The 57,671-nt window shown below is 48.5% G+C and carries 34 protein-coding genes (2 of these 34 cut by a window edge); 11 read left to right on the forward strand and 23 right to left on the reverse strand.

Translation table 11 applies throughout. The annotated features are described in order from the left end of the window. Positions 1 to 2,216 carry the 3' portion of a bifunctional aconitate hydratase 2/2-methylisocitrate dehydratase gene (gene acnB / locus ACJJIZ_RS16750; RefSeq protein ID WP_444914187.1) on the forward strand. The gene continues 400 nt to the left of window position 1, outside the view, so 2,216 of the gene's 2,616 nt are visible here — the last part of the coding sequence; the start codon falls outside the window, past its left edge; it ends in the stop codon at positions 2,214 to 2,216. A gap of 265 nt (positions 2,217 to 2,481) precedes the next feature. Beyond that, positions 2,482 to 4,629: an alginate lyase family protein gene (locus tag ACJJIZ_RS16755; protein WP_444914188.1), complete on the forward strand. Its 2,148-nt coding sequence runs from the start codon at positions 2,482 to 2,484 to the stop codon at positions 4,627 to 4,629. A 21-nt stretch (positions 4,630 to 4,650) separates the two neighbouring features. Here the strand turns inward: ACJJIZ_RS16755 and ACJJIZ_RS16760 are convergent, their stop codons facing one another. The 3 genes from ACJJIZ_RS16760 to ACJJIZ_RS16770 are packed head-to-tail and all read right to left on the reverse strand — an operon-like array spanning position 4,651 to position 8,888. Further along, positions 4,651 to 6,030, reverse strand: a complete 1,380-nt coding sequence (locus ACJJIZ_RS16760) for an MFS transporter (protein WP_444914189.1) — start codon at positions 6,028 to 6,030, stop codon at positions 4,651 to 4,653. Between the two features lie 52 nt (positions 6,031 to 6,082). After that, positions 6,083 to 7,462 (reverse strand): MFS transporter, encoded by a 1,380-nt coding sequence (locus ACJJIZ_RS16765; RefSeq protein WP_444914190.1) that lies wholly within the window; start codon positions 7,460 to 7,462, stop codon positions 6,083 to 6,085. A 40-nt stretch (positions 7,463 to 7,502) separates the two neighbouring features. Then, positions 7,503 to 8,888, reverse strand: a complete 1,386-nt coding sequence (locus ACJJIZ_RS16770; protein ID WP_444914191.1) for an MFS transporter — start codon at positions 8,886 to 8,888, stop codon at positions 7,503 to 7,505. A gap of 201 nt (positions 8,889 to 9,089) precedes the next feature. Here ACJJIZ_RS16770 and ACJJIZ_RS16775 point away from each other — a divergent pair, with 201 nt between their 5' ends. The 5 genes from ACJJIZ_RS16775 (at position 9,090) to ACJJIZ_RS16795 (ending at position 14,131) form a co-directional block, all read left to right on the forward strand. Beyond that, positions 9,090 to 9,560, forward strand: a complete 471-nt coding sequence (locus ACJJIZ_RS16775) for a hypothetical protein (RefSeq protein WP_444914192.1) — start codon at positions 9,090 to 9,092, stop codon at positions 9,558 to 9,560. A 197-nt stretch (positions 9,561 to 9,757) separates the two neighbouring features. Further along, positions 9,758 to 10,981 carry a hypothetical protein gene (locus ACJJIZ_RS16780; RefSeq protein WP_444914193.1) on the forward strand — a complete coding sequence of 408 codons (1,224 nt, stop codon included), beginning with the start codon at positions 9,758 to 9,760 and terminating at the stop codon, positions 10,979 to 10,981. Positions 10,982 to 11,331: 350 nt separating this feature from the next. Next, positions 11,332 to 12,555, forward strand: a complete 1,224-nt coding sequence (locus ACJJIZ_RS16785; RefSeq protein WP_444914194.1) for a hypothetical protein — start codon at positions 11,332 to 11,334, stop codon at positions 12,553 to 12,555. 349 nt (positions 12,556 to 12,904) lie between these two features. Beyond that, positions 12,905 to 13,297: a hypothetical protein gene (locus ACJJIZ_RS16790; RefSeq protein WP_444914195.1), complete on the forward strand. Its 393-nt coding sequence runs from the start codon at positions 12,905 to 12,907 to the stop codon at positions 13,295 to 13,297. A 339-nt stretch (positions 13,298 to 13,636) separates the two neighbouring features. Further along, entirely contained in the window at positions 13,637 to 14,131 is a 495-nt protein-coding gene (locus tag ACJJIZ_RS16795; protein WP_444914196.1) for a hypothetical protein, read from the forward strand. 180 nt (positions 14,132 to 14,311) lie between these two features. On the opposite strand, the gene ACJJIZ_RS16800 is transcribed toward ACJJIZ_RS16795, so the two are convergent. From ACJJIZ_RS16800 to ACJJIZ_RS16865, 14 genes are all read right to left on the reverse strand, one after another. Further along, positions 14,312 to 15,991 carry a sulfatase-like hydrolase/transferase gene (locus ACJJIZ_RS16800; protein WP_444914197.1) on the reverse strand — a complete coding sequence of 560 codons (1,680 nt, stop codon included), beginning with the start codon at positions 15,989 to 15,991 and terminating at the stop codon, positions 14,312 to 14,314. 350 nt (positions 15,992 to 16,341) lie between these two features. Further along, positions 16,342 to 17,715 carry an MFS transporter gene (locus ACJJIZ_RS16805; protein WP_444914198.1) on the reverse strand — a complete coding sequence of 458 codons (1,374 nt, stop codon included), beginning with the start codon at positions 17,713 to 17,715 and terminating at the stop codon, positions 16,342 to 16,344. A 317-nt stretch (positions 17,716 to 18,032) separates the two neighbouring features. Further along, positions 18,033 to 23,225: an OmpA family protein gene (locus ACJJIZ_RS16810; protein WP_444914199.1), complete on the reverse strand. Its 5,193-nt coding sequence runs from the start codon at positions 23,223 to 23,225 to the stop codon at positions 18,033 to 18,035. Next, entirely contained in the window at positions 23,225 to 36,274 is a 13,050-nt protein-coding gene (locus ACJJIZ_RS16815) for an isopeptide-forming domain-containing fimbrial protein (RefSeq protein ID WP_444914200.1), read from the reverse strand. Before ACJJIZ_RS16815 ends, ACJJIZ_RS16810 begins: the two co-directional genes overlap by 1 nt. Positions 36,275 to 36,578: 304 nt before the next feature. Next, positions 36,579 to 37,958: an AgmX/PglI C-terminal domain-containing protein gene (locus ACJJIZ_RS16820; RefSeq protein WP_444914201.1), complete on the reverse strand. Its 1,380-nt coding sequence runs from the start codon at positions 37,956 to 37,958 to the stop codon at positions 36,579 to 36,581. A gap of 9 nt (positions 37,959 to 37,967) precedes the next feature. After that, the gene (locus tag ACJJIZ_RS16825; RefSeq protein WP_444914202.1) at positions 37,968 to 38,507 is read right to left on the reverse strand and encodes an ExbD/TolR family protein; all 540 of its coding nucleotides are present in this window, start codon (positions 38,505 to 38,507) and stop codon (positions 37,968 to 37,970) included. Beyond that, a complete protein-coding gene (locus ACJJIZ_RS16830) occupies positions 38,504 to 39,094 on the reverse strand; it encodes an ExbD/TolR family protein (RefSeq protein ID WP_444914203.1) in 591 nt (196 codons plus the stop codon). The genes ACJJIZ_RS16825 and ACJJIZ_RS16830 overlap by 4 nt, the downstream gene beginning before the upstream one ends. Beyond that, positions 39,094 to 39,825 carry a MotA/TolQ/ExbB proton channel family protein gene (locus ACJJIZ_RS16835; RefSeq protein ID WP_413662566.1) on the reverse strand — a complete coding sequence of 244 codons (732 nt, stop codon included), beginning with the start codon at positions 39,823 to 39,825 and terminating at the stop codon, positions 39,094 to 39,096. Before ACJJIZ_RS16835 ends, ACJJIZ_RS16830 begins: the two co-directional genes overlap by 1 nt. Positions 39,826 to 39,894: 69 nt before the next feature. Continuing rightward, positions 39,895 to 40,215: a hypothetical protein gene (locus ACJJIZ_RS16840; protein ID WP_238152012.1), complete on the reverse strand. Its 321-nt coding sequence runs from the start codon at positions 40,213 to 40,215 to the stop codon at positions 39,895 to 39,897. Continuing rightward, positions 40,212 to 40,796 (reverse strand): tetratricopeptide repeat protein, encoded by a 585-nt coding sequence (locus ACJJIZ_RS16845; protein WP_413662567.1) that lies wholly within the window; start codon positions 40,794 to 40,796, stop codon positions 40,212 to 40,214. Before ACJJIZ_RS16845 ends, ACJJIZ_RS16840 begins: the two co-directional genes overlap by 4 nt. Before the next feature lie 32 nt (positions 40,797 to 40,828). Then, positions 40,829 to 43,963, reverse strand: a complete 3,135-nt coding sequence (locus tag ACJJIZ_RS16850) for a tetratricopeptide repeat protein (protein WP_444914204.1) — start codon at positions 43,961 to 43,963, stop codon at positions 40,829 to 40,831. Further along, positions 43,960 to 45,990: a tetratricopeptide repeat protein gene (locus ACJJIZ_RS16855; RefSeq protein ID WP_444914205.1), complete on the reverse strand. Its 2,031-nt coding sequence runs from the start codon at positions 45,988 to 45,990 to the stop codon at positions 43,960 to 43,962. Before ACJJIZ_RS16855 ends, ACJJIZ_RS16850 begins: the two co-directional genes overlap by 4 nt. A 2-nt stretch (positions 45,991 to 45,992) precedes the next feature. Further along, a complete protein-coding gene (locus ACJJIZ_RS16860; RefSeq protein WP_444914206.1) occupies positions 45,993 to 46,502 on the reverse strand; it encodes a hypothetical protein in 510 nt (169 codons plus the stop codon). Positions 46,503 to 46,746: 244 nt separating this feature from the next. Beyond that, complete coding sequence (locus ACJJIZ_RS16865; protein ID WP_444914207.1) at positions 46,747 to 48,141, reverse strand: MFS transporter; 1,395 nt, start codon at positions 48,139 to 48,141, stop codon at positions 46,747 to 46,749. A 279-nt stretch (positions 48,142 to 48,420) separates the two neighbouring features. Here ACJJIZ_RS16865 and ACJJIZ_RS16870 point away from each other — a divergent pair, with 279 nt between their 5' ends. Both ACJJIZ_RS16870 and ACJJIZ_RS16875 read left to right on the forward strand, forming a co-directional pair. Beyond that, the gene (locus tag ACJJIZ_RS16870) at positions 48,421 to 48,849 is read left to right on the forward strand and encodes a DUF4174 domain-containing protein (RefSeq protein WP_444914208.1); all 429 of its coding nucleotides are present in this window, start codon (positions 48,421 to 48,423) and stop codon (positions 48,847 to 48,849) included. 217 nt (positions 48,850 to 49,066) lie between these two features. Further along, positions 49,067 to 49,729, forward strand: a complete 663-nt coding sequence (locus tag ACJJIZ_RS16875) for an NAD(P)H-binding protein (protein ID WP_444914209.1) — start codon at positions 49,067 to 49,069, stop codon at positions 49,727 to 49,729. A gap of 94 nt (positions 49,730 to 49,823) precedes the next feature. On the opposite strand, the gene ACJJIZ_RS16880 is transcribed toward ACJJIZ_RS16875, so the two are convergent. Then, positions 49,824 to 50,423 (reverse strand): CPBP family intramembrane glutamic endopeptidase, encoded by a 600-nt coding sequence (locus ACJJIZ_RS16880; RefSeq protein ID WP_444914210.1) that lies wholly within the window; start codon positions 50,421 to 50,423, stop codon positions 49,824 to 49,826. Between the two features lie 382 nt (positions 50,424 to 50,805). On the opposite strand from ACJJIZ_RS16880, the gene ACJJIZ_RS16885 reads away from it, so the two are divergent. Continuing rightward, complete coding sequence (locus ACJJIZ_RS16885; RefSeq protein WP_444914211.1) at positions 50,806 to 51,390, forward strand: exopolysaccharide biosynthesis protein; 585 nt, start codon at positions 50,806 to 50,808, stop codon at positions 51,388 to 51,390. Positions 51,391 to 51,712: 322 nt separating this feature from the next. Here ACJJIZ_RS16885 and ACJJIZ_RS16890 read toward each other — a convergent pair whose 3' ends face one another. From ACJJIZ_RS16890 to ACJJIZ_RS16900, 3 genes are read right to left on the reverse strand one after another with little or no spacing between them, the layout of a single operon-like run. Beyond that, complete coding sequence (locus ACJJIZ_RS16890; RefSeq protein ID WP_444893359.1) at positions 51,713 to 52,324, reverse strand: CPBP family intramembrane glutamic endopeptidase; 612 nt, start codon at positions 52,322 to 52,324, stop codon at positions 51,713 to 51,715. A gap of 19 nt (positions 52,325 to 52,343) precedes the next feature. After that, positions 52,344 to 52,871, reverse strand: coding sequence for a GDYXXLXY domain-containing protein (locus tag ACJJIZ_RS16895; protein WP_444914212.1), 528 nt, complete (start codon positions 52,869 to 52,871; stop codon positions 52,344 to 52,346). Beyond that, entirely contained in the window at positions 52,868 to 54,184 is a 1,317-nt protein-coding gene (locus ACJJIZ_RS16900; protein WP_444914213.1) for a DUF2157 domain-containing protein, read from the reverse strand. The genes ACJJIZ_RS16895 and ACJJIZ_RS16900 overlap by 4 nt, the downstream gene beginning before the upstream one ends. A gap of 243 nt (positions 54,185 to 54,427) precedes the next feature. Between ACJJIZ_RS16900 and ahpC the strand changes: the two genes are divergently transcribed. Next, entirely contained in the window at positions 54,428 to 54,994 is a 567-nt protein-coding gene (ahpC, locus tag ACJJIZ_RS16905) for an alkyl hydroperoxide reductase subunit C (RefSeq protein ID WP_413662577.1), read from the forward strand. Between the two features lie 86 nt (positions 54,995 to 55,080). Here the strand turns inward: ahpC and ACJJIZ_RS16910 are convergent, their stop codons facing one another. Continuing rightward, entirely contained in the window at positions 55,081 to 56,274 is a 1,194-nt protein-coding gene (locus tag ACJJIZ_RS16910; protein ID WP_444914214.1) for an MFS transporter, read from the reverse strand. Further along, positions 56,271 to 57,671 carry the end of a Gfo/Idh/MocA family oxidoreductase gene (locus ACJJIZ_RS16915; protein WP_444914215.1) on the reverse strand. It continues 1,956 nt past the right edge of the window, so 1,401 of the gene's 3,357 nt are visible here — the last part of the coding sequence; its start codon lies beyond the right edge, outside the window — the gene reads right to left on this strand; it ends in the stop codon at positions 56,271 to 56,273. Before ACJJIZ_RS16915 ends, ACJJIZ_RS16910 begins: the two co-directional genes overlap by 4 nt.

The following is a 57,671-nucleotide window of genomic DNA, read 5'->3' on the forward strand; positions in this document are numbered from 1 at the left end:
AGAAAGCCAAAGCTGGCAACGAATTCGCCAAAGCGGTAATGCAATCCTGGGCAGACGCCGAGTGGTTCACCAAGCGCAACAAAGTACCCGAGAGCATCAAAGTTGCCGTATTCAAGGTAACTGGCGAAACCAACACTGACGACCTGTCTCCGGCACCGGATGCCTGGTCCCGTCCGGACATTCCCCTGCACGCGCTGGCCATGTACAAAATGAAGCGCGACGGCCTGGAGCCAGAAGAAGCAGGTGTTACCGGTCCGCTAAAGCAGATCGAAGAAGTTAAAGCCAAGGGCCTGCCCGTTGCTTTCGTTGGCGACGTAGTAGGTACCGGTTCTTCCCGTAAGTCCGCCACCAACTCCGTGCTGTGGTACTTCGGTGAAGAAATGCCTGGCGTGCCCAACAAGAAAGGTGGCGGTATTTGTATCGGCGGTAAAGTTGCCCCGATCTTCTACAACACCATGGAAGATGCCGGTGCACTGGTATTCGAAGCCCCCGTTGACGAACTGGGCATGGGCGACGTTATCGAGATCCGCCCTTACGACGGCAAGATCCTGGCCGAAGACGGCAAAGTCCTGTCTGAATTCCAACTGAAGTCCGACGTACTGCTGGACGAAGTTCAGGCTGGCGGTCGTATCAACCTGATCATCGGTCGCGGCCTGACCGGCAAAGCCCGTGAAGCCCTGGGCCTGGCACCTTCCGAGCTGTTCCGCAAGCCTGAGCAACCTGCCGACACCGGCAAAGGTTACACTTTGGCGCAGAAGATGGTTGGTAAAGCCTGTGGCGTTGAAGGTATCCGTCCGGGCACCTACTGCGAGCCGAAAATGACCACTGTGGGCTCCCAGGACACCACTGGCCCCATGACCCGCGATGAACTGAAAGACCTGGCCTGCCTCGGCTTCTCCGCCGACCTGGTAATGCAGTCTTTCTGTCACACTGCGGCCTACCCCAAGCCCGTTGATATCAGCACCCAGCACACCCTGCCGGACTTCATCATGAACCGTGGCGGTGTTTCCCTGCGCCCGGCTGACGGCATCATCCATAGCTGGCTGAACCGCATGCTGCTGCCGGACACCGTAGGTACCGGTGGTGACTCCCACACCCGCTTCCCCATGGGTATCTCCTTCCCGGCAGGTTCCGGTCTGGTAGCTTTCGCCGCCGCTACCGGTGTTATGCCGCTGGATATGCCTGAGTCCGTACTGGTGCGCTTCAAGGGCAAAATGCAGGCCGGCATCACCCTGCGCGACCTGGTGCACTCCATTCCTCTCTATGCTATCAAGCAGGGCCTGCTGACCGTTGAGAAGAAAGGCAAGAAGAACATCTTCTCCGGCCGCATCCTCGAGATCGAAGGCCTGGAAGACCTGACTGTAGAGCAGGCATTCGAGCTGTCCGACGCCTCCGCCGAGCGCTCCGCTGCTGGCTGTACCATCAAGCTGTCCGAAGACACCATGTCTGAGTACCTGCGCTCCAACGTAACCCTGTTGCGCTGGATGATCGCTGAAGGTTACGGCTCCAAGCGTACCCTGGAGCGCCGCGCGCGCGCCATGGAAGAGTGGCTGGCCAACCCGAAACTGATGGAAGCGGACGCCGACGCCGAATACCTGGAAGTGATCGAGATCGATCTGGCCGAGATCAAAGAACCGATCGTATGTGCTCCTAACGATCCAGACGACGCTCGCCTGCTGTCCGACGTTGCTGGCGACAAGGTAGACGAAGTCTTTATCGGCTCCTGTATGACCAACATCGGTCACTTCCGCGCTGCCGGTAAACTGCTGCAAGAACACAAAGGTGGCATCTCCACTCGCATGTGGATCTCCCCGCCCACCAAGATGGACGAGCACCAGTTGATGGAAGAGGGTTACTACAACATCTACGGTTCTGCCGGTGCCCGCACCGAGATGCCTGGATGTTCCCTGTGTATGGGTAACCAGGCGCGTGTGGCACCGAACGCCACCGTACTGTCCACCTCTACCCGTAACTTCCCCAACCGTCTGGGCGATGGTGCCAACGTGTACCTGACCTCCGCTGAGCTGGCTTCTGTAGGCGCCATCCTGGGTAAACTGCCGACTCCGGCTGAGTACCAGGAATACGCACAGAACCTGGACTCCATGTCCAGCGAGATCTACCGCTACCTGAACTTCGATCAGATTGAAGACTTCCAGAAGTCTGCCGAAGAAGGCAAGCGCATCGCAGCGACTGAGATCCAGGAAGTGAATGTCTAATTGACAGCCTGATCCAGACGAAAAGCCCCGCTAACTAGCGGGGCTTTTTTTTGCCTATAGGAAAGATCTCAGCTTGCCCCAGCACAAAAAAATAGCTTTTAAGCTGGCGCACTTTACGTCTACATGGCTCGACACCAAGCTCTAGAATCTAGCCGACTATAATTAACTCCGAATCACGAGAACAAAATTTGATTGCCGGCTTTCCGTCAGCAATCAATGAGCACTCACTAGATTTCTCTATATCTAACTATAAGAATACGCTTCCATGCCAACGCCCGTAAAACAGCTATCTTCCGAACAGGAAACAACATCACTCCGTGAGCACACTTTTTGGATAAGGTGGCGAGATCGCTGCATATTCTTTTCTCAAAAGCTAAAAAGAAAAACCCTAAAATATGCCAGGCGCCTAGCCAATATTATTATGCGAAGGTATCGCCATTTTCCCAATTTCCACTATCCGAGCAGTCGTTCCCCCTACCCCAAAACTACGCCAGTCAAATCTCATAAAGCCACAACAAATAGAACCCAGACCTTTGTTCTCTACAGAGTCATCGGCAACGACTTAGCTCCCCGGCATAGTGTGGGACAGTCCCGCAAGAATCTTGAATTTATTTTGAAGCATGAGCCTGAACTCGACGACTGCGAAAAAATATTTATCCTCAATCGAATAGTCGACCCTAATGAAGAAGCAGCCATTATTAAACTGCTCGGCGACTATCAACAAACCTTTCTCAGAATCCCCTTTAGCTGGGACGACTACCGAAAAATAGAGTGGAATATTCTCGATCACCCCATCAGCTATGCCCCCTATAAATTAAAAGGGCTACGATTACGCCAGGACTTAGCTGTTCAGGCAGAGCTGAGCCTTTACCGCTATAAAAATAATTATGTAATGAACAATAATGGGGCCCGAAATCTCGCCCTCCAGGACGGCAAATCAAAAGCAGATTGGATTTTACCTTGGGACGGCAATTGCTTCGTAACACCAAAAGCCTGGCAAGCAATAAAGCAACAAGTACTCAACAACAACGCCTACCCCTACCATGTTATTCCAATGACAAGACTGCTGGATAACCAATCCATTCTATGTGAGAACTTCAAACCAACTCCCACTGAAGAGCCACAAATAGTATTTCGATCTGATAGTACAGAGGTATTTGATAGCCGCTACTGCTATGGCAGGCGACCCAAGGTTGAACTTTTATGGCGGCTAGGCGTATCGGGGAAATGGGATGAGTGGGCGATTTTCCCATGGGATCTCCCCTGCCCTGATTACTCTGAAGCCGCAGGTCACTATACTCAGGGAGGCTGGGTAGCCAGACTATTTTCCGGAAAGCCGCACCTGGAGCGAACAGATCAGCAGTCCAGCCGGGATCGAGGAACAACTCGCTCTGAAGCTATCCTTGCCATGCTGGATCAACTCGATGATTCCAGCTTTTCCGCCGATACAAGCGCCCCTGCCAGCAAGTTGGCCACAGTAAACAGGTGCGACCTTTCCTATCTAATGCTATTAAGAGAGGCCACGCAAAGATCGGTAAAAGAAAAACAGAGGGCGCGGCCCAGTTCGATTAACAGCCTGCTTCAGGATTTGACCATTGTCGCCCTTGCCCAATCCCACTGCTCGAAGCCGGAATTCATTCAATTTATCGACAATAGCCTCATCAAACTATTCCCCAACAAACATGAAACGAAATACAGCAAACAATTACAATCTGTAAATCCCAACCTACTGGTCCACACCCTCTGCACTTTAAAAGAACTTAAACAAGAACAGCAGATTCGTCTGATAGGAGTTGAGCGATTAGACTACCATCTGGAGCAATACCTTAGCTGGTTGATAGATAGTCATCGCGGGCAATCAATGCGTCCAAAACTTGGGCATCTTGGCACACAGTATGATTTACAAGTTGTAGCTTTAGCGCTCTATCTCAATCAAATACAAGCTGCCAGAAAAACTCTCAGGGACTCCCGCTTCCGAATATTAGAGCAGTTTGATCACTCTGATAACCAAGTATCGAAAACCAAGAGTAAAAATAGTGTTCATTATGAATGCCTCAATTTTCAATCATGGATTTATCTTGCTAGTCTCGCAGAAACAATTGATGAAAATCTCTGGAACTTCACAGCAAGAAATGGGGCTGGCATCCAGCAGGGAATAAATAATTTTCTACAAGCGTTCGAAAACCACAAGGGCCCCAAGCATTTCGACCGGCAGAGACTGATCCCAATAGTCTATGCCTATAGACAACATTATGGAGAGCTAAAAATAAAACTTAATGCCGTACCAATCAGCCAATGCAAACCTGTTTTCCCAATCGAAACGGGAATTTTCCCATTTTGGAACCTCGACAAAGAAGCACAAACTTCACCTTTAAAGGCTGCCGATCAATTAACAACTGAAACGGAAAGATAGACAACGGATAGATTATTAAAATCAAACTTCAGGCTTTTTATCCCCGACAAATAAAATGCAAATAATAAAAGCAAACATGGCCAGATATGCATTTACAGTAAATGCATGTTCAATACCCGATGGCATATCAGTGGCCATCGCCACTATCGTAGTATTCAACCCTAATCCTACGGCACCACCCGCTATTTGAAACATAAAAATGATTGCACCCGCCAAACTCGCTCTACTGTTATCAACAACCGTTATAGCCACAGTGGTAATGGTGGAATTGAACAAACCAATACCAGCACCTAATATCACCAGGCCAGGAACCAAAGACATATATTGAGTATCCTTGTGGATATGAGATAGAAGATACATTCCCAGCGTCATCAATAAAGTAGCTGCCGATACTATCTTCTTTGCTCCAATCACATCATATAGCTTCCCTGCCAGAAAGCCGAAAACGCTAAAGGAGAGCATCATAGGGATCAACCCCATCCCCGCCTTCATCGCCGAGGTACCTCGAACATGGGTTAAGAATTGGGGAATAAAAAACAATCCCGCAAAGAAAAGTGCTGAAATCAATAACGTAGCAATAGAGGCGAAAACAAACCGTTTATTCCCAGCCACATCCGGTGGAATCAACGCCTGAGCCCCAACTCGCTTCTCAACGAGACTAAACAAGCATATAAGTAAGAAAAAGGCAGCGATAAGGCCGAGGACCAATGGGCTTTTGAAACCGACATCAACCACAAGATCAAACGCCAACAGCAAGGCAAATAGAGCCATCGACAGCGAAGTGATTCCGGCATAGTCAATACGTTCATCACAAGCTTCTGGAGAGTCATCAGGAATCACTCTCCAGCAAACATATAAGGCAACTGCTGATACCGGCAGGTTAATAAAGAAAATCCATCTCCAACTGGCATAATCTGCCAGCGCACCACCCAACAGTGGTCCAACTGAATTGGCAATACCGCAAACAGTAATCACCAGCCCTCCAGCCAAACCCGCTCGCTTTTCAGTCATCAGGCCATAGGTCATACCCAGGATCGACGGCCACATCATAGCCCCTCCAATCCCCATCAGTGCCCGGGATATCAATAACATTCCCATATTAACTGCAATCCCACCGATAAGTGAGAACGCCATAAATAGCAGGGTTCCAATAAAGAATACCCTCCTCCTGCCATACATATCGGCAAGGCGACCACCTGAAATAATCAGTACTCCAAAGACTAAGGCGTAACCATTAATGACCCACTGGGTCGTTGTAAGGTCAGAGTGGAACTCGTGCTCCATTGCCGGCAGCGCGGGAGAAAAGGCCGTAAAATCATTGGCGACAAGGAAAATGGCAAGAGACAGAGCCAACATTCCAAGGTATAAATTCTTATCTAAGAGACCCTCTTGTCTTTCCATTGCGTAAACCTGTACTTACATATACATAAACCAATTGACATACAAAATGACGTTAAGCTTTTTCTTCCTTAGACCCTATAAATAAAACGCAAATAATAAAAGATAACATCGCCAAGTATGCGTTTAATGTAAATGCCTGACTAATCCCATAAGATATATCACCAGCCATTGCGACTATTGTGGTATTCAGGCCCAACCCCACTGCACCACCCGCTATTTGAATCATAAAGATTATTGCTCCGGCCAAACTTGCTCGGCGCGGATCAACAACCGATATTGCAAACGTGATTATAGTAGAATTGAATAAGCCAATACCCGCCCCCAAAATTAACAACCCGGGAACCAAGCGAATATATTGACCGTCCTGATAGATATGAGACAGCATATATAAACCTAAAGCCATTAATAGTGTTGCTATGGAGACAATTAGCTTGGCTCCCAGCACCTTATAGACATTACCAGCAACAAAACCAAATACACTAAATGCCAACATAAGTGGAACCAATCCCAGACCTGCTATTGTTGCAGAAGCTCCATGGACTTTACTTAAATATTGCGGGATAAAAAAGAACCCCGCATAGAAGAACTGGGCAATTAACAAAGCGACACAGGCTGCAGTGACAAAAGACTTGTTTCCTGCTACATCTGGAGGGATTAATGCCCCCTCAGCTGCTCTCCCCTCAACCAATATAAAGAGGCAAAACAAGAGAAAAAAAGCCATAAACAGTCCAAACACCAGATAGTTTTTAAACCCCACATCGACTACAAAGTCGAAAGCAAGCAGAAGAGAGAATAGTGCCGATGACAGTAGAGCAACTCCTCGATAATCTAACTTATCTTTAGGCACATTTAACGAATCTGGTGGAATCACTCTGAAGCAAAGATAAAGAACCACTAGAGAAAGTGGTAAATTAATAAATAGAATCCATCTCCAGCTGATATAGTCAGCCAGGAAACCTCCCACTAATGGCCCTACAGAATTTGCTATACCGCATATCGTAATAATCAGTCCACCGGCCAACCCTGCATTCTTCGGTGTCATCAGACTGTACATCATCCCCAAAACAGACGGCCAAATCAGCGCACTCCCCGCCCCCATAAATGCACGGGAAACCAATAGCATTCCCATACTTCCAGCAATTCCGCCCAAAAACGAGAAAAACATGAAAATTAATAACCCGACTATAAATGTTCGCCTCCTACCATACATATCAGCCAGACGACCTCCTGAAACTATCAACACACCGCAAACCAATGCGTAAGCACTAATTACCCATTGACTCGTAGTAAGATCTGACTGGAACTCTTGTTCAACCACAGGCAGTGCCGGCGAAAATGCAGTGAAATCATTGGCCACAAGAAAGATGGCCAGGGACAGCGCGCCTAGACCAAGATATAGATTACTTTTCACCGAGGGCTTTTTATCAACCATACCTAAAAACTCGGCTTATTCTCAGTGAAAATAGCTACCATTAACGAATCGTTTTTGTAGAAAGTCCAGAAAAGAAAACCAAGGAAATCAGGAATCCAAGTAGTGCCAGATAAGCATCAACCACAAAGGCCCGCTCAATCCCAACAGCGATGTTGGGAGCCATAGCCAGTAAAGTCGCATTAACTCCCAACCCAAGGGCCCCGCCCACAAATTTAAACATATAGATAATCGACCCTGCCAAACTGGAATCACTGGGCTCAACTACGCTAATTGCCGCTGTAACAATCGTAGGGCTATATATGCCTATACTGCTGCCCACTATCAAAAGCCCGGGAAGGAAACTAATATAAGATGCTTGGGGCTCCACAACCGACAGTAGAAACAACCCTACACACATACCCAAAGCACCAGCACAAATCAAAATCTTGGCGCCCAAGCGCTCGTATAAAGCGCCTGAAATATAGGCTACAACACCAGAGCTGACCATTAATGGTAACAACGCCAACCCAGCCCCAAAGGCAGAAAAGCCCTTCACCCTGATAAATAGCTGCGGGATATAAACCAGGGTTGCAAAAAATGCGATAGCAACAAAGAACATACTGAGTCCAGCGGCGATAAAACCTCTATTCTTTATCAACTCACCAGGAATTAGCGCGTTACTCGGATCAACAGTTTCAACAACAGCAAAAAATATCATGAGAAATATGGACAGTACCAATAGGCCCCACACATAGAAGTGGGACAAGCCATACTGAACCACCAGATCCATAGCAAGGAGGAAACTAAATAAAGACCCACAGAGGGTAATAACACCCCAATAGTCAATTTTCTTATTGCTTCTCTGCGTACTAGCTGGAGGATATTTGCTCCAACACAGAAGAATAACCAGCAAAGCAATGGGAATATTAATAAACAATATCCAGCGCCAGCTGGCAAAATCAGCCAACAGACCACCAATCACTGGGCCACTGGCATTGGCCAACCCCGTTGTAGTGAGAATCAATCCTCCGGCCAGCCCGGCCTTATCCCTGGGCAAGAGGGAGAAAACCATACCCAGGATGGCAACCCAGGCCAAGGCTCCCCCCAAACCCATCCATGCACGGGCGAATAATAGCGTTCCTATATTTCCCGCAAATCCACCTACAAGGGAAGATGCAGTAAAGATATAGATGCCGGTAATAAACATTCGCCGACGACCATAGATATCAGCCATCCTGCCCGTAGACACAATCAAAACACCATACACCAGGGTATAGGCGTTAACGACCCAGTGAATGGTGGTGATATCGACATTGAATGTCTTTTGAATTGCCGGGAGTGCCGGCGAAAACGCCGTATAATCATTGGCAAGAAGAAATGCCGCCAGTAGCAGGGCAAAGAGCCCCCAGTAGTGAGTGGGAGTTAAAGAGCTTTCATTGGATGCCATCGATTAAATCTACAGGTATTTTATATCCAGTATGGTGTATTTATTCCAACATCCACCCCGGCAAAAGCCTCAATTCGCGATCAGAAATCTATATAATTCGAGCCACTATCGTATTTACATGACAACAGCCAATGATTACCATTGATTAAGCTACATTCCACTTGAAAAACACAGATTTAAACGAGCTTCATCAATAAGTACATGCCTACAAATTATTACAAAGCGCCTAAGGCCAACCTGGAAAGTAAAACCACTCCTTCGCCCCAAACTATATCCTTCCTTATTGCCCTTAAAGCTACTGCGCTAACCTGTGTCGTATTACCAACTATTATTGCGGTTTTTTCCTTGCCAGGTGCTTCCGGAATTCAGATTCTTAATGGTACAGTCCCGATGCTGACATTGTATCTGATGACCACTCTGATATCCTTAATCGCCACACTAACCTACGGGAAGCTTATTGAGTACTTCCTGTTAAAGATGCAGAGATACAACCGAGTTTCTATGATGTTGGGTGGTGCTCTTCCAAGCATTCTCCTTTGCTGCGCAGGAATAGCAACAACAGAATCAGGTTTCTTCGGTCTCGCATTTATTATCGCTTTATACTCAATTCCCACTGCCTTTTTATGCCATTATTTTGTTGAAAAATCTGGCAAGGATGTAAAGAGCGCTTAAAGGAACCTGCCTCTTCCCCCCTCCCTCAGACGAAGAATTAAGAGCCTCCGATCACCTTTGGGAAATTCTTCTCAGAATATTGATAGTTAATTCCCAAGGAAAACACTCTGCCCATAATCAAAAATCGGAGGGTCATCCTATAACGTCATCCAATATCATTTTAACGATAGTGCTTTGGATGTCAGTGGTAGCTTTGGGTGAAAATAATTCAAGTAATTACCCAGGGATTTGAGAGCCGTCTTTGCCTAACCAGCTATTCAGCAGAGTCCCAAATCGACAAACAGGCAGTAATCCGCTTGATAGAACTTAATATGTTGATTTGTAAGGAAATAGATATGAAAACTTACGCCTCCATTGCTGCGGCAGTCGCTATAGCCATCAGTGGGAACGCTGCCGCCAATACTACCATTGTCAATCAAAATGGCGTCGGGAATTCAGCCCTGTCCAACCAGGTTGACCCATCCACGTCAGGTAACTTTGCGATATTCACACAAATCGGTGACAACAACTCATCGACCACATCTCAGGTAGTCAACACTACGAATAGTGTTATTAACAGCACTCAACTTGGCGACAACAACACTGTTTCATCGATTGATCAAAGCGACGCTACTACATCAACTGTTACCGTACTGCAAAATGGCCAAACTAATTTGTTTAATGCGCTTCAAATTAGCACTACTTCAAGCACTTCAACAACGACACAAACTGGCACCTCCAATCAATATACCACCGTACAAACTAACTCATCTTTGGATAACACCGTAATCACCCAGAATGGTGACTCCAACATGGGTTCCATGGTTCAGTCATCCTCCTCTGGGAATGGGCTTTTTATTACCCAGCTTGGAACAACTAATACCGCAGGAGCAGCTCAATCAACTGAGACTTCCGGCACCATCACGGTACTTCAAGATGGCACATCAAATATGTCGGGAAGTACACAATCTCTCGGAACAGGGAATACTCAAAGTACAACCCAGGTGGGAACGAGTAACACCTCATTAGTTCTTCAATTTACCAGTGTCGGAGATTCTGCTGAATTAATACAGGAAGGTGATTCAAACGATGCAGATATTGAACAAGATTTAGGCGCGGGCAATAGTCTCTACGCTGAACAGCTAGGCACCACCAATACGGTCATGACCTTTCAAACTGGTGCGGGTAACGATGGTGAAATTCTCCAGGATGGATTAAGTAACTCAGCAGATCTATCACAGGATGGCGACTTGCTCGTAGCCTATATAGAACAAATCCAGACTTCGAATACTGCAACAATTACCCAAACATCAACCAACAATAATGCCAGTACTATGCAGATGGGTTTCGCCAACACCCATGACACCACCCAGGCAACAAGTGGAAACTCAGCAACTGCTACCCAGCTAGGTACCAGTAATACAGGTACCATCTTGCAGTAATTTATCGGCCGGCTCCTGTGAGACTCAAGCTGGAGCCGGCCAAACCTGATGATATAGTGATATTTACTTTGCTATAGTAAATCTTTCAACAATTAAAGCCCCCAGGTTTTTCCCCGCCCCTATTTTAAATGCATAAAAGAAATGACTAACGTCATTAGTCACTTCTTTTTTATGCAAGACAAGTTGCAATATAGGCCTGCAACTATCTCTTTAGGGATTTCTTCTCAGTAGATTGATAGTTATTTCCCAAGGAAAACACTCTGCCCATAATCAAAAATCGGAGGGTCATCCTATAACGTCATCCAATATCATTTTAACGATAGTGCTTTGGATGTCAGTGGTAGCTTTGGGTGAAAATAATTCAAGTAATTACCCAGGGATTTGAGGGCCGTCTTTGCCTAACCAGCTATTCAGCAGAGTCCCAAATCGACAAACAGGCAGTAATCCGCTTGATAGAACTTTATATGTTGATTTGTAAGGAAACAGATATGAAAATCTACACTTCCATTGTTGTGGTAGTTGCTATAACCATCAGTGGGCATGCAGCCGCCAATACTACCATTGTCATTCAAAATGGTAATGGAAATAAAGCAACATCTAACCAGAATGATCCATCAACATCTGGTAACTTTGCAATATTTACTCAAACTGGCGACAACAACTCATCCACCACCGCTCAGACAATCAACTCTACAAACAGTATTATCAATAGCACACAAATAGGTGATAACAACACCGTTTCATCAATTAGTCAATTTGACACCACCACTTCAGCCATTAATGTACTGCAAAATGGCCAAACCAATCTCTTTTTTGCCATGCAAAGCAATACGATGACAAGCACATCAATAAGCACACAAAATGGTACATCTAATGAAATGGTAATTACACAATTTGAATCCAACTTAGATAATATGGTTGTTACCCAGACAGGAGATTCAAATATAGGCGTGCTCGGACAAGACCAAACATCTAATACTTCCCAAATTTTAAATCAGCAGGGAATCTCAAACGTAGTCGGAGGCATTCTAGCTAACGAGACGTCTAGTATTGGCATAATTTTCCAAGATGGAACCTCGAATATTGCAGACTCTATTTTTGAAAATGGTTCGGGGAATTATCAAAGTACCATACAGCTAGGCCTTAGTAATACATCATTCACTAAACAATCCTCTGCATTTAACAACACTTTTAATCTGCTACAGGATGGTGACTCTAATGATGCCCATGTTATCCAGGAGTATGGCTCCGACACCTCCATTGAGGTCATACAGCTTGGCACAACTAACATGGTAATGTCGGACCAGACTGGATCAACCAATGAGGCAGGACTTGAACAAGATGGCCTCAGTAACACCGCAGACCTCTCTCAAGATGGAGACCTACTTGTAGCCTTTATGGAGCAGGTTGGAGATTCTAATGGAGCTACGATTACCCAAACCTCTACGATGAATACCGCTAGCACCATGCAAATAGGCACGACAAACACCCATGACACTACCCAGGCAACAAGTGGAAACTCAGCAACTGCTACCCAGCTAGGTACCAGTAATACAGGTACCATCTTGCAGTAATTTATCGGCCGGCTCCTGTGAGCCTCAAGCTGGAGCCGGCCATACCTGATGATATAGTGATATTTACTTTGCTATAGTAAATCTTTTAACAATTAAAGCCCCCAAGTTTTTACCCTCCCCTATTTTAAATGCATAAAAGAAATGACTAACGTAATTAGCCACTTCTTTTCAGACAAGGCAAACTGCAATATAGGCCTGCAACTATCTCTTTAGGGATTTCTTCTCAGTAGATTGATAGTTAAATCCCAAGGAAAATACTGCTCACCTGACCGAAAATCGTTAGGTCATCCTACACCATCACCCAATATCATTTTAACGGTAGTATCTTGGGTGTCAGCAGTAACTTTGGATGGGAACAATTCAAGTAATTACCCAGGGATTTGAGAGCCGTCTTTGCCTAACCAGATATTCCGCAGAGTCCCAAATCGACAAGCAGGCGGTAATCCGCTTGATAAAGATTAATATGTTGATTTGTAAGGAAGTAGATATGAGAGCTTACACCTATATTGCTTCGGCACTTGCTTTAGCAATCAGCACGCATGCTGTCGCCAATACTACGATTGTCAATCAGAATGGCACCGGGAATACAGCAACAGCCAACCAAGCAGACCCCACCACGTCGGGCAACTTCTCGATATTCACTCAAACCGGAGACAACAACTCATCAACCACATCACAAATAACCAACTCTACAAATAGTGTTATCAACAGTACCCAAATTGGCGACAACAATACCGTTTAGACGATTGAGCAAGATAATGCGACCACATCGACAATTACTGTACTGCAAAACGGTCAAACTAATTTATTCGATGCCACTCAAACCAATACCACATCGGTAACTTCGACAACCACACAAATTGGCACTTCCAACCAATTCACCACAACACAACTCAATTCCTCCCTCGATACTGCCACAATCACCCAGAATGGTGATTCAAACACCGGCTCTATTATTCAATCAAACTCTTCGGGGAATGGACTTGTTGTCATCCAACTGGGAACGACTAATGACGTAGACGGTACCCAGTCAAGTGAAACTTCTAGCACCGCCACCATATTTCAGGATGGAACATCAAATATGGCTACCTTTTTTCAGGTCGCCAACGGATTGGGGAATATTCAGAGCACAATCCAGTTAGGGACAGGTAATACCTCACTCATAACACAATTTACATCTACCGGTGGTACTGCTGAGCTAATACAGGATGGCGATTCAAACGATGCTGATCTTGGGCAGCAGGACGGCCTCGGTAATAACCTTTTTGCCGAACAACTGGGTACAACCAATATGGTTTTTGCCATTCAATTTGGTGACAGTAACGATGCTGAGATCGAACAGGATGGCTTAAGCAATTCCTCTACGCTATTCCAGCTTGGAGATTTACTGGTTGCCGATGTGGAACAGATTGGAGATTCCAATACGGTTACGATTAACCAATCAATGACGATGAATACCGCCAACATTATGCAAATGGGCACAACAAACACCCATGACACCACCCAGGCAACATCTGGGAACTCTGCAACCGCTACGCAAGTGGGAACCAGTAACACCGGCACAATCTTGCAGTAGTCCACAGGCCGGCCTCCAGAAACACGAGCGAGGCCGGCCATTTTGTTTGATCTATCGAGGCCTGTATCTCAAGAGAATGACTCCCGCCACCCTATTTAGTAGCCGTCAAAATATTACATACTTATACGGCTCAAGCATAAATCCACTCGTAGAGTTAAAGTTGTATTTCAAGATTCAACTCTAAGGCCAGGGATACTTACCAGTACCCTCTTTCTCAAACTGCTCCAACTTCTCTTTAGCCTGAGGTAAAAGGTCATAGATTGGCGGATTATTGGATATAAAACCGATCTTGAATTGTGGGGGATACTTAATGAGTTCTTTCATATAGTCTCCCGCCGATGTCATCACTGGTACAAGCATTGGCAAATGACGTACACCGATACTGACATCTTCCTGAGGATTGGAATAAAGGTTAAATAATATTGCCCCGCCACTCTCAACAAAAATGGGACCACTGAACCCGCCCCAGTTTCCCCTCTGTACGACACCATTTTCGATTTCTGCCGTCCATACATATTTGAACTCATCAATACGCATGGCAGAAAAATACTGATTCATCGTATAGGGCCGACTACGGCGTGCAGACTGGCCATTATCCGCCAACAGCATTCCCGTTTGATCGATACCATCGATATATCGATCTTCATTAACAAAACTTGCCACCTCCCTACCGGGCTTGCCCGCTATTGAAATGGCTGTGTTAAAGAGATCAGCCAGATCAAACAACCCTTCAGTTCGGCGCGGCTTTATCATCCCCTTCCAATAGGCAAATGTCGGCACTCTTACTCCACCCTCCCAGCTCGTACCTTTACAACCCCGGAATGGGGTTCGGCCATAAGGGGGAACCTCGCACTCGGGGCCATTATCCGAGGTGAAGAAAATCAGGGTGTTATCCAGCTGGTTTGTCTCCTGCAAAGCACTAAATAGCTGCGCAAGTACATAATCCATATGCACCATACAGTCGCTATATACTGTACGAGCTCGCGATTTCCCTGCCCATTTATCAGATGGATAATTATCAAAGTGGCAACCTCGGGGGGCGTGATACAAAAAGAATGGCTTTTCAGAGCTTTTCATTTGCCTAATGAAATTTACACTGTAATCCATCCACTGGTCATCGAGCACCTTGATAGTGTCCAGGTCAATCAGATGGAGATCTTCACACCGCTCCGTGTCCTGCGGCGTGCAATGAACCTCACTATGACTAAATGGCTCCTTCTCCATCATGGCAAAACGTTCCGGAGACAGCGCCACTTCCGGATTAAAATAGATATCTCTCCATTCCGTATACATATCTGATACACCGAGAAATCCTCGGTAATCGTCATAACCAACGTTCTGCGGTAGCGATCCCTTATTTTCACCCATATGCCATTTTCCGACTCCCTGGGTAATGTATCCCAGATTCTTGAGTATGGCGGGCATTGTGACTGCATCATCCAAACCGCCGGCTTCACCGTACATAGGCGGGCGCAAAATACCATGGTGCAAGGGATTCTGACCGGTATGAATCGTTGCCCGTGTTGGCGAGCATGAAGGTGTTGAATAGGCAGAGGTTAAGATAAGCCCCTCATTCGCCAACTTATCCATGGTAGGTGTAGCATTGCCGACAGCAATTCCTCCTCCGTTAAAACCAACATCCATCCAGCCCACATCATCGAGTAGAAATATCAGTATGTTAGGTTTCTTGCCAAACCTTTCTTCCAGAAGTGTCAGCTTCTTTCTAGCTTGCTTTTCTTCCTGCGGATGCTGGATTACGGGATACATATTGTCAGCCAGCTTTACAGGCTTTAAATGCAGAAATTGATCCGGATGGCTGTATCCTGGTGCAGAAGTTGGCCCCGTGGTGCTTCCCCGCATGTTTTCTGCCTGGACAGTAAAACTTAATATGACAAAGATTGAAGCAAAGTAAGCAATAGAGAGTTTTCTGTGAAAGAAACACAACCAAGACAGCCTCATATCCGACATCCCGATGACGTAAATATTGACTTGTGGCCGCTAAGAGCACAATGTCGTAGAAACCACCAAAGTTAAATTGCCAATAGCCTATACGAATTAAAATAGAGATAGCATTCCCTAATGTTCATTTAAGGATAGCTCTGGGTGCTGGCCATATACTTCACAAAAAATATTTGAAGGATAGAAGAAAACGAATACGCCTATAAAAACAACAAAAGCTAGATTACCAGGAGTGAATAAATAACCCTTTATTACCTTCCTTTCTTCTCTTGGAAGAATAGAAGTGAAATCAAGAAACCTATCAGAACAATAAACCCATCTACCAGTAGTGCTCGGTTTACACCGGTAGCAATATCCGGCGATGAGGCCAATATGGCTGAATTGATCCCCAAACCCACAGCGCCACCTAAAAAACGGAACATATAGACAACAGCGCCAGATAAACTGGATTTACTGGCCTCTACGGAAGTTATTGCGGCAGTCACAGCGGCAGGACTAAATATACCTAACCCAATGCCAATCAATAACATACCCGGTACAAAGACCAGATAGACGATATGATTACCGTGAACTGAGAGCATAAAAAGCCCCAGACTCATCGCCAAAGCACCTGAGCAGAGCAGCAACTTTGGGCCAAACTGCTCATGAATTGCTCCAGATACAAATGCAAAAACGCCAGAAGAGACCATAGCTGGCAACAAAGCCAATCCGGCCTGAAATGCAGAATAATGATGCACGCTAATAAAAAGCAAAGGGATATAGACAAGGGTTGCAAAGAAGGCGATAGCGACAAAAAACACACTAGCTCCTGATGCCATAAACACACGATTTCTCACCAAGCTCGCTGGAATAAGAGCATCATCTGCCATTCTAGCTTCAACAAAAGCAAAAGTTATCTCAGCCAATAAAGATATTGCCAGAAGACAAAAAACCAAGAGTCGAGAAATACCTGTCTGAGTCATTAAATCAAGAGCCAACAAAAACAGGAAAAGGGATACGGAGAGAGTTAACACGCCCAAGTAATCAATTCGTTCGTCTTTTTTCTCAAAGCGCTCTGACGGGTACTTCAATACGTAAAAAACGACCACAAAGATAGCAATGGGGATATTTAAAAATAAAATCCAGCGCCAGCTCAAAAAATCTGACAGCACTCCTCCAATAACAGGCCCGCAAGCAGTAGATACACCTAATGCGGCCAAAACAAAGCCCCCAACAAATCCTGCGCGATCAGATGGCAACAGTGTGTAAGCCATCCCCAGCATGGCCGACCAGGCCAATGCACCCCCTAGCCCCATCAATGCTCTGGCGATTAACAGCACCCCTACCTCACTCGCAAACCCTCCCAATAGCGATGAGCAAGAAAATATACCAACACCAATTAAGAAAACAGTTTCACGCCCATAGATATCCGCCAAACGCCCACTGGTCACAATAATGACTCCATAGGCCAAGGCATAGGCATTCACTACCCAGTGCACAAATGATATGCGGACAGAAAAGTCTTTGGCGATAGCGGGGAGAGCCGGTGAAAAGGCAGTAAAATCACTAGCGATCAAAAATACCGATAAAAAGAGAACAGATAGCCCCCAGATTTGCCCCTCTGAGATACCCTTCACTTTTGTCATTTTTACTATGCAAGCTCTCTTAGGCCCTACCTAGTCACACTCTAGATCATGGGGGCAGAGTAAGAGCCTAACTGCCCGTACAATTACATATATTGTATTTGGCGATGATTGAGGCGTAGATAAATGGATTTGGAGGCTTATTGGCTAAATCCGTCTAGTGACGGCTAATAATGCCATTTACTCTTTACTTAAAAACTGGAGTTAAATAGTGGGATTAAACAACCTGATTCTTTTCCGTTTTAATAACTTCACATTATTGTTTGAAGCTCAAACGAAAGGGATAAGAATTAAGGCCCAGCTTGCACCGGGCCCTAAAATCACAGCTTACCAATAATATTAATAAACACCCCATGACTGTCATAGTCCAGCTGGGTGAGATCATCAGAGAAGTCGGTAAAGTTGTAGCCCACCCCCAACTTAAGGTGATCGCCAACATGGCGATACAAGCCGATCAAGGCGCCGCTCTTGCTATCCTGGGCATCGGGTAGGTCCAGTAAGCGAGCTTCCAGGAGGAGATCCCAGCGCTTGATAAAATGCCAGTCTGCACGCAGTACATAAAGGCTGGCACGGCTATCGAAAAACTCCGGGTCTTCCGTATCCATGCTCAACTGGCCCAGACGATAGGCGTACTTGCCACCCAAAGTCCACTGTCGATTGAGATCGTAACTGGCGTCTATCGAAAAGATATGACTCTTCTGGATAAATTCAGTGGAGGTATTTTCAACCGTAACCTGATCCTGAGTCGGCACATTATAGAAATAGGTGTACTTCATCAGGGTATTCAGGCGGTCATTGTTTACCGGGCGGTAGGCATAACCCATTACCGCTTCGGTAAATTTACCATCGTAGAATTCACCTTCCGAACTTTTGCTGTCTGAATAATTGAGTTTGCCTACCAAGCGCCAGTCCGGTGTGAACTGGTAGTTAAAGGTATTTTTTAATAGCCAGGTATTACGCTCGGTTTCCGATACGGTATTTTCGCCCGATACCATTTCCGATATATCCGTACGGTATTCCAGCGCGGATGCGATGCGTATAGCATCCAAACCATAGCCCAGATTAAAGCCCATGGCATTGCGCTCGGTCTTGGCTCCTGTATCCGGGTCTTCGAGTGTGCCCGCCTCCAGGGTAGTGCCATAGGTCCAACGGTCATTGGGGGCCAGATCCATACCCAGGGCGTGGGTCAGGCCAGTGGAAACATCACCGTGACTATAGCGCTCCTCACCGTAAATATTTAGCGTATCAGAATAGCGACTGCGGAAGCCGGTACTCATATTGCCCTTGCGTGCACGCACACCGGTATCGCTGCGCTCATTATCCAGCGCATAATTCATATATAGGCTGGTTCTGTCAGTCACCAGAAAGTCCGTACCGAGTCGGGCAGCTGTGCCAGTATCACCACCGGAAACTTCACTGTCCATTGTCAAACGGTCACTTACCCGATAAGCGCCACCGAGGCCGATGCGATTGTTCTCTTCCCGGGTACCGGTCACTTCCATCGTATTCTGAACAAAACCAAAGGCGCTCCAACTCTCACCGGAATCATAGCTCGCCTCGACAGCAACATCTGTGCGATCCCCTTCTGTCTGGGTAGCGGCGACAACTTCGGATTCATCTTCACGGCTATCATTGCGAACTGCGGAGGTGAGTCGCCAGTGATCATTAATGCGGTAGCCGAGCATCAAGTCCATGGCATTGGTTTGTAACCCCTGCTCTTCCTCTTTGGTATCGGCTTTGATTCTGACATCAAAACTTTCGCCGATCGGCAGGTTAACGCCACCGCCATATTGGATGGTATCGCCATCCACAAATTGGCCTGGACCGGAAAAACCAGCTTCACGCTCTTGATGGTAAAAATTACCAGAGCCACGCAAACTCTCGAAGAAATCTCCCAGCTGTAAAACGCCTTCCACTTTGGTTGCACTGGCAGCAACCGTGGAATCCAGGCTTTCATCATCAAAGGTGTAGCCGCCATCGAGCGAACTGAAGCTATCGAGATTGCTACCCTCGCTATCGGCCATTTCAATTTTCACCCAACTACTGGCGCTTTTACGCAAAGTCAGGTCAATACCCTGCAAGGAACTTTCATTCTCATCTTCATCTTGCTGAATACTGCTGAGGCCCAATTTGACGTGATCGCCCAACCAGTAGTGGGCACGCCCACCGACAGCCAGGGTATCCATTTCTTCAAAACCGGGAGTATATTCGTAGCGTGCTACCAGGTATTGGGGATTGCCGTTGTAAGCTCCATCTTCAATGAGCAGTTCATCATTTGCCAGGGAAGATAAGGGGCTGTTAAGCAGGATACGCCCTTGGATATAGTCGATGTCGTAATCAACTACTGCGGTAAGGGTCTTAACTGCGAGCACCAGCCCGGAATCTTTATCCCGAACTTCTACTCGTAAACTTTCCGAGCCGCTGGAAATGTCCTGGTGACGGAGGTAATACAGGGAACCGCCGGTTCCACGATACTCATCGCGCCCGGCAATGGTTCCCGGCTCTGCTCCAAAGGCATCTATTTGAAAGCGCTTCTCACCAAAGCTAGTCATCGCATCGGTTTCAAAGTGACCGCTACCGCCGTAGAGCGTTCGGTCAATTTGAGCGAGCTCATTATCGGCGTAGTTGGCTTTGAAATTACCCCAGAGACCGTAGTCATCGTACTTGGACAATTTCACATAAAACTTGCCTGACGTGGGGGCGTCTTCAACTACGGTGGAGTCATCGCCAAACGTCGGGTAATACAAATCACTATCCAGGCGGCGGAACAAGGCATCGGGAGACTTTTCCATAAAGTTGGAAAACAGATCCTCTACCGGGCCCTCTTCGGTATCTGCACTGGCCGACAGACGCCAGCCTTCCCCGAAACCGCCGTTGGTGTAAAACGCCAGACGGCCATCGTAGCTTACTGAATTGTCATAATGAGTTTCATCACCAGTAACCAGGGCCGCAGGGCCATTGGTTTTATCGTAACCCACAGTAAGGTCGGCAATACCTACAGTAAACCAGTCGTTTTTGGCAAAATCCAAATCCCGCAGGAAAAGTTCGCCATTACCCTCATCATCGAGTATCGCCACTTCAACCGTATGCATACCCGGCTCAAAAATTTGCTCGGCGATAAACTGGCCTTGACTATCGACCGGTACCGGATTGCCCGCTAACCATACGGTGTGCCCGGACGGCACCTGAGTGCCATTGACCAATACACTGTTACCATCCAGAGGGATGTTCCGCTGCGCTAAGCGGTTCTCACCATAGCCTACTAATAATTCCCTACCAATATCTTCATTTTCTGAAGACTCTTCAATTTGATCTACCAACCACAGGGTCTGTTCCGTGGTCTCGTCATAGCGGCCCTTGTTGTCATAGGCACGCAGTACGTAGTGTAATTTTTTTAAAGGCGCCTGGAATTCAGAAAATTCTGCATGCCATTCCCCTTTGCCAAAGTGATCCAGCGGTACAATTGCCAGAGGTGTATCGCGCAGAGACTGTCCCTCTTCGAACAATCGCACTTCGGTACTTTTAATAAAAGAGGGATAGTTGGTATAGCTACTGAAAAATACCCGGTTCTCTGCCAGGTCGGTATCCGGGTTATCTGCGTAACGGATGGTATTGGGCCATGCTGTCACATTCAGGCGCGGTTGCATTTTTTTATTGTCGAAGCGAAATTGAATATTCGCTTCTTGCAAGGCCACATCAGTACAGCGCTGTAAGTCCGCCGAGTTTTTATAGGGGTCGTATTCCGGGCTGCCGTCGACAGTAATACGCATCAAGTTAAGTGCGTAGGGATTATTGGCTATGGCTTCACGATTAATGCGCTCGATTTCCAAGCGATCACTTTCAGTGAGAATTGCCAGTTCATCGTACAGGATTTCGACCTCAACCCTGGCGCCATCCCGCTGCTCAAAGCCATTGCTCACAACATCCGCAGATTGGACGTAGCCGCGCCCCTCAAACTCCACCTGGGTGTCTTCGAGATTCAGTAATTCCTGTACCTGTGCCATAGCGCGCTGAGCGCGGGCACCGGACAGTCCCTGGTCATCGCCGTAGACCATCGCTTCGCGGCGATCCATACGCTGGTTATCGCTGTAGCCAATAAAGCTCAGACGAACATTCGCTTTATTGGAAATTTCAGCCATGGCCGCACGTATTTGTGTCAGCTGTGCCTGACTGATAATCGGATCGCCATTATCAAAACGAATCGGCGACAGTTTTCCACCGGCAGATTCATAGGCAATGGTGAGAGTTTCCGCAGCGGCAGCTTCCGGACAGGCCTGAACAGAATCTGTAGCGACTTCCAATGGGTCGTCATACCAAAATTCCACTTCTACCCGGCGGTTGAGGGCTCGGCCTTTCGGCGTATCGTTGGCCGCTATTGGTTGACTTGCCCCCTTGCCACTGCTGGTGACCATGGCCGCAGGCAAATTCAGTGCAGAACCCAGGGCCTGAGCGACACGGCGGGCTTCGCTATAGGATCGCTCCTGATAAGCACTCTGTTGGGCTTCCGGATTTTCACTCACGTCCAGGGGGCGGGCGTCGGTATGACCAATAAAGTGAATAACCAGATTGTTTTTATCCGCAAGGTTGGATCGAACCTCGCGGATACGGCGAATAAAGGCTTCCGGCAATTCTGTTTGACCGGGCTCCATCCTCAGTGGCGTCACCAGGTTTCTAAGGCGTGCCCGCTGTTCACTGCCTGCGGCATAAGTAAGCCTGCATACCGTTTCCTGGCGGCATACTTTCACCCGGTTGAGCAACAATGCTTCCGCACGAGCACGGTCCGCCATGGCTTTTTCATCCAGGGCGTCATAGGTTACTTTTACCTGTACTCGGCGATTCTCTTCACGACCTGCGGTAGTAATATTATCCGCTGTGGGTTCTATATCCCCTCGCCCTTCAACAACAATCATTTGCTCAGGCAGTTCAAGGGCCTCTTGAAGGAAGTCCGCCACGAACTGGGCCCGCGCCAAAGTAAATTCTTCTTTGCTGGCAAAGTCTGCTACCTGTTCCCCGGTAAGGGGATCGGAATCTGTATGGCCAATAAAGTGCAACTTAAAATTGGGCGTCTCACCCAAGTCATTCAAGCTCTGGCGCAGTAACTCCACTGCCTCCAGAGGTATTTCATCCTCAACGCCATAGAACAGGATTGGGTCGATAAAATCTTCCACCACAATCGGGTCCAGCGGTGCAACAAATTGAGTTGCATCCTGCAACCATTGATTTGTAGGTGCGCGCAGCAGCATACCTTCAGTATTACTGCCTATCGACTGCTCTTCGAGTTCGGATTGAGCTCCACTTTCTTCAGAACTCAGGCTTGGAATATTTTGCCAGACCTGCCACCAACTAGGCTCATCTACTTGCGCACCCGCTTCCTGGGCCTGCGCTGGAAGTGTTAATGCCAACGCGATCGCAGTGGCGAGACGGCAGTCCCGCCGGGGGAAAAAGCGGGTCGTCTTCGCGGCAGTATTTATCGAGCAAGCTCGCTGATCACGATTCCGTTTTGCAAAGGACATCACTCCAAACCTCCTTTACCAGGAGGCGCTCCACGGCGCCAGAAAACTTCAGTTTCTATGGTCAAATCGTAGTCACCTTCACGGCTCTCCCAGTCCTGGGCGACCTGATCTTTAATTGCCTGCAGACGCTCGTCCACCAGATCCGGATCTTCATTCTCCCCAAGATAGGCAAGGCGTAAAACAGAGGGAGCTTCACTGAGTTTTTCCAACAATAAATCCATTCGGGAATGCCATTGCGGGCGCAACTCTGTTGTGCCCGGTTCAAATACCGCTTCGGCAATATCCAGGCGCACTACCCGGTGCAAGCTGGCTCCAAAGTTGAACTTCAGCATCTTGCCTCGGGTGGCTCGCAGCACACGCGGGTTTTCAGTGGTGAGACGATACCCGCTTGGCAAGCTGCGATCGTCGAGCTTGAGCACAAAATTGGAACCTCGATCCCCATTCGGCACCACTGCGCAGGTAATATGGAATCGACCGTGGGAGTCCGCTGTCGCATTCAGGCCGGTAGCAGTCACCACTCGAGCACCCGGTAAACCACCCTCTCCTTCATCCTGGTAGCCATTCATATTTTTATCGTCAAACACTTTGCCGATAACATCGGTACAGTCGAAGGTGGGATCGGGCACCACACGCACAGTGGCAGAGGCCTCACCAGAGGCTGCCTGTCCAGAGAGCTGATTAAACATACGGGCGCGGTTCACATATTTGCCCTCGCCCACACCGGAACCCACAACCAATAGCAATTTCAATACACGGGTTTCTTCCGCTTCCACGCGCAGATCCGACCACCTCAATTGCAGGCCTTCGCTTTCAGGCTCAACCGCTTCTCCATCAAGGCGCGCCGAGCCCGCGACATATTTGAAGCCTGCCGGGAAGTAATCGACTAGCTGTAGATCTGTCAGTGGAATTGGCAGCGTATTGCCAAAAGTAATGGTGTAAGGAACCAACTGACTGCGGGTTACATTGAGCATGGCCGCGGTTTTGGTGATGGATAGCGCCCCTTCCAACTCCGGGTCCATGGCGACATGGTTGTTAAACAGCTGGCTTTCCCCTGGAATCTGACCATCATCCAAAGTCATTCGCAGGTAGTAGTCCGTTGCCGCATCCCGCGCCTCTACATCAAGAGAGGGGTGAGAGAATGATTCCTGAACCTCACAGTGATTTGCGGTCGCAGGAACCATATCGGCGTTGCTGCCCAGACAACCGGCCACATCAAAACCGGCAGTTTCGCTGTTTGTCTGAGAAGGAATTACCAGTGATTCACCACCCACATAATCCTCATCCGCGATATCCACCTGAATCAGGTAGTCCGCGTTGGATGGACAGGCTGCATCGCTGAAGTTGATATCAAACTTGTAGTAACCCCCAGACTGGGTTACCTGCCCTTGTTGTTTCTCATCATCAAAACAACGCGCAGGCAATTCCTGACCGGAACTCACCCTCAACATAGTGAGGGTGGCACCCTCAATGGCGGAGCGGGTTACTGAATCGTAAACCACGCCATTGGGTGTTAGAGGCAAATTCAAGTCCTGCGGGTTCGCTCCCGAATCTACATAAATTTCACTAATGGACTGCGGGCCGTTGGTGAAATCAGAAACAGAGTTACCCAATGAAGCTGTACTTTCAGTAGCATCTGGTGCGGTGTAACGCATTTCATAGCTAAGGCCACCATAGCTGTTCGGTACGAGCCCCTGGAACTGGAAGTAACCATTTTCATCAGACTGAACTGTTTCCATCAATTCGTCATTGAAATACAGGTCTACCGCCCAATTAAGCAGCAGGCTCTCATCCGTATCCAAGGCATCATTGAAATTCACATCGTGCCACAGATAACCAGCCAGGTTGGCAATGCCCGGGGTACCGCCAACGTCAATGGCAACACTAGCCTGAGCGCTGGAGGCCGGATCATTCCACTGTACTTCTGCGGTATTTACTACAGTAAAACCATAATCCAGGTTTTCTGACATCTGCGCCTGGAAACGCAGAGTAACCATCTCTCCTGGTTCCAAATCACCGTAAGTTGTGGCGTAGTCTGCAGTGATTAGTGTGTCGACAACCGTTATTCCATCGGTCTGCCCGTTGAGCATGGCCGAATCAGCGATATAGGTAAGAACTCCATCTCCGGCTATAGCCAGGTCATCGGTGATCTCAATATAAGTTGCTGGGACACCGCTGATATTTTCGACGGTTACCTGGTATTCCAATACCGCACCCGCTTCTGCGGCACCGCCACCGACAACAGCAACTTCTTTCACAATGGAGAGCAACTGGGCATCACCCACGACAACGTCAGTTGGCTGTGCACCATTGGCTGGGTTGCCATCTGCATCGGTCAGGGTAAGTGCCAACTCATCTGCATCAACACTACCCTGGTTACTGATAACTGTGCCTGTCGGGGTGCCAGAATTCACCATTACCTCAAATGTGACAGTGGCAGTTTGCCCCGAGGTAATAATGCCTTCATTGGCTCCTGGTAGCGGCGGAGTCAGGTCATCGGATGAAACCGGTAGGGCAGAATCCAACTGTGAATTACCACCACCGTTATCCGCGACCACTTCACCATTTAAAGTGGTGGTGCCAGCAACATAAGTAGTGTCATTTGGTACCTGATCGGTAAGCGCTACTTCGAGAGCATCTACACCACCCATATTGGTGATTGCGATGGTATAGCGAAGTACATCACCCGGATCGACAATCCCTGCGGAAATATAGTCTTCGGCAATCTCCACAGTCTTGTGGGCAATTAACAGGGGTACATCGCCAACAATATCGATCGTGGGATCATTGGGAGCATCGGTATTCGGATCATCGGAGGGCACTTCATCAAAAGTACCGCTACCCACACCTTCACCATTTACAAACGCTTGGTTTGAAATAACGGTGCCATCATTAACGTCATTAATGGTGACATCAAAGGTGATGACCACTGCAGGTGCGCCATTGGCCGTTGCGCCGATAAAACCATCGGCTTCACCATCGGTATTAATGCTCATACCTGCAGCCAGAGGAGAGGTGCCGCTGACATCAGACAATGTGGAGCCATTCAGGGTGGTAGAGCCACTGACATAAGTTGTATTAGATGGGATCTGATCCAATATCAGGGCATTGATCGCATTCTCATTACCGGCATTTTCCGCGGTAATGGTATATCGCAGGGTATCCCCAACCATCAGCAGATCTGCATCATCAGTCATATCTGCCGACGTTTTTTCTACCACCAGTAATGGCTCTGACTCAATCAGTACTTCTGTGGGATCTTCATCACCCGCCGTATCCGGATCATCGGTGCCGTTGATGTTGGGATCATCACTGTCTTGCAGTAATTGCCCGGGAAGCTGAACCTGGGCCTGGTTGAAGACTTGGGTCCCACTATCAATAACTGCTGCCAGGGTAACTTCATAAACAATCTGGATAGAATCTCCCGCGGTACCGCTCGCCGTAAGATCCAGATTACTGACTTCCAGATAGCCACTATTCCAGGTACCGGCAGAGGCATCGATAGCACTGCTGTCACTGCCAGTCGGAGCACTTACCAACTGTAAAGTGCCCGATTCAAACAGTGCAGAATTATTTAATCGACCCAGGTCATCGGTAATCTCGACTCCGCTCACATCGACACCACTCGTATTGGTCAGTGTCAATGTGTAACGTAAAACTTCCGTGGGACTGGCTGCAGTGGCCGGGTTTTCTCCACGGCTGATATTTTCCACTGCTTTGTAGAAAGTCACTTTCGGCACAGAGGCGCTAATCGAATAAGCGTCCTCGTGATCCAGCACACCGGGAGTGCCATCGGTGGGCGCCGCACGGGTGTACTGGCGAACTTCAGTGAGGCTGCTATCCCAGCTGTGCCACTGAGTAACACCAGCAATATTCGTCAGCGTATCCCCATCGACGGTGTCGGCATCCAAATAGGCATCGTAACCAATCAGCAGATGGTAATCCGCATCCAGCATTGCCGCTGGGCCGATGGAGGTAATTGTGAGGGTGCAACTATCGTTATCAAATACCGCGCTAAAGTCAGAACCCTCTGTCAGGGTGGCCGTGGTGGTGCCAGCGCTGTCAGTAATTTGCGCGGTGAAATTGGCTGGGGCCGTTTCACACATTCCACCGGGATTATTATCCGGCAAAATATCGGTAACACTAATATCCCAGGCCGGGCCCGTACCGGTATTGTGCAAATCTAAAGTAAAGGTACCGCCTACACCGGACTGGACACTGGTGGGGCCAGTTTTAGTCAGGGTAATAGCCGTGGGCTCTACTACCGTCATGTCCGCCGTAGTATTGCCGCTACCCGCACCCTGCCCCGCTGAGGCATTATCATTATCGTAGTTGTAGTTGTAGCTGGCACTGGTGGCAAAATTCAAACCGTCCACATTCGGCGGGTCCATATCCAGCAGTCGCAGTGTTACATCAATAACCACTTGCTCGCCGGCGGGCACATCAATTCCGTTAGTGCTATCTGCAATACTGAGACTGGTGGAGCTGCCGTTATTTTCCGGAGTGAAAGATGCACTGCCAGATACTTTACTGGCACTGACAAATTCCAGATCCGCAGCAGACGTAGTCAGATCCATCAGCACAGTGACATCGTGAAGCGCCGTGGTCTGCACCGTTTCCGGGATGGTAATGCGATAGTTAAACGGCTCGCCAATGGAAGCTGTTAATTGGGTAACTTCAATCAACAGTGGCGCGGCATTGGGAGTATTAAATTGGACACTCACCGGAGAAGTCGGGCCATAATCCTCACGTAAATCGTCAGTGACCGCCACGGAATTCAGAGACGGCAAATCGTTATCATCAAGCGAATAATAAACTTCAACATAGGCCGCATTTTGCAGGCTAAGTCCAGCACCTAAATTAGAATCCGCTTCAACGCGATATACCATTTCCATGGACTCACCAGCGTTGATTCCGTAACCCGTACCTGCGGCAAAATCCCAAACGGCTTCGCCAGTACTGCTATCGAAAGTAGGCGCAACCACTGTTGCTGCGGCACCATTTACCGTGAGGGACTGGACACTGACTCCCCCTTGGCGCAGACCTAAAGGAATCACATCGCGGAATACCGGATCATAGGCTGGTGAAGAACCGTTGTTGGTAATCGTAACGGTATATTCAATGGTATCGCCGGCGGAAAGCGTGCTGCCATCTGCGGGAGTTGAGCTAATAGCTACGGCGAGATCCGGCTGTAACAGGTCCAGTGTTTCGCTATCACTACGGGTTTCAGCTCCTGTGGCAGCATCAAAATCAAACTCTGCAGTATTGGTCAGCGCGGTGTTCGTTGCTGGCCAGGGGTGGGAATCCTCATTGAGAACCCGCACAAGGTAACGCACAACAAATTCATCGTTGCTGGTATCGTTATCACCCGTGTTGACCAGGTCGGGAATACTCCAGGTAACCGTAGTGGCACCAGTAGAAGGATCACCAGACTGCACTGGCTCTGCAATATCGGTGTGGGTAAAGGGCGCCGCAGCCGTAAATGGTGCAGAAGTCTGGCCATTAATTGAAAGTGTGCTTACAAACACCATTCCCTGGGGCAAAGTATCGACAATAAGCCCATTGGAGGCCGTGCCCTCTGGTAGGGAGAGGGTAATCTGGTATTCAACCAAGTCGCCCACTCGCAATTGCTCGTCAGCGCTACCATAGCTGTCATCTGAACGGATTTTGCTAATTGTACTGTCATTGGCAGCATCTAGCTGAGCAGCAATATTTTCCAGCAAGTAATCATTCAGGCCGCCGCTGCCATCAGCACCGTTACGTTCATAAATACTGCTGTTATCTTCATCGAGACTGGTCCATTCCACACTGGCAGTTGCGGACAGCGCAGCTGCTGGCTGTACGCTGTCGAGTACAACTACATCGAACACCAGTTCACTGTTATCACCTGCGGTGATATCCAGATCACTATTGGCCCTATCCCAAACCAGGTTTTGTGCACTAGTAACTCCGTCACCATTCACGGTGGGATCTGCCTGGGAGGCTCCGGCAAAAGTCACGGTGCCCGGTACAAACCCAAGCCCCAGGGATAACAACTCATTAACCGAAAGATCGTAAGCTGCAGAATTTTCCGCATTACCCGCAGCACTGAGATCCAGGGTAAAACGCAGTACATCGCCCGCATCCGGATCGTTACCGGGGTTGGTTTGATTTGCGACAGAGGCAATTGCACTTATTTCTGGCTCGACGATGGTAAGTGTCGCCGCAGTACCAGTGCCTCCGGACTGCGAAGTGCCACCATCAGTCGCGGCATAAGAATAAGTCACCTCATTTTCAAAGCTGTGGCCAGCCTGGGCTGTAGCATTGTTGGCAACCCGAGCGCGAACTTCAAAAATTGCCACGGTACCGGCTGGGATAATATCGATTGCCATATCGATATTATTGCCACTGGTATTATCGGTGTAGGTAAGCCCATTAATTTCCTGCAATTGCACCAACTCCAGGCTGGGGTCTAATACATCGGAAATTTCAATATCGTAAATAGCCGAGGTGGTGCCGCTACCGGGTACCTGTATCTGGTATACGACCTCGTCACCAACAGCGGCAGTAGTCGCTGTTTGCAGTGTTTTTTGTGGAGCAGTCACACTGGTCGCAACAGTGCCCATAGGATAGGGAGTGCCCAAAGTAACTGCAGAGTACTGTTCGCCATTGCTAGCTTCCAGCGACCAGAATTCATCGACGGTAAAAGTGTTAACCCAGCTTTCACCGCCACTAATATCTGTATAGAAACCGATCTCGTAACTGATTTCCAAACAGGTGCCCGCTTCGACCGGCACCAGGAAATCGAAGCCCATATCATCACCCCGTGTTGCCGGCGCACTATAGGTGTAGTCTGTTCCCTGTGTCAGCACAGTACCGTCGAGGCTCACCTGGAGATTGGCAATGGAACTCTCATCCATTTGCGTCGCTAAATCGTCAGTTAGCGATAGGTTGTAGGCGGGGGCAAGACCCGAGTTACAGGCCAGCAGGGTAAACTGCATAATATCGTTGGCCGGGTCCACATTCATATGGGAACTGGGCCAGGTAGCATCGGTCTTGGTGAGATTGTCGATCACCGGTTGCAGTACAGTAATATCGGCGCTGTCCTGCAAGGTACTGGCGGCACCGGTGTAATTTAGCTGAGCCGTATTGGTAAGAGTTGAGGTAGGCGCGGTGATTCCCGAACCCGCTACTACTTTAGCGGTGTACTCAATAACAAAGTTATTGGTATTACCGAAATTACTGGTGATATCCCCTAGATCCCAGGAAACTGTACCGGTATCGCCGGCAGTGGGAACCGAAATCGCTGAATAGGTAAAATCATTCAGGCTATCGTCGTAGGGAGCAGTGGTATCCCCGTTCACGCTGACAACAGTGTCAAATTCCAAACCACTGGGCAGCGCATCATCAATAGTTACCGCTGGTGTTGTTCCCGCCTGTAAATTCAGGGTGAGCTGGTAAGTGACAGTATCGCCAACACGCAAAGTACCCACTGGAGTTGCGGTATCTGTATCGGCAATTACTGCTTTTGTAATGCTAGTATTGTCTACCGTATTAATACTGGCTTCTGCAGGACCAACACAGTAATCATCAGGTGCGGAAATACTGGGGCATCCAGCACCGTCTCGCTCATAGGCCTGGTCATTGATACTGCCATCGTCCAGGGAGGTCCAGTCCAGCATCACACTGTTGCTGATAGGCGAACCAAAAACGCCTGTAACCTGGGTTCGGTAGGTGAGCACCAGAGTTTGACCCAGCGCTAAATCCAGACTGTTATCGCCATTGTCACGACCCCATACGAGTGGACCTGCTGGAGCTGCCGCTGGTGTGGCGACAAAGCCGGATACTGCGGTACCGCCTATTTCTGCGGTAGGTGTAAAGCTGCTATCAAAGGTCAACTCTGAAGGCAGCGTATCGACTAAATTCAGCTCATAAGCTGCGGCACTGGAGCCCGCATCATGCTCCACGGTAATAACATATTCCAGCACATCACCACCCACCGGCAGATTGCCGGGGTTGGTGGCATTACTCACTGTCTTATTAATCTCGAGTAACGGCTCTACTACCGTTACACTGGTTGTGCTGTCGTTGATATTTTCTGTGCTGCCACTTTCCCCATTGCTGTAAGTAAGCGCGGCATTATTTTGGCGATTATCACCATCATTAGTGGCGAGATCATTTTCGATGCGGGCAAAATAGGTAATTCGAATCAGCGGAGCAATTGTGCTTCCGGCCGTGTCATTTTCACTGCTGGTATCGACGGTGCCGATATCCCAGGTAGCATTTCCGGAAGTATTATCCCCCGGAAAACTGTTAAAAGCTGATTCAGATGGCGCGCTGCCATTAATAGTTTCAATACCGACAAAATCGTAAGTGATATCGTAGTCAGTATTATGAGAGAGCACATAACCCTCAGGGCTACCCAGCTGATCAGTGATAACTACATTTTCACTGATACCTTCCGGTAAACTAATCTCCAGTTGGAATTTTTTATGGGCGCCAATGGTGGGGACTACCGAGGTGTCCAAATCCGTTTTAGTCAACTCTAATGACGGCACTTCGGTCTGGGCGCTGGCAGTGGTTTCATAATCGTTGATGGGATCGCCTACATTAGGCAAAACACCAATACGCATGCCGTCAGCGGCACCATCAATGCCAATAGAGTTGCCACTATTAAGGGCAACATCTATACCAGGTAGGGATTGCCAGCGGGCCTCAATGGTGTTGTCCAGAATTTCATGGGGCTCAACGCCCTGCTCTACCTGGACTTCAAAAGTGAATATTTTTGTATTGCCAACCGCAATAGTGTAATCGCTATTACTGCGATTCCAGCTAAAGATGGGAGCATTGGTGCCCACCGTAGTGACATCGACATTATTGGGTGGATCGTTGCCGCCCACATTGCCCAGGTAAATAAGATTGCTACCGGTGAGATCGTCGAGCACCTGCAAGTTGTAGGCATCGGCGCTGCCAATATTTTCTGCAGTAACAGTCACCGTGAGAATATCGTCAGCATCACTATTGGTAACAGCAAAGGATTTGGTCAGCTGTATTTGTGGCTCGAGTACTGTTATTTCATGGGCATCAAATGGCACCGCCACCGCCGCACCGGACTCATCCACATAAGTAACTTGCGCAGTGGTATAGCTGCCGCCATTACCCAAAACATCACCGTCATTGGTGTTACTGCTGTTTTCAATACGGGCAATAAACTCTACCGGAAAATCAAACAGGCTACCGGATACGGTGGTGAGCTCCTGATCACCAAAATCCCACTCAACGTAATCTGCAGTACCTGTGCTGGTACAGGTAGCATTAAAAGTACCTCCCGGTACAAAGCCAGCGGCATTGTAAGGGGAGGCATTTAAATCGATGGTCTCCCCTTCAATACAGCGCATACCTGCCGGCAATTCATCACGAATCACAAAATCTCGCAGTTTCGCTGCCGGAATCTGTGCTGTCAGTTCGTAACGTACCTCTTCACCGACAACCGCTGTGTCACTGCTGGTTCCACTGGCCGTGCCGTTGGAGAACTCAAGGGCTTCCTTCGGCTCTGCCTGCACTTCAATAATCCTCATCTGCGCTTCGGCATCATCGGACTGGTAGTGGCGTGCCCGACCGGCTGCAGGAGTGCCATCACCGACACCATCATTATCCGTGTCACTGTCAATTTGCGGGGAAGTCTGATTACCAAAATCGCCTTCCAAGCTGTCATAGCGAGCAAAGAAAGTATTGGTAAATAGCTGTAGTGGTGCCACTGACTGGTGTGGTTTCACACGGTAATACAGGGTTACGGAGTCACCCGGGTTAATTCGCTCAAGGGCAGTGGAATGCTCATAGGAAAAAGTAATAATAGCCGGAGTACCACCATCACTACAGTGGGTAGCTTCTGAATAGTTATTTGCACCGGAGGTAATTCCCACCAAGCCATCATCACCACTGACAGTTTCCGAACTGCCATCAGCATCATTATCCAGGCTATCGGAATCCATTGCCTGCACACACATCTGGCCGGAAGAATCCAGGGTATCAGTTACTACAACATCGTATGCAGGAGCGCGATCAACACCGCTATCCGCAGCCCGGTTGGTCACCGTGAGACGGAAGATATAAGTCTGGTCCCGGTGCCCTTCATTAGTAAAATCAACGAATTTGCTACAGCTTGTTCCTGTGCCGTAGAGATTTTCATTACAGACTTTTTTGTCGACTTCTATCGAGGGTTCAGTAACGGTGACAGATTCCGACCACTCGGTGATATCCGGAAAACCAGGGACCGTGGTTGGAACACCATCAATATTGGTCAGGGTTCCACTGGTATTGTAGTTATCTACGATAATCGTTTCAGTATCAAAAACCGCAGTAAACTGGGCGCGAGCGTAATCGATACTGTCATTTGCGTGTTGGTTCGGATCAGTGTTTTCTGTATCCACTGGGTCATTCAACAAGCGGGTTGTCATATCCGCAAGGAACCAGCGATCTTTCGCTGTAATATTGGTAGTAATATCCCACTGTAAATCTGTCTCACTCAGAGAGTTATTCAGACCACCGCCCTCGACAATATCACTGCTCGAAATAACCACACAATTTGCCTGAGAGGTGGGATCAGGAAGGCTCACGTCTGAACAATTTAGCGGTGAATCCGCAATATAACCCTGGCCGTCGGGAAGATCATCGATAACATCAATGTCCTTCACTTCTATCAAAGTAAATCCCGGTGTATCGAATCCAAACCAACCACCGGCTTGAATTTCAAAACTACACTCTTCACCAATCAACACACTGCTATTTGGGAAAGCAGTTTCACTGGTCAGCTCGGTACATTCATCGGAACGGTCCTTGACCAGGTTAAAACCCATTACCCGCGCGCGCATACCATCAAGGGTGTAATTATTAGCCAGTTGCTGGTTTGGTGTCGTATCCGTTAGAGATGCAGGACTGGGGAAACTTAGCGCGGTGCCATCATATAAGGTGATTTCACCTACGACATCTGCACGGAACGTCAGGTCGTCATCGGTGGCCGAGTGATTCTTTTCAACCACAAAAACCACTCGCTCTGTATCACCAGGTCCAATTTCACCCCCCAAATCACCACTATCACACAGGTACACCCTGGAGGAATCCGGCAAATAATCAGGCTGGTTCCAAAGTGGGTGTCCTGGCACTGTACCCAGGTTGGGATTTCCCAGGGCCGTACAGCTGCGGTCATTGGACAATACCCTCATCGCCTCACCGAAGGTGACATACAGTGAATAATCATTCGCATCGTGGCCACCATTATTGGTGATATCCACTGTGAGTTCCGAAGTACCACTATCGCGAACGATATAGAGGGGGTGAACAGTACTAACATCCAGGTCTTCGGGATCGGGCGTAACCGATTCCGTATCTACCTGAGTAGCAGGGCTGGTTGAAGAACAGAAATCCTCGTAATCAATAGTGAGAACATTATTTGCCAGAGCGATATTACTATTAGGATCAGTACCGGTGGTAGAAGACTCTTCCTCTACATCCAGGTCCGCATCCAGGTCATAGAAGTCGGGCTCAATCGTAACGATGCGGAAACGAAGTTGAATTTCATCTCCATGTCGCATCATGTGCTCTTGGTCTGAGTATACCGAGTGAACTGTACTACTCAACAAGCGGAATTCCGGTTGGTTGTTATTAAGTGGATCCGTATCCCATTGATTCCAAGTAGAACCCACACGCCATTCCAGCGTATCGGCTTTGCCGTCATAGTCTGAGCTGTAGTTAGCGCCATGGTTATCAATACCGCGACGCTCTCGGGTAATTTCCGGTGTAAAGGTGGTATCAACCACATACTCATCGGGCAGATCGCTGACAAACTGGATATCTCTTACCGAGCCACCCGTCCGGTTATTTACGGTTATAGTGACGTAACCGGAAGCACCGAGAGGTTGATTCAAGTTGGTACCGGTAATCTCCTGGGTAATAGTGAGATCAGTTGAAACCTCAACACGCATTTCCGAAGTATCAGAGCCCGGAGCCGAGGCTTCCGCAGGGCTTGAAATACCGCCCACACCCGTATCACCATCAATCTCACAACCCCACTGTAAATCTGACACTGTATTGGTGCCATTAGTGCAGGAGGTATTTACCTTACCTACCAAGTAAATATCCAGATCGCCACCAGACGGAACGTCAGTGCGCCCTGAACCATTGGAAAAGTTACCATCCAGCTCAAAGTTATTAATAGAATTACTTGCGGAAACACAGCTACTGCCACCAGGCGCAACACCATTATTATTGGCAACAGCTTCAGCGGCACTTTCACTCGGACAGGCGTAGTTGATATCCATATTGGGGTTGGACATCAAATCATCAAAACGCGCATCCTGCATATCCGCGTCACCATCATTAGAGATACGAATACGCCAGATCACATCATCTTCAATATTGCCATAGACATTATTGGTGTAATTCGTTTGTGCCGCATCAATATTACGGCCGCGCTTGTCCATGGAGGGTTCCGGCTCGCGGATCGCCAACTCCATGCTGTGAGTATCTGTAGTGGTGGGGTAACTGCAGTAGTCAAAAGTTGCGGTAGCATTTAGGGTGCGATTATTAACAACCAGCTCTTCCTCTTCTTCATCCTGGCTTCGCACGTTGAAGGTGATAGTCAGGGTCGTATTTTCGTCACGCTCTGCAAGTGCTGACAGGTCATTTTGATCCCAGGTAATCGTGGTACCACTGATAGTGGGCTCACCCAGAACAAACCCAGAACTCACTGAAGTAGAGCCAGTCACATACTCTAGACCGGAGGACCCGAAGTTCTCCGTAATAACGATATCCTGAATAGACTGGGTACCCGATAGGCCACTGAAAATACTGGGTACATCAACTTCGATGGTTACCTGACCATCACCACATAAAACACACCAACTGTCGCTGGAGCGGTGACTGAGAATATTGAACCCTGCAGGATCATCGGTAATAGAAGGACAGTTAGATTGAGCAAGTGCCTGCGGTGCAGTTAGAAGGACCACCGCACAGACCAATAAAAATCCAATAATCACAGACTTGCAGGATTTTTGCTCAACAAATTCCGACTTCATTATCACTTAACGGCCGCCACTTTCTAATACAGATGTTTGGAGATAAATCGGGCATTTACACCAGACACTCCACGGTGGGCGAACTTTAATTACAACCCACTTAGGTAGCCGTGAAACAAGTCATAATTAGCCAGCTGACAAGTGGAACTTTTGTAGGGATTGCCAAGTGGTTCTCAGGCGGGCCCTCAGTGAGGGAAAATTTTGTTCAGAACGGACAAATAATAACTGAACAGGTATGACGAAAATTTCATCAGTTTGAAACGACCGGAACCCACCATTCAGTGGGCTCCGGCCAATTATCAGCCTAGGTTGGCGGGAAGAAGTCAATCGGATAAAGAATGGTAATGGTCGGCACTCCGGCCTTTTCACCAAAGTTAAATCGTTTGACCCTAGCCACAATTTTTGCATTGAGTGACGGCGAATCCACATCACTAGAATCTACACTCACGGCAGAAACCGATCCGCTAGGTTCAATAGTAATCTTCAACACCATCTTACCTTGCAGCGCGGGATTATTACGAAGCTCACGATTGTAGATACGGTACAAGGTGGCCTTGTAGCGATCGAAAACAATCTGGATTTCCTCATCTGTCCGCGACGGTCCAGCACCATCACTGAGAGGACGGTCCTCACCGGCAAAGTCACCTTCAGTACCGATAGAACTTTCCACTCGCGCAAAGGCAACGCCACCCAAGTCCGAACCAGATCCACCCACATTGCGACTCAACTCTGCCGTATTGATACCACCACTTCCCGCGGTAGATGCTGCAGTGATCAGTGAGCGCTGACTGCGGTTCTCTTTTTTACCGGCTGTGCTCAGCTGGGTTTGCTGGCCGAGGCGGTTATCCAGATCATCCTGTATCAGGTCCTGGAAGTTATCCTTAAAGGCGAGAACACCGGATCGCTCAGCTTTTTTACGCGCCTGCTTTTTCTCTGCTTTGGAAGGTTTCGGGTCCTGCTTGGCTACCTTCTGCTCAGGCTTCTTCTCTGGCTTTTTCTCCTCTTTCTTAGGCTTGGCCTTTTCTAGCTCCGGCGGTGGCTTGGGCTTGGTTTTCTTCTCAATAACCAGCTTGGCCAAACGCTCGGGAATTTCCACTATCTGAGACTCGGGCTGGGGCACCGTATACAGAGGAATCAGGTAGCCCAGCAAGGCGGCGATAAACAGTGAGGCAAAGACACAGCGGCGAAAACGCTTCTCGTCCTCGCCCTGCTTGTGCCATGGCATCACCATGGGGCGGAACTTAGGCTGTTCGAATTCCCGTGTTATCTCAAACTCGAACTTTGACTCTTCCTCCTCGCGGCGCAGTTCATCCGCGCGTTCATCCAGCGCAAAGACCTCTTCCTGGCATTCGCTTATGCTGTTCTGTAAAGCACTGCGCTCTTCGCGCAGCTGGTCCAGGCTCTGGTTGAAACTGCGCGTCGACTGCCCGATCCGCTCGATAACCTGCGCAGAAGCATTCTCCCGATAATCTTCCGCCCAGAACATTTCTCCCGCGCCCGCTTCTTCAAGCTTGCGCAGGCGTTCGGAAATCTCGTCGAGCAACTGGTACTTGGACCCCTGGTCCTGTAATTCAGCCAGCTTCTCTTCGATCTGGTGCCGCTCATCCTCGAGCAGCTGCATGCGATGGTGAACCGCCTCAAGCGCCTCACCTACCGCCCGCTGTTGTTGAAGAAAATTACTCACAAACTTCCATTAACCCTGAGATGCTTTCTGAATAACCGCCAGTGAAACTTTGGTATAGCCAGCGTCTGTACAGCTGGACATCACCTTTTTCAGCAAACTGAACGGAATGCCTCTGTCCGCGAGAATATTGACCTCCGGTGGTTCTGGATCCTGCCCCCCCTCGACATCACCCTCACCTGAATCTGCCGAGGCCTGTGCAACTCCAATTGCCTTGGCCAGCTCTGCAACCATCGCTTCCTTAATGGCCGCAATAATGGTTTCCTCGCTTTCCAACACTTCGGAGGTGGCAATTATCGAGTTGGACTCCACCAGGATTTCATCATTGGTCACCATCAAGGTCACCGTTTCCCGGGGCTTGGTCTCCACCACTGAGTCCGGCAAGGTAATCACCTTGGGGGGCTCCAGCGCTTCATTGCTGGAGGTATTAGTCAGCAGGAAAAACACCAGGATCGTAAAAACATCCATCAGGGAAGTCAGGTTCATACCTGAAGTTTTCTTGCGCTTATGGCTTCGCGCCATACGCTTCATGCGTCGGCTTTCATTTCTCATGGCGCATCTCCTATGGAAATATCAGGAAATAAAACCACCTTTTCCACCGCATCCAGATCACTGGGATCACTCCCCTCAACCCGTACTTCAGCTCCGCGCACAGTATCCATAATGCCCACCAAGTGCTCATAGGCGATTGTGGGCTCCATCAGGATGATGGAATCAGTTTTTTCCGGATAACTGGCCTTAACTTCCAACAAAAACTGCGTGAGCTTCTTTAGGTCATACACTTCTGACGTGGGCAGCACAGCGAGAATCTCAGTCTGTTCTGTACCTGCTCCATTGGGAGCCTCAATAGGAGCATTTTCACCCTCGCCATCGATATTCAGGTTGGGGAAACGTGCGATAACCTTTTCACCATCACTGATTTCCACGGCCTGTTCTCGCACAACCACCTCCACCGTAACTGTGGGATCATCCGGTGCTCCACCACCGGCACCACTCGGCATATTAAGTTCGAGAATTGTCACCCGCGAAAATACCGCCGATACCAATAGAAAAGGCACCAATACCACCATCAAATTCAAGAAAGCAGTGATATCCAGCTCAGGAGCTTCTTTATCCCGCCCGTGGCGCCGCCTTCTCATTACGCAGTTTCCGCTTGCTGTGCTACTGGATTAGTTTTAGCTGGGGCAGTTTTTTCACTAGACGGCTTGGATTTTGCGGGCTCCACTTCAAAACGGCGACGGGTTGCACCATCAATCAGGTTGGATGCTTTTACTGAGACCATCTCCAGGCTGTCGATAATTTCACCGGTGAGTGAGTTCAACAGTGCGTGGACGATCAACAACGGGATACCAGTCATCAGACCGAAGGCGGTTGTGTTCATCGCCACGGAAATACTGGCGGAGAGCAGGTCTGCTTTTTCTGCCGGGTTGGCATTGGCTACCGCCGTAAAGGCTTCGATCAGACCCATAATGGTTCCCAGAAGCCCGAGCAAAGTTGCGATATTGGAAAACAAAGCTACGTAAGGGGTGCGCTTTTCCAGTTGTGGAGTGATCTCCATCATGCTCTCTTCCATCGCGATTTCGATATCTTCACGACGGCGAACAGCTCCCTGCCGGGCCAGCCCCATAGACAATAATTTGCTCACACTGGACTCGTCCTGTTTTACCAGGTTGCGAGCGCGATCGAAGTCACCTGAAGCTAATACCGGCTGCAGCTTATCCCACATATTGCGGTTGCTGCGGCGCTCCAAATGCAGGCGGATAAAACGCTCGATAGCCACTGCACCACCCAGTGCGGCAACCACGAGAATCGGGTACATGAAAGTACCGCCCGTCTGGAAAAACTCGATGACGTTATTGAAAAAGTCCATTACAAACCCTCTTGAGAAATACAGCTAAAACTTGGTGCTACTCCGGCGACAGCCAGAATCAATATGGCGTTAATCGCCGGACAGGCTGAGTTGATAGAACTCCAACTCACGCATGAAAACTTCCTTGTCGAGCGGTTTGAGTTTGTCGTCCATCAAGCTGGAGACAAGGTCGCTTTCGACACCCACTTCGGAACTTTTCCAGGGGACAATATAGAGAGACTTAGGGGCTTCCTTGTTACCGATAATAGAAATACCCGACAACTCCTTAATTTTTGAATCCACCTTTTTATCGGTGGATTCTTTTTTCTCCTCTCCCTCAGACTGAGCCAAGGCATAAGGAAAAACCATAAAGCTGGCCACGAATGGCAAAGCCCAACGAAGTTTAATCATTTACCAGCCCTCCGTTGAATATCAGCTAACCAGATAGTGACATCCCGGTCCTCTGGTTCCAATTGAACATATTGCTCGAATTGTGCCAGAGCACACTGGAGATCTTGCAGATACAGATCACACAATATGCCCAGATTTTTTATCAAAGGTAGATATTCTGGATTTTCTGCCAAAGCATTCACATATATTTTTCGCGCCTCGGCAAAGCGCCCTTGCTTTCGGTAGAGAACAGCCAGTTCATTAGTTGCCACCGGATGTTTTTCGTCCAGCGCCAATGCCTTTAAAAAGGCCTCTTCCGCTTTTGCCTCATTGCCACTTTTGTAGTGGGCAATACCCAGATTGATATAGGGTGCCGGAAGGCGCTGCTCGCGCTCCACCACTGACTGCAGAAGTTCAATAGCACTCGCATAATCCTGCTCGGCAAGATATTCCAGGGATCGCTCAAAGTCCCGACTCACACTGCCCGATACCCGCACCGAAGAATAATCAGAGATTTTTCCAGACTTGGTTTGGGTGCTGGCGCAAGCTGCTAACAACAAGGCTAAGCCCACCAGAAAAAACAAACGCATTTGTTTTTGCATAACTTTCCACTCCAAAAGGCAAATGCCTGTTATTACTGACCCGAAACTGCTGATCCCGCTGAGGGCAATTCCGGCTCTGGCGGCAGAGGTACAATAGTCTGGAGATACTCACCAGCCTCTTCCGCCCGTGCATAGCGAGCGGGCATTAAATTGGCAAGCTTGCCAATACTTTTATCAATCCAGGGGTTATAAATACCGACGCCCAGCAACTCGACATTCTTCTGGTGAACAGAAATGGCTTTTTCCTCGAAGGGATAAATCTGCTCCTCCAATGCCAACTCATACTCTTCCAGCTCCAGGGCATTCAGGTTGGTTGGACGTTCAGAGTCCTTCAGGGCCACGCTAAAGTGGAGATAAATTTCAGCCAGGTAAAAGGTTGCCGCAGCGGTCACATCGGCCACCTGATAATCAATCAGGTCAGTAAATGCACGGGTGGCTGCTTTCATACGCTTGCGCTTGAGGTTGAGGCTTTTCTCGATAGGCGCAACCAAATCCACCTGGGTGAAAGCCTCAAAGCTGGGTTCAGCCAATAGCAGGGCCGCATTACCTGCGAGATAACGGGTGCGGTCGCTGCGCTGGGAACCACCGCGGGACTCAACTTTCACCAGTTCACGAAGCTCTGCCATGTAAAGCTTTTGATTCCCGGACACTTTGTAGATATCGGCAATTTTCTGGCGAGTCTCCAGCGCCGGCTCCATGGGTTCGGGGAAATAATCGACGTAGCGACGCAAAACAGACAGCGCTTTAGCGCTATCTTCTGCCGCTGCGTAAAGATCTGCCGCCTGGGTTAAGGCCTCACGGCGTATTTCATCGTCCTCGGATTCCCGCTCAATACGCTCAAATTCCGCAGCTGCCAACAACAGCTCACCGCTCTCCTGGTAAACTACTGCCAACTTCTTGGTGACATCTTTTGCCAGCTCATGCTCCGGGAAGTGACTGCGGAAGTTATTTAATACCGTTGCCGCTTGTACCCAATCCTTAAGCACAATCAATGATGCGGCAGCATCGTACTCCGCCGTAGCCAAAATGGTCGCACCGGGTGCAGCGCCTCGAATACGCAGGAAATGGCTCGCTGCGGTTGCATGATCCTCCTGCTTACGGGCCATATCACCCTGCTGGTAGATAGAAGCCGCCAGGTTATCTACCAGACCCGCCCTATCCTTTGCATCCTGGGCAGTCAGTATCAAAGTTTCACCGTAAGCAATTTCTGCATCCGCAAAGGCCGCAGTATCGAAAGAAGCGTGAGCCACCAGCAGCCAGGCAGAACGTCTAATCTCCTGTTCCGCAGTGGGGAACTGCTCCAACAGCGAACGGCCATTGGTGATGGTCGGGGCATAGTCTTTTAACCCGTAGAGATCCTCCACCGCTCCAAGCATGATCTGAGGGGCTTTGGCATGCTCAGGGAATGTGGCTGCAAATATCAGCGATGAACGGATAATTTCCCGCAATAGTGGTGCACGCTGCTCATCCGTTGCATCTTTTAAGTTATTGGCCAGATGTTCGCGATAAGCGTAAACCGCTGCGTAGCCTGCTTCGCTGGAATCCTTATGCGCAGGATATTCATAGGCCGTGCGCTCATACTCCAGAGCTGCACCATGGAAATCCCGGTTTTCCAACATCAATCCGGCAAGCTGATAATTGATTTCCGGTGCGCGCTCAGTTTCCCGGAAGGAATCGAGATAGCTTCGATACCAGTGAATCGCCTCGCGATAATTCTCGGCCTTCTTATCTTTTAACTTCTTATTCTGGTAAGCCGCATGGTAGTGCCCGGCGAGGTCGATCAGGTTGGTCTGCAGGAAGGCAACCACCTCTCCGTATTCATTAATATCGAAGACAGTCCAGTAATCGGCATTAAGTGCATAAGTAGTAGCGAAATCCTTCTTCGCTTCCAGCACCAGCTTGGGGAAGCCGCCTTTACTGTAGATTTCAATAACACGAATTGAGAAATCCGCAGATACTCTGTGTAACTGGTTTCGATCAACAAACGCAATATAGGATTTTGCCGCATCCTGGTAGCGACGCTTCTCCAAATAATATTCACCCAGCTGGCTGTATACCCGGAACTCGTAATCTCTATTACCCTTGCGGGTGAAGTAATCGACAACCGAATCAGGGCCTTCCAGGTAAGAAAAGCTCAAGCTGACCACACGGAAAGTATCGTCAATATGCTTGCGCTCGCCCTTATTGTTTTGCTGATCGAAGTCATATCCCTGGGAGACTTTGTAATCCAGCATGGCGATATAGTCATCCAGAGCCATTTCATACATATCTTGCTTAAACAGCGCCCAACCGCGTTTATACAGGGCAAGCTCGTAGAAACTGGATACCACACCAATATCGATAACTTTTCCGTAGGACTCTTCCGCATCGAGAAACTTCTTGCGGGTAAAATAGTATTCGCCCAGCCGGAACCAGGATTCATCGATATGTCGCGAGTCCGGATAGTTGGCCACCAGCTGACGCAGCACATCCACCGCTGCATCAATCTCTCCCGCCTCTTCATAAGCCCGGGATAACTGATACATCACCTGGTCGTTGCGGTGATACAGGGGGTACTTTTGCAGTAATTTAATATAGAGATCGATGGCCTCGCGGGCATTGGCTGACATCATCTCTTCAGAATCAACGCCCGGCGCTTCAAGCGGGGTTTCATCTGCAGCTATTTCTATGCTGCCACTAGCGCGGGTTTCAAACTCCTCATCAGACTCGACAACCCCTGGGGCCTGCGCCTCAGTCACTACCGGCTCTACCTTCGCCACCGGCGCTGTCGTCTCTGGAGCATCCAGGGTATTTTCAGCCATAGCTTCTGACGCATCGACAGAGATCACCGCCCCGCTTCCAGCAGCAACTCCAGCAAGGTTATCGAATTCTGCATCTTCAGCGCGGTGTGCCTGCTTGATTTTCAGGTCGGCAATCCTGCGCATCGCCTCGGGGGTCAGCTTGGATTCAGGGGTTTCCTGCAAGTACTTCTGGTAGCTGGCCAGTGCTTTCTCCAGGCTGCCATCAATATGCTCTTCCTTGATTTCTACTTCGACATTTTGGAGACTGCCGATGGTCTTGCCGCTGTTTCCCGCACAACCCCCTAGCACTATAAGTGCAGAGAGAAGACCGGCGCCGCGATTGAGAGATTTACCAGCTCGGGATTTAGGTTTGAGCAACTTACTCACGAATCACCTCCCTCTGCTGATTTTTCTTCCTCCACCGGCTCCATCTCCGCTGGATTCTCCTCAGGAATTTGCTCTTCCAACAGCGCCTTGTGCTGCTCTACCTTAAATTCATCTTCACGCTGCTCCTGAAGCTCATTAGCGCGGTCGTAGCTGTCTGCCAGGGCAAAGCGGGCTTTAATTTGATAACTCTCCAACTGCGCGCGACGGCGTTCCAACTCAGCAATTGCCAAGGCCTCAAGCATGGTGCCCTGACGGGCCATCAGGGTTTTCAGTCGCCGCTGGGTTTGCTGGATACGCGCGCGCAAACGAGTAATATCGCGGTCGTAACCGGTATAGCTGTGAGTTGCCGCCTGGCGACTGCGCACAAAGGAGTCGTAAACAGACTGGAGACTTTCGATCTCCTGGTTTAATTCCGCCAGGTGTTTGTAGGCCTCGGTCAAGCGCTGGTCGTACTCAAAGGAAAGACGCAGGTCCAAAACACCTTTGAGCCGCTGTACCCGCTCCAAAGTAGTTTCAGTAAAGCCCTGGGGATGCTCAGCAATTTTTCCGCTAAGTTCCAGGAGCTTCAATCGCGCTTCCTGCTCTTCGGCCGTTGCCAGGTATTCTGGGCGGCGGGAGATCAGCATCTGCTCTATACGACTGGCAAACTGATCGCGCTGCTCCATCCGCAGCTTGATACGGGCGTCGAGTTCACGGAATTGCCTGTCCAGCTCCGGCAACAGGGGCTCGTAATAGTTGCGGCGAATACGAATAATATCTTCGTAGGCTGTCAGGCTTTTTAGCCACTCTTCATTGCGCTCATATAAATCGTTGAGGTCGCGATAGTTCCGCAGAAATTCCTGATAGTCATTGGACGCCATCAGGTCGAGTAAGTAATGGGTCTCGGGGGCTTCCGGTAAATTGCGCAAGGCCACTACCCAGTTCTGTACTTGGGTAGCCTCTTTACGACGCAACGCCTCAAGGAACTTACCTTTGCGAATACTATGAATAGACTGAGTGAGGGTATCAATCTCGCGCCCGAAAGCGTCTAACGCGCGGCCGTAATTAATTGCAGCAGTACTGTGGACATCCAATTTGCCGTAGGCATAGGGCACCGCCAACATGACCTCTTGCACTGGCTCATTGGTGCCTTTGCGGTCTTGCAACAGTTTCCAGGGCACCAGTGCCCGGTCATAGCGGCCCGCACGGGCCTCTACCCAGCCAGCACCCAACAGCGCCTTATTTGAAAAAGGGCCATCGAGGCTTACACGATCAAAATAGGGGCGCGCCAGTTCCAGCTTGCCCAGCTCCATTAAATGGGAGCCCAATAAGAGGTTGGTTTTATCGTAAAGGGCCTGCAGGGCCGCCTCTGAACTGCGCTTTCTTCCCAGTGCAGTCAACTCCAGAACACCGCGCTCCTCTTCTCCCGCCTTCAGTTGGGCAATACCCAAATTGAAGGAAACAAAGCCCTCTAGCGACTCTTCACCCTTCAGGTCTTGCAGCAGTTCTACGGCCTCCTCGAATCGACCGAGCTGCATATAGACTCGAGCACGCAAAAACTGCTCATCTGCACGGACCCTCTCGGGAACCCGCCCGTCAATCATTTCCAGGGCATGTAAGGCGTTGCGCGGCTGTTGTTTGTGATAGTGAATTTTTGCCAGTCGATACGCGGCTTCATTGCGCACCGGCTGGGATACATTTCCCTGCAGTACAGCCTCAATAGCCCGCCCGGCCTCCCTGTGCATTCGGTAGGACAATTCCAAGTCACCCACCGAAAACTCAGCTTGCCCCAAGTGCGCACTGAAAGGATCGAGTTCGGGCTGATCTAAGCGGTGATACTGAGCAAGTTCTGTGTCCAGTGCCACAATCGCATCAAAATATTTTTCCTGATGGGCATGAAACATTGCCGCACCGAAAAACAGGTCTTTAATTTCTTCCTGCGATTCAGTCGCCGCTGCAGCGGGGAGAGCAGCCAAAGAACAAAGGGATAGAGCACCAAGCATCATCCTGGTTTGACAGGACAACACATTTACCAGGGACCTGAGCATGATTACCAGTCCTTGAAGTTTATCGTGGACTCGGTTCCCAGAACCTTAATCTCGACAAATTTAGGACCCACTGCTTTCTCCACGGTGTAGGAAGCTGTAGCCCGATACTCTTTTCCTGATGGGGCTTTACCGAGAAAACTAACCTCTAATGGATGCCCACCCACTTGCACATTACCAGTGTATATTTTTTGTACCCCACCTTTTTGCAGGGACTCAATTTCCCGGTAGGTATAGAGATGATGGGCAACTAATTTGCCATTCAGTGTGACCTCAACCGACTCCAGCTCGAAGGGCTTTTCATCAGCCACCGAGACAAAAAGAGCTACCTGCGTATTAGAGGGGAATAAGAGCTTTTCCTCCAGCTGTGACAATTCAGCAGTGAGATCAATTACATCTTTCTTAACATCCTGGATCTGCTCATCCAGGCCACGGATATCATCTCTATCAATAGTCTGAGCATGCCCAGTACTGGCCAACAGAAAGAAAAGTACAATCTGAAGAATTCTGAACATGTGGCCTACCTCCGACCCAACCCTAAACTATCAATTCCTGCCAGAGAACCTGGAACAGGACCACAATAAACCCAGGCACAACAGGGCCTTGAGCTGCGGCATTGTATTGAATAGAGGGCTAATCAGATGTGAGGAAATTCAAATCTCACAAAAACTCAAAGAATGGATAAATTTTGAAAAAAGCACTTCCAGCAAATAAAAGAGATCTACAACACAAAAGAAGTGAGACACAATTCACTTTCGATTAAGAAAGCTCTCCGCTTTGGCTCTCTGGCCTACCGATCACAAAAAACATACAGACAATCAAACCAACCAAGGCTAGGTAGGCATTTACTGTAAAAGCTCTATCTATACCCGAAGGTATATCTGGAGCGAAGGCGATAATTGTAGCATTCATACCCAAACCAACCGCACCCCCACCAATTTTAAACATATAGAGGATTGCGCCTGCCAAGCTGGCACGGTGAGGTTCCACCACCGTAATACCCGCAGTCGTACTGGATGGATTGAACAGCCCAATACCCACTCCCAACACGACCAAGCCCGGACACATATCCAGAAAACCCGTGTCCGAAGTCAGGTTCGAAAGCATGAACATTCCAACGCTCATCCCCAAAATACCTAATGAGACGAGTAATTTTGGTCCAGCTAGCTCATAGAGGCGGCCGGAGATAATAGCAACCAGCCCCGATACAACCATTAAAGGGACCAAAGATAAACCGGCCTGAAATGCTGAGTAACCACGAAAATTCGCCAAAAATTGGGGGACATAGAGAATTGCCGATAGGAATACTACGGAGATTAGAAGTGTTGTAACGCCTACCGCTAGGAACTTCCGGTTCTTTGCAATATCAGGGGGAATCAGGGCATCTTTACCAACTCGATACTCCACGATGGTAAACAGACAGAGCAACACCAGGAACACAACGATCAGGCTGATAACCACAGGATGCTTGAAACCAATCTCCGCGGAGACATCCAGTGCAAAAAGCAAACAAAATAGCGAGGTGCATAGTAGTAGCACACCGAAGAAGTCTATTTTTTCCTCGGTGTCACGCGGTTTATCGGGGGGTACTGCCCACCAGCAAGCCAGCATTGTTGCCAGAGTGAGGAGAATATTAACGAAGAAAATCCATCGCCAACTGAAAAAATCTGCGAGCACCCCACCCAAAACTGGTCCAGCTGCATTCGCTAACCCACAGGTGGCCATCAGGATACCACCCGCCAACCCTGACCTTTCATAGGTCAACAAGTTAAAAGTCATTGCCAAAGTGGACGGCCACATCAATGCCGCACCCACTCCCATCAATGCGCGGGATATCAATAACATCCACATATCCATTGCCAGGCCACCCAGCACGGCAAAGAAAACGAATATTCCCGCTCCAATCATAAATACTCTGCGGCGGCCATAGATATCCGCCAAGCGGCCACCGGTTATGATGAAAACACCAAAAACCAAGGCGTAGCCGTTAATGATCCACTGGGAGCTAGTTATGTCTGCATTGAATTCTCTTTCGATGGCAGGTAGTGCGGGGGCAAAAGCGGTATAGTCATTACTAATAAGGAAGGCCGCGAGAACTAATGCAGCCAACCCCAAGTACTGATCTCGTGTAATTTTGCCGCTCTGTTTAGCCATACTGCGTAATTCACTCGACACCCGAGCCGCTCAGGTAATCCTTCAGAACCTAATTAGCTTGCGATATATTTTTAATACTCCCGCCTAGAGCCTAGACCACTCGCTAATTTACACGCCTTTTGACTAGTCAGTTTTCACTGTCGATACCGATCATCATCTGCCTTGTAACTGGCAGCTCATATCTTATGCTTAAAGGGCATCCAAGCGCCGGAAAATTGAATTAGTGATTGGATAGCCTACTGAGCCCCCTAAGATCACGCTAATAGATGAGATTAGTAAATGCATAAGTTCATTGTGCTTGTCTTGGTTCTGTTGACTTCTTCTACATTCGCCCAGGGATCTACGGTGAACGACCTAAAAGATTTCCAGTGGAAAAACCGCATTCTATTACTGAATATCCCGGAAGGTCCCAATAGCACAATCAATGAATTACTCAAGTTAGCGCCGCAGTTTGCAGAGAGAAACTTGATATGGTTCCTATTCTCTAACGGCACCCTTGAGACTAACTTCCCCGGTAAAGTCACAGACAATTTTGCTAAAAATGTACGGGAAAAATATCTGCAAGGACCAGCAATGCAAGTACTTCTTATAGGGAAGGATGGGGAAGTAAAGTATAAAGCCAATAAATTCTCAGCCGTCGAAGTTTTCCAACGTATCGACAGCATGCCCATGCGACGCAATGAGATGCAGCAAGGATCTGCACAGTGAACAATTATTAAACATCCACAATCTGATAGAGAATTTTTGTATCTTCCAGAATTACTGAGGAATCCCAGAGTTAGATTTCCCTCAGTTAATTACGCTTCGGCCTTCTTTGCTCACCAGACAACCTTTCCAGCTGGCAACTTTTAACAAACATAGACATCTTTGCGCTAAAGTACGCTATTAGCCTTGCGAACTTATAATCAATGGAAATCGACCTCCAATGAGCAAAAGAGCCATTATCCTCGGAGCTACGGGCCTTATCGGTGGCCATCTCACAGAGCAACTGGCTGGTGAAGAAGTCTTTGATGAAGTACTTACCCTCACTCGACGCCCCAAAGCCACTGCAAGTCAAAAAATACACAATCATATTGTCGATTTTGATCGATTGGAGGAGGCTGCCCCTCTTTTTCAGGGAAATACTCTATTTTCCTGCCTGGGAACCACTCGCAAGCAAGCCGGCAGCCTAGCCGCCCAGCACAAGGTTGACGTTGAATATCAATACAAAGCGGCCCAATTGGCAGCGGAGGCAGGGGTCAGCCATTACTTACTGGTTTCATCCAGCGGGGCCAATGCCAATAGCACCAGCGCTTACTTACGTATGAAGGGTGAGCTGGAGGAGAAAATCAAGAAACTTCCATTTAAGCGTATCAGTATACTGCAACCCTCCCTACTCCTCGGAGATCGTGCAAATGCCCGACCCGGTGAGAAAATCGGAGGCATCCTCCTACCAGTAATTTGTATGCTGCCGGGGCTGAGATGTTATAGGCCCATTGAGGGGCGTGAAGTAGCCAAAAAAATGGTTTATTTAAGTCAACAAGAACGAACAGGGGTTGAGACCCTGCGTTTGGATGAGTTATTCAATACTAAAGGAGCCTCTGAATAATTCCGTAATGTCTCGGCGAATCTGGGAGACTCCTTAAACCCCAAAGGTTAAATTCGGGAGCTTAAAACAAGTAAATCGCTCCCGAATATTACGGTTATTCTTTTACTTTAATCCCTAGCCAATGCGGATATTGAGTCAAAACAATAAGGACAATTGCATCGTAGACTGCGTGCCAGATTATCACCCCCAGTAAGCTTCCGGACACTTGGTAAACCGCTCCTAGAACCACACCAATTCCCAAAGTCAGAAAGAAATTGGTCCACGATGAAAAATGAAGTAGCGCAAATGCAATTGCGGAAATTAATAACCCCAACAATGGCGAGCTAAGTTCTGATAACCAGGACTGCAAAAACCCCCGAAACAAAAGCTCTTCACAAATTCCGACTACAATAGAAATCAACAGCAGCTGAAAGAAAGACAATCGTGAAAATAGCGGAATCAGGGCGATCGATTGACGCCGCATTGACTTGCCTAGGGTCGTTTCTGAGCGAGTTAACGACAACATCACACCGTAGGTAGCCATTGCACCAATGATGCCAATTATTACTTGCAACCCTACGCTATCACCAATGATCACTACCTTGGGTGAAGCCAGATAAAAGCCCAGAAGGGCCAGCAACAAGCAAACAACCTGAGTGCCAATTAATAAAAGAAAAACTGGTAGATTCCCTTTTGTTTGGTCAACAGCATCCATTTGTGACCGTCCTTTTTAATAGTAATTTATCGAGGTAGTCGAGTGGCTCAGTACCTAAATAGACTGCCTTAGGATTCCGTTCCAACTAGAAACCACATCGAAATTCAATCAGCCGAAATAAGCAAACCCGCCATCGGCAATAATCTAACAGAAAATGATGACAGGCATAATCCTCCGCCAACAGCTCATCTCTATCCGTTTAGTTTGACGCCAGACAGCTTATCCCCTTTGAAAAACTGCCTGACTTTAGCCGAAAAGCCAGTCACAGTGCTATGCTCGACAATATCTCTGGAACCGGATAGCTCGTAGAGACTACCCGGTTTCCAGCCCTCTTATCAGTAGATTGTCTTGCAAAGAAACTACACAGCAACTAATTCCAACCATGACACAAGAAATCATAGGACTGGGCCAGCTGCTGAAGGATATTGAGGAGAAAAGTCAGGGGCAGGAGAAAATCTCCATCCAGCATGTTATTGAGGCTGTAGGGCTTCGATCCTTTGCCCCATTCCTTATCCTTATCGGGCTGATTCTGTTTTCCCCTCTGAGCGGTATTCCCGGAATGTCTACCGCGATGGGCGTATTGCTACTACTGTTTGCCCTACAACTGCTGATGAAGCGCAACTATATCTGGCTTCCACAGTGGTTAATCAACCGCTCCATATCCAGCGAGAAGCTGATGGATGCCCTGCACTGGATGGAAAAGCCCGCCCGGTATGCCGACCGTTGGATTCAGCCACGGATGGATTTTATCGTGCGCCGATATGGCACCTACGCTATTGCTGGAACCTGCATTTTTATTGCATTGACCCTGCCAATAATGGAAGTCATCCCCTTCTCTGCCTCAACTGCTGGTCTCGCTCTCACCATTTTTGGGCTATCGCTGGCAGCTCGAGACGGACTCTTAGCGATTATTGCTTTTATCCTAACGGCCTCCCTGGTACTAGTGGTGATCGTTGCCGTGATCTAGGGAGCCTCTGAATAACTCCGTGATACCTCTGGCTTGCAGAGCGGTTCACAATCAAGGCGCGGCTTCGCAGGAATGTCTAGACCTTTCAAGAAGTCGCAACGCGGAGTGTGAATCGCTCTGCAAGCCCCGAAGGGCGGGCCTTGAAGGCCACAGCTGCTGCGTTGCAGCTCTTGCAAAGGACCGAGCCATTCGCGGCGAGCTGCGCCTAACATCTGTAGCCTTCAAGGCCCGCAGAGGCATTATGGAGTTATTCAGAGGCTCCCTAGGAGCCCGCGAGTAACTACGTAATATCTCTGCAGGTCTCCAGACCAAAGCTGGCTACTTACCCTCGCTTTAAGACTTGATTTTTTAATCCGAGCAAATGGGGAAAGTGCACTATGGCGAAAATTGCCAAAAGGTCGTATACCGCATGCCAAACAATCGCCCCCACCAAGCCCCCGGACATTTGGTAGAAAATGCCTAAAATAAGCCCAATCATAAAGGTAAGGAAGAAGTACACCCAGGAAACACAGTGCAGTAATGCGAATATCAGTGATGCACCCAATAATCCGAGGAATGGCGTACTGAGCTGGGAGAGCCAAGACTGTAGAAAACCACGAAACAACAGTTCCTCACAAACACCCGCAGCTAAAGCAACCCATACCATCTGTGATGGGGACAACTTGGAAAACAGAGGGGTCAATTGAGTACAGTGGAGCCGCAGCATTTTCCCAAATAGCGTCTCAGAACGAGCCAATGTCAGTACTACCGCAAATGTGACAATAGCGCCTAACAATCCCAACAGCAGTTGCAGCCAAACCGTATCACCAATAAATGAAACTTCCATTGGCACAAGGTAGAGACCCAGAGCCGCAAGCAATAGACAGCCCAGTTGAATATCCATTAAAAAAAAGAAAACCGGCAGGCTGCGCCGTGCCGGACCAATCGCTTCCATTCCTGATTTTTCCCTTTGCCTATTGATTTCCTGAGCCTCTGACAACCTTCAAGCTCGCTCGCCCATCCGCAGAAATCATCAATTCGGCCACGCCACCATCCCGCAGTTGTTTTTCCAGATCCAGGGCTTTTTCCTTCGGAGCAAAGTAGGCTTCAATACCGTAGCGAATCCGGTAGCTATCTGATGAGTTCCAAAAATTCTGGCCTGCTACCCGCCCTCGAATAAAGACTCCGCCCTGTGGTTTTTCAAGACTGACAGAGGCTCGTTCATACAATCCAGATGCGCCTTTCTCTAGGCCCACATAAACCACCTCTCCCTGACGCAACCGTCCCTGCCCTTTAAACAAGGCTTTATCTAAAGTGGAAAAGGGGTAACTCAACTGGGCATAGTTACCCCGAAATAATGAGCGCGGGTCTACAGGAACAGTTTTCACTGAGACAGGCTGGCCCGTCCACAGCGGCATTTGAGCCTTAATATACATTCCTAACAGTATAAAAAACTGCACGCCAATGGCGGCAACCAGGCCAATCACAACTCTACGTTTCATCGCAAACTTCCCCCCGCCTGGTGATATTTCCAATACTTGGCTGCTGCCAGCAATAAAACTGCGAAGAGAATAAACAGGAGAGCAGCTCCTATATAGTCGCCAATCAAGTCAATATAGCGCAGCAGAGCCGTCAACAGGACCGCCATAACTCCGAGGAAGAAGTAGTGCGAGATACCATCGTGAATACCCCTGAAGATCAACCAGATTCCACAGGTAATCAGGGCAAAGTTTGTAACAATTTGTAACCAAACTGCGTAGTCACTGGAGCTGGCATTCGTTACGAACGCAAGTACTGCCGCAAAAACACCGCACAACCCCAGTCCGAATAGCAACCTCTGAGACAGCAGCGCCAACACTATCGACACAGCAGACATAGTCCCCACTACCGCCCACATAGAAGGTAGGTGACTCCAGGGGGCTTCTATCATCTCCTCCCAGGGATATTCAAAGCTAAAAATCAGTAAGCCAATTAAAGTAAACCGAAGGCACCAAATAGAGATTACTGCTGCGTAGTCCTTGGCTACCGCCGACGGGCGAGTTGCCAACCAATGGGCAAAGCAATACATCAGGATAAAGAGCGAGACTGCAACAGCAAGGTTCTCTGGATAAATATCCGCACTAAATTTCCCATCCTGCAAACGCCAAAATTCTGATAGGGAAAATTCCAGCCAAAAACCTAAGCCAAAGATAAAGGTCAGCAAGAGAATCACGCTCGCACGACCACTTAACAGGATATAGAGGGCTCCCAGCAAGAAAATTGGGAACAGGGCGGGGTAAAAGCCTAAACTCGACTCCAGGAAGAACCAAAGCAAAGCCAATAGCAAGGACTGCTCTGCAATCCACGTGCTGCGGGTAATTAAAGCAAATGGCAAACTACCCAGTGCCCACCAGAAAATACCATCTGGCATATGCTCGTCCAAGTGGTATACCTGTGCGATCAAAATAATCGCCGCACCAAAAAACAGGTTGCCCAACAAGAACAAGCCCTCTCCGGCTTTCCGATCTCCAGACAGGTAAACCTTAAACGCCACTCCCTGGGTCACCAAGGTCAAAGCGATCAGCCCCCCCATTCGCAGCGCTCTGGGAATTTCCTCCCAGTTGGCCCCAATCAGGGTGATCACCGCCAGCCCGATAAAGAGATAGGCCAAACCAATCAAAATACGATATCCAAGAGTTCTTTCTTGTGCCCGGTGGTAATCCACTTCGTAGCGGGCACAGATCTGCTCAGCCTGGGCTTCACTGATCACACCATCTTCAACCCAATCTCCAGCCTCGCGGGCCAGATCATGCTTAAGCAACCGAATCAATCGCATAGATGCGCCTTGTGAAAAATTACCCTTACCCTACGGATGGGTATTAATACTTTGGTCCCGAGTATCCCCGATGTAACCAGCGACCTCAAATTGGTACGGATTGCAGACTAAATTATCGCCAGGCTGCCTAGATAGCAGAAAACTATCTCAGATATTTAAATTGTTAATTTCTATTATTGATAGCCAATCAATAGCATAAACAGCATCAAAGTTAAGAGCCAGGCACCCAATAAGGAGCTAACCATGTCCCGCTATATCGAATCCGAACTCAAGCCGTTTAACGCCAAAGCCTACCAAAATGGCGAATTTCACGATGTAAGTGACTCTGACGTCAAAGGTAAATGGGCCGTATTCTTCTTTTACCCCGCAGACTTCACCTTCGTATGCCCCACTGAATTAGGCGATCTGGCAGACAACTATGAGGAGTTTAAGAAGCTGGGTGTAGAGATCTACTCAGTCTCCACAGACACTCACTTCACCCACAAGGCCTGGCACGATTCCTCTGACACCATCGGTAAGATCCAGTACCCGATGATCGGTGATCCTACCGGTACCATCACCCGCAACTTCGGTGTAATGATTGAGGAAGAAGGCATTGCCGACCGCGGTACTTTCGTAATCGACCCGGAAGGCCGTGTTCAAATTGTGGAAATTACTGCTGGCGGTATCGGCCGCGATGCCAGTGAGCTGCTGCGCAAGATCAAAGCTGCTCAGTACATCGCTGCTCACCCGGGTGAAGTTTGCCCAGCAAAATGGAAGGAAGGTGAGGAAACCCTGGCCCCCTCTCTCGATCTGGTAGGCAAAATTTAAGTCTTCCCAAGCCCTCACAGGATTGGAACTGGCCTTGCCCGCCCTTTTGGCGGGCATTGTCGTTAGTCAAATATTGCAAATCGGTGTTAATGGCTTCTTTGCTTCGCAATAAGTGACAAAAGCAAGCAACATATAACTCCTCCCAAGAGGAACACAGGAACTACAAAGATTGCGGTTTGTATTCCGTAACTTTCATCTAACCACCCCACCAAAGCATGCGCCAGAATCAAGAAAATTCCCCCCATACCTAAGGAGAATGAAACTGTAAAAGGGGGATTCTTACTACAATCTGTCAACCATTCCATGGCATAAGGAAACAAGTAGGATAGTGTCAATCCACACACTGGGAACCATAGTGGGCTCACCCAGTAGCCCAAAGAAAATACGGCTGCTGTCGATAAAAAGGAGACTATCAACCAAAAAAAAGCACTTCCCTTCAGCAGGATAAAAGTGAAGGCCACTCTCCCTAAGCAGAGCAATCCGAAAAAGATTGAAAGCAAAATATCCGCCTCAACGGCCCAGTGCCCTCCCCTAGCTTCAAGAAACAGTACCATCCTACTCGCCAATATATGTTCAGCGCCGTTGTAGGCAGAAACAATAAACCCACCACCAATTGCGATCCACCACTCTTTCGGTTCTTTATCTCGTTGGCTCGCCTCTTTAAAGGCGCCAGGGTTAAAAGAACTCCCATTTTTCCTTAGTTTTCCTTTTCTTCTTATTAATCCAGACAAGATAAAAAATAATATGCTTGCAGCTATCCCCCCAAACAAATAGAAACCGCCCTCCCATCCAAAGTGAAATTTATATAACAACCCAGGTAACAAAGGAGACAATATGGAGGCAACCCCATAGGTACTATGTAATCCACAATAACCTTGACGAGTTAAGTTTTCAGGCACAAAAAGGGGGATTGCCACATTAATCAAAACCATGCTCCCTCCGGCACCCAAACCAAAGAGGAAGCTGCCCAGAATAAGCAGGGTAAACGAGTATAGATATCCAGAAATACCTGAAAGTACCGACCCTACCCCCATAAACAGTACGAATAATGCTAACCCAGAGATCACTCTGATTTTTTTCACCCAGAGAGCCCCTGACAAAGTCATAAGTAAGGCAGAAAAAGTGGACAGGAAGAAAAAGGTGGAGCCCTTTGTTGGGGAAACAGAAAAAAAATCTAAAATTTTTGGATAAATTGGAGCTTTATAGACCTCCACAAAGCCCAGTAAAAATAGAGCCCCATAGCATGACAGCAATCCAAACCAATAGATGTTGCGTTTCACGCAGCCCTTCTTTTGATATATTGATCACACTCTTCAATCATTCGGATTGCTTGTATAGAGTCGGCAAGAGGAAGATCCGGTGATTCAATTAAGTTTTTCTCAATACATAACTGAACAGCCTGTGCCTCATAATAAAGCCCTTCAGAATTTGGATAATTAAACCTGCCTCTTATTCTCGGCAACGGGAATTCGTACAACTTAGTCTCATTATCTGTCCTTCGATCACCGGTGATCCGCGTCACTGACACCCTAGTTGGACAATGTGCCGGGGCAAACACTTTTATCCGCCCTTCTGTGCCATAGATTTCCAACTCTTCCGCACCCTCAACCAAATGACTCCAGGAAACTACAGCTGTTGATCCACTATCGAAGTGCGCATAAATGAGCCCGGCACCATCCTCCTGGAAACCGTAGTTATCCAGCACCCCAGAGAACTCCAGGTCTGATATCCCCCTACCCAATACCATCAGCGCCGTGTGGACAGGATACACACCGGCATCCATACCAGCTCCCACCTTCCATTTTGGAGACTGCAACCCTTCATCCTTACGCAGGTCAAAGCTCAAATCTGCACGAAGCTGGCTTACCTTACCTATATTTCCAAGACTAATAATATCTCTACAGTATTTAATAGCAGGGAAGAACCTCATCCACATCCCTTCCATGCAAAACAGCTGTTTTTTATTGGCAAGCTCTTTAATCCTTACAGCATCCTCAACTGTTAACGCCAGAGGTTTTTCAATAAGAACAGGCTTACCTGCCATTAATGCTAATTCAGCATGTTGTCGATGTAACTCGGGGATAGTTGCAATATAGACAATGTCAATATCAGGATCAGAAACAAGTTCCAGGTAACTGCCATAAGCCCTACTTGCTCCATAACTATTCGCAAACTCTCTCGCTCTATTAAAATCCCTGGAAGCTACAGCAAACACTTCTGAGGAATCCAGGTAGTTGAGGACTAATGCAAAATCATTTGCTATTCTTCCACAGCCTATAAATCCCCAGCGCAGCCTTCCCAAAGGTAGTTTTTTAGCGCTTTGATGACTGGTCAAGTCTAATTGCTTAGGTAAATACTCCTCCTCTGCTACTTCATCAGGATCCAATATGAGCTCTGGATGACGAGTAAGCCTTTCTTGTAGGTCATACCAAGCGCTTTCCAGATGGTTCGCCTCTATCTTATTGACCCAAATACAGTTTCCTAGCGGGGCTGGGAGAGGCGCTCGCAAAGTACCGGAGCGATGAATCGAGATCTGTTTTATTGCCGTCTTGTATACATCCAGGCTCAGCCCTTTGACGCTAGCTGCAAGACCCAGCTGTACGTAAATTCCAAATAGTAACTCAATGTCTGCCTTGGATATCAATCCCATTTTTTCAGCTACCAGCGAAGTAAACAG

This window comes from Microbulbifer maximicatervae (SeqCode) (assembly GCF_052467225.1).

Excerpts from the sequence above, each read along its gene's own strand:
- ACJJIZ_RS16845 (WP_413662567.1), bottom strand. The coding sequence starts at position 40,796 with ATGCAAAAACAAATGCGTTTGTTTTTTCTGGTGGGCTTAGCCTTGTTG.
- ACJJIZ_RS16855 (WP_444914205.1), bottom strand. The coding sequence starts at position 45,990 with ATGCTCAGGTCCCTGGTAAATGTGTTGTCCTGTCAAACCAGGATGATG.
- ACJJIZ_RS16810 (WP_444914199.1), bottom strand. The coding sequence starts at position 23,225 with ATGTCCTTTGCAAAACGGAATCGTGATCAGCGAGCTTGCTCGATAAAT.
- ACJJIZ_RS16840 (WP_238152012.1), bottom strand. The coding sequence starts at position 40,215 with ATGATTAAACTTCGTTGGGCTTTGCCATTCGTGGCCAGCTTTATGGTT.
- ACJJIZ_RS16890 (WP_444893359.1), bottom strand. The coding sequence starts at position 52,324 with ATGGAAGCGATTGGTCCGGCACGGCGCAGCCTGCCGGTTTTCTTTTTT.
- ACJJIZ_RS16825 (WP_444914202.1), bottom strand. The coding sequence starts at position 38,507 with ATGAGAAATGAAAGCCGACGCATGAAGCGTATGGCGCGAAGCCATAAG.
- ACJJIZ_RS16795 (WP_444914196.1), top strand. The coding sequence starts at position 13,637 with ATGGCTACCTTTTTTCAGGTCGCCAACGGATTGGGGAATATTCAGAGC.
- ACJJIZ_RS16865 (WP_444914207.1), bottom strand. The coding sequence starts at position 48,141 with ATGGCTAAACAGAGCGGCAAAATTACACGAGATCAGTACTTGGGGTTG.
- ACJJIZ_RS16885 (WP_444914211.1), top strand. The coding sequence starts at position 50,806 with ATGACACAAGAAATCATAGGACTGGGCCAGCTGCTGAAGGATATTGAG.
- ACJJIZ_RS16760 (WP_444914189.1), bottom strand. The coding sequence starts at position 6,030 with ATGGAAAGACAAGAGGGTCTCTTAGATAAGAATTTATACCTTGGAATG.
- ACJJIZ_RS16895 (WP_444914212.1), bottom strand. The coding sequence starts at position 52,871 with ATGAAACGTAGAGTTGTGATTGGCCTGGTTGCCGCCATTGGCGTGCAG.
- ACJJIZ_RS16860 (WP_444914206.1), bottom strand. The coding sequence starts at position 46,502 with ATGTTCAGAATTCTTCAGATTGTACTTTTCTTTCTGTTGGCCAGTACT.
- ACJJIZ_RS16775 (WP_444914192.1), top strand. The coding sequence starts at position 9,090 with ATGCCTACAAATTATTACAAAGCGCCTAAGGCCAACCTGGAAAGTAAA.
- ACJJIZ_RS16830 (WP_444914203.1), bottom strand. The coding sequence starts at position 39,094 with ATGAGAAGGCGGCGCCACGGGCGGGATAAAGAAGCTCCTGAGCTGGAT.
- ACJJIZ_RS16870 (WP_444914208.1), top strand. The coding sequence starts at position 48,421 with ATGCATAAGTTCATTGTGCTTGTCTTGGTTCTGTTGACTTCTTCTACA.
- ACJJIZ_RS16880 (WP_444914210.1), bottom strand. The coding sequence starts at position 50,423 with ATGGATGCTGTTGACCAAACAAAAGGGAATCTACCAGTTTTTCTTTTA.
- ACJJIZ_RS16755 (WP_444914188.1), top strand. The coding sequence starts at position 2,482 with ATGCCAACGCCCGTAAAACAGCTATCTTCCGAACAGGAAACAACATCA.
- ACJJIZ_RS16900 (WP_444914213.1), bottom strand. The coding sequence starts at position 54,184 with ATGCGATTGATTCGGTTGCTTAAGCATGATCTGGCCCGCGAGGCTGGA.
- ahpC (WP_413662577.1), top strand. The coding sequence starts at position 54,428 with ATGTCCCGCTATATCGAATCCGAACTCAAGCCGTTTAACGCCAAAGCC.
- ACJJIZ_RS16875 (WP_444914209.1), top strand. The coding sequence starts at position 49,067 with ATGAGCAAAAGAGCCATTATCCTCGGAGCTACGGGCCTTATCGGTGGC.
- ACJJIZ_RS16805 (WP_444914198.1), bottom strand. The coding sequence starts at position 17,715 with ATGACAAAAGTGAAGGGTATCTCAGAGGGGCAAATCTGGGGGCTATCT.
- ACJJIZ_RS16770 (WP_444914191.1), bottom strand. The coding sequence starts at position 8,888 with ATGGCATCCAATGAAAGCTCTTTAACTCCCACTCACTACTGGGGGCTC.
- ACJJIZ_RS16835 (WP_413662566.1), bottom strand. The coding sequence starts at position 39,825 with ATGGACTTTTTCAATAACGTCATCGAGTTTTTCCAGACGGGCGGTACT.
- ACJJIZ_RS16815 (WP_444914200.1), bottom strand. The coding sequence starts at position 36,274 with ATGAAGTCGGAATTTGTTGAGCAAAAATCCTGCAAGTCTGTGATTATT.
- ACJJIZ_RS16800 (WP_444914197.1), bottom strand. The coding sequence starts at position 15,991 with ATGCGGGGAAGCACCACGGGGCCAACTTCTGCACCAGGATACAGCCAT.
- ACJJIZ_RS16765 (WP_444914190.1), bottom strand. The coding sequence starts at position 7,462 with ATGGTTGATAAAAAGCCCTCGGTGAAAAGTAATCTATATCTTGGTCTA.
- ACJJIZ_RS16790 (WP_444914195.1), top strand. The coding sequence starts at position 12,905 with ATGGGAACAATTCAAGTAATTACCCAGGGATTTGAGAGCCGTCTTTGC.